Raw genomic sequence first — 55,806 nt, forward strand, 5'->3', positions numbered from 1 at the left:
CGCGGAGGGGGCGCGGCGCAAGGCGCCGGTCCCGCCGCAGGGCACGCCCGAGGGGCTGCCGGCCGGGCCGGCGGACCCGGCGGCGCTCGCCGAGGCGCTGGCGGAGCTGGAGCGGATGGTGGGCCTGGAGCCGGTCAAGCGGCAGGTGAAGGCGCTCTCGGCGCAGCTGCACATGGCACGGCTGCGGGCGGGTCAGGGGCTGCCGGTGCAGCCGCCGAAGCGGCACTTCGTGTTCTCCGGCCCCTCCGGAACGGGCAAGACGACGGTGGCCCGGATCCTGGGCCGGGTCTTCTACGCGCTGGGGCTGCTCGGCGGCGACCACCTGGTGGAGGCCCAGCGGGCCGACCTCGTGGGCGAGTTCCTCGGGCAGACGGCGGTGAAGGCGAACGAGCTGATCGATTCGGCGATCGGCGGGGTGCTGTTCGTGGACGAGGCCTATTCGCTGTCGAACTCGGGCTACAGCAAGGGCGACGCGTACGGCGACGAGGCCCTGCAGGTGCTGCTGAAGCGGGCCGAGGACAACCGGGACCACCTGGTGGTGATCCTGGCGGGCTACCCGGCCGGGATGGACCGGCTGCTGGCCGCCAATCCGGGGCTGTCCTCGCGCTTCACCACCCGGGTGGACTTCCCCAGCTACCGGCCGCTGGAACTGACCGCGATCGGCGGGGTGCTGGCGGACGCGAACGGGGACCACTGGGACGAGGAGGCGCTGGAGGAGCTGCGCAGCATCAGCGCTCACGTGGTGGAGCAGGGCTGGATCGACGAGCTCGGCAACGGCCGCTTCCTGCGGACCCTGTACGAGAAGAGCTGCGCGTACCGGGACCTGCGGCTGGCGGGCTTCGCGGGTGAGCCGTCGCGGGACGACCTGTCGACGCTCCGGCTGCCGGACCTGATGCAGGCCTACGGGGAGGTCCTGTCGGGCCGCGGCCCCCAGGAACGGCCGGATCCGCCGGCGTTGTAGGGGCCGGTCAGGGGAGGGCGCTGCGCGGGCCGTTCCCCGGGGCTCCTCCCCGGATCCCGTGCCTCGAACGCCGGCGGGGCTGATGGTGCAGCCCGTCCGGCGTTCGAGACCGGCATTTTCCGCCTGGTCGGCTACACGCGGCCCGCCGGGACCCGGTGAGCCGGGTCGCGGACCTCGCCGACCAGCATTTCGAGGACGTCCTCCAGGGCGACCAGGCCGAGGACCCGGCCCCCCGGGTCCGCGACCTGCGCGAGGTGCGTGGCGTCCCGGCGCATGACGCTGAGTGCGTCGTCCAGCGGGACGGTGGCGCACAGCGTGGTCATCCGGCGCCAGACGCGCTGCGGGACGGCCCGCTCCCGGTCCTCCAGGTCCAGTACGTCCTTGACGTGCAGGTAGCCCATGAAGGCGCCGCTGTCGGCACGGACGGGGAAACGGGAGTAGCCGGTGCGCACGGTCAGCTGCTCGATCTGCCGCGGGGTCACCGCCGGGCCGACCGTGACCAGCCGGTCCGGGCCGAGGAGGACGTCGGTGACGGGGCGGCTGCCCAGTTCCAGCGCGTCCTCCAGCCGCTCCTGCTCGACCGGCTCCAGGAGCCCGGCCTGCCGGGAGTCCTTGAGGAGCCGGCCCAGCTGGGCGGAGGTGTAGACGGCCTCGACCTCGTCCTTGGGCTCCACCTTGAAGAGCTTCAGGACGAGCTTGGCGCAGGCACCGAGCGCGGTGGTGACCGGCCCGCACAGGCGGGCGAAGGCGACCAGGCCGGGGCTGAACCACAGGGCGGTCTTCTCGGGGGCGGCCATGGCCAGGTTCTTCGGCACCATCTCGCCGATCACCAGGTGCAGGAAGACCACGGCGGTGAGCGCGAACGCGTAGCCGAGCGGGTGGATCAGGCCCTGCGGTACGTGGACGGCGTGGAAGACGGGCTCCAGCAGCCGGGCCACGGTGGGCTCGGCGACCGCGCCGAGGGTGAGCGAGCACATGGTGATGCCGAACTGCGCGGCGGCCATCATGCGGGGCAGGTTCTCCAGGCCGTGGAGCACCTGGCGGGCCCGCTTGGAGTCGGCCGCGAGGGGCTCGATCTGGCTGCGCCGTACGGAGACGAGCGCGAACTCGGCGCCGACGAAGAATCCGTTGGCGAGGACCAACAGCAGGGCGAAGAGGAGCTGGAGCGCGTTCATCGGGCGGCGCCTTCCAGCTCGGCCCGCTGCGGTTCGAGTACGGCCGCGCCGTCGGCCGCGGACGCGGGCCGGTACGCGCCGGCCGCGGGCACCGCCGCCAGCCGGACCAGCCGGACCCGCTCGGCGCGGTTGCGGCCGACCCGGCGGACGGACAGCTTCCAGCCGGGGAGTTCCGCGCGGTCCCCGGGGGCGGGGATCCGGCCGAGGAGGTCGGCGACGAGGCCGGCGACGGTCTCGTACGGGCCTTCGGGCACTTCCAGGCCTATGCGGCGCAGGGTCTGGACCCGGCAGCTGCCGTCGGCCTCCCAGGAGGGGCGGCCGTCCTCGGCCGGGACGGCGGCCAGTTCGGGGGTCTCGTCCTCGGCGAAGTCGTGCTCGTCGCGGACCTCGCCGACGAGTTCCTCCACGATGTCCTCCAGGGTGACGACGCCGGCGGTGCCGCCGTACTCGTCGACGACCACGGCCATCGGCTGCTCGCTGCGCAGCCGCTCCAGCAGCGGCTGCACCGGCAGGGAGCCGGGCACCAGCAGCGGGGCGACGCAGATCCCGCTCACGCTCGTGCGGTCGCGCTCGGACTCGGGCACGGCGAGGGCGTCCTTGAGGTGGACGACGCCGGTGATCTCGTCGATGCGGTCGCGGTAGACCGGGAAGCGGGACAGGCCCGTGGCGCGGGTCAGGTTGAGCACGTCGGCCGCGGTGGCCGTGTGCATCAGGGCGCTGACCTTCACCCGGGGGGTCATGACGTGCTGGGCCGTCAGCTCGCCCAGCGAGAGGGTGCGGACGAAGAGGTCGGCGGTGTCCTGTTCGAGGGCGCCGGCCTGGGCCGAATGGCGGACCAGGGAGAGCAGCTCGCCGGGGGTCCGGGCGGAGGCCATCTCCTCGGTCGGTTCCACGCCGAGCGCCCGCACGAGGCGGTTGGCCACGGCGTTGAGACCGGCGATGACCGGGCGGAAGGCGCGGGAGAAGGCGTGCTGGGGGCCGGCGACGAAGCGGGCCACCTGGAGCGGCCGGGAGACCGCCCAGTTCTTCGGGACGAGCTCGCCGACGACCATCTGGACGGCGGAGGCGAGCAGCATGCCGATGACGACGGCGACGCCGGGGACGGCTCCCTTCGGCAGGCCGGTCGCCGCGAGCGGCCCGGCCAGCAGTGCGGCGAGGGCGGGCTCGGCGAGCATGCCGACCACGAGGGAGGTGATGGTGATGCCGAGCTGGGTGCCGGAGAGCTGGAAGGACAGCTCCCGTAGGGCCTTGACCACCGTGCGGGCACGGCGGTCTCCGTCGGCTGCGGCGCGTTCGGCCTCGGCCCGCTCCACGGTGACGAGACCGAATTCGGCGGCCACGAAGAAACCGTTGGCGAGGATGAGGGCGAAGGCCGCTGCGAGCAGAAGTAGCGGGATGGTCATGCCGCCGCCTCCGAGGGGAGGGCGGCGCGGGTACTACCGGACGATCCGTCCATTGCTGGAGGGAGTCACTCCTCAGGTCGCAGGTGCCCGCGGGCCACGAGGTCCCGGGGCCGATGGGAGGGCGCACAGCTGCGCCCCGCCACCAGGGTAGTCATTGAGATCCCGGCCGCAACGGTACGCAGCCGTGGGGATCGGGCGACTCAGTGGTCGCCGGTGCCCGTTCCGTGGGTTTCGGCCAGGGCGCGCAGGGCGCGGGCGTCGCCGATCGCCTGCTGCTTGGCGATGCCCGGCTGGATGCCGAGGGCGGGCAGGCTGGTGCCGTCGCTGAGGTCGAGGAACACCCACGGGTCGCCCGGGCGGAGGTTGACCCGCAGGATCTGGGCCCACTCCAGGCGGCGGGTGTTGGTCAGGTTGACGACCGTGACGCCGGACTCGTCCGCGACCACCTTGGGGCGGCTGAGCAGGACGAGTACGGAGCTCAGCAGGACGGCGGTGAAGACGAAGCTGATCCGCTCGCCCGGGCTGAGGTTCTCCAGCAGCAGGGCGATCGCCGTGATGGTGGTGAACATGGCGAGGCCGACGCCCAGCAGGACGACCCGGGTGCGGGTCGGCCGGAAGGTGACCGGCAGGGCGGGTGGGGCGGGCTGGGCGGCGGACTCGGCCATGGTGGTGCCTTCTGGGGGTGGCGTGCGGGGGGGCGGTCGGCGTGCCGGGGTGCGGCACGCCGGTCGTCCCTAGAGGCGGCAGGCGTGGATCGAGGTGGTGAGGATCGCGCGCGCGCCGAGCTCGTACAGGTCGTCCATGATCCGCTGCGCTTCCTTGGCGGGGACCATCGCGCGGACGGCGACCCAGCCCTCGTTGTGCAGCGGGGAGACGGTCGGCGACTCCAGGCCGGGGGTGAGGGCGACCGCGCGCTCCAGGTGCTCGGCGCGGCAGTCGTAGTCCATCATCACGTAGCTGCGGGCCACCAGGACGCCCTGCAGACGGCGCAGGAACTGCTGGACCTGCGGGTCGTCCGCGTCGGCGCCGTTGCCGCGGATGACGACGGCCTCGGAGGTGAGGATCGGCTCGCCGATGACCTCCAGGCCGGCGTTGCGCAGGCTGGTGCCGGTCTCGACGACGTCCGCGATGATCTGGGCGACGCCGAGCTGGATGGCGGTCTCGACCGCGCCGTCGAGGTGCACGACGGAGGCGTCGATGCCCTTCTCGGCGAGGTGCTTGGCGACGATTCCCTCGTACGAGGTCGCGATCGTCATCCCGCTGAAGTCCTCGGGACCGTTCGCCGTGCCGGGGGTGGTGGCGTAGCGGAAGGTGGAGCGGCCGAAGTTCAGCGGCAGGATCTCCTCGGCGCTGGCGCCGGAGTCGAGCAGCAGGTCGCGGCCGGTGATGCCGATGTCGAGCTTGCCGGAGGAGACGTAGATCGCGATGTCCTTGGGGCGGAGGTAGAAGAACTCCACCTCGTTCTCGGGGTCGACGACCACGAGCTCCTTGGACTCCTTGCGCATCCGGTAGCCGGCCTCATGGAGCATCGCCGACGCCGGTCCGGAGAGTGAACCCTTGTTGGGGACGGCGATGCGCAGCATGGGGCTTCCTTTGGTGCGTGGATTACGGGATTACGGGCGGGTGTGCGTGCCGGACTCAGAGGTGGGCGTAGACGTCGTCGAGGGAGATCCCGCGCGCCACCATCATCACCTGGACGTGGTAGAGCAGCTGGGAGATCTCCTCGGCGGCGGCTTCCTTGCCCTCGTACTCGGCGGCCATCCAGACCTCGGCGGCCTCCTCGACGACCTTCTTGCCGATGGCATGGACGCCCTTGTGGACGAGCTCGGCGGTGCGGGAGGTGCTGGGGTCGCCTTCGGCGGCCTTGCGCTGGAGCTCGGTGAAGAGCTCCTCGAAGGTCTTGGGGGTCTTGTCAGCCATGATGGTCCTCAGAATACGGGGTTCCCCGTCGCCACTCAGCGCCAGGGTTCGCTGACGGTCCGCAGGGTCATGGCGGTGGAGACGGCGGCGGTGACCGCTTCGTGCCCCTTGTCCTCGTTCGACCCCTCAAGCCCGGCGCGGTCCAGCGCCTGCTCGTCGTTGTCGCAGGTCAGTACTCCGAAGCCGACGGGGACTCCGGTGTCGATCGACACCTGTACCAGGCCCTGGGTGACGCCCTGGCAGACGTAGTCGAAGTGCGGGGTGCCGCCGCGGATGACCACTCCGAGGGCGACGATGGCATCGTAACCGCGACCGGCCAGTACCTTCGCCACGACCGGGAGCTCGAAGCTGCCGGGGACCCGGAGCAGGGTGGGCTCGTCGATGCCCAGCTCGTGCAGGGCCCGCAGGGCTCCGTCGACCAGTCCGTCCATGACCTTCTCGTGCCACTGGGCCGCGATCACGGCGACTCGGAGGTCTCCGCAGTTCTTCACGCTCAGTTCGGGTGCGCCCTTGCCGCTCACAGCTCTGCTCCTCGGTGGTTCGTGATGGGTGGGGTGGGTGGATGTGTGTACGGGTGGTGGTGCGTGCCTACTGGTTGCCGCAGGCGGAGGTGGTCACGGGCCCGTCCAGCCAGGGCAGGTCGTGGCCCATCCGGTCCCGCTTGGTGCGCAGGTACCGCAGATTGTGCTCGCCGGCCTCCATCGGCATCGGCTCCCGGCTGGTGACCGTGATGCCGTGCCGGACGAGGGCGTCGGACTTCTCGGGGTTGTTGGTCATCAGCCGGACGTCGTGCACGCCGAGGTCGGCGAGGATCTGGGCGCCTGCGCCGTAGTCGCGGGCGTCGGCGGGCAGGCCGAGCTCCAGGTTGGCGTCGAGGGTGTCGCGGCCGCGCTCCTGGAGCTCGTACGCGCGCAGCTTGGAAAGGAGTCCGATGCCGCGGCCCTCGTGGCCGCGCAGGTAGACGACGATGCCGCGGCCCTCGGTCTTGATGCGTTCCATGGAGGCGTGCAGCTGGGGGCCGCAGTCGCAGCGCTGGGAGGCGAAGATGTCGCCGGTCAGGCACTCGGAGTGCATGCGGACCAGCATGTCGGTGCCGTCGCCGATCTCGCCGTGGACGAGGGCGACGTGCTCGACGCCGTCGACGGTGGAGCGGTAGCCGTAGGCGGTGAACTCGCCGAAGGCGGTCGGCAGGCTGACCTCGGCCTCGCGGCGCACGGTGGGCTCGGCGGAGCGGCGGTAGGCGATCAGGTCCTCGATGGAGATGATCGTCAGGCCGTGCTTGCGGGCGAAGGGGATCAGCTCGGGCAGGCGCAGCATGACGCCGTCCTCGCCGGCGATCTCCACGATGGCACCGGCCGGGCGCAGGCCCGCGAGGCGGGCGAGGTCCACGGCGGCCTCGGTGTGGCCGTTGCGGACCAGGACGCCGCCGGGCTTGGCGCGCAGCGGGAAGATGTGGCCGGGGCGGACGAAGTCGCCGGGCTCGGAGACCCCGTCGGCGAGCAGGCGCAGCGTGGTGGCGCGGTCGGCGGCCGAGATGCCGGTGGAGACGCCGTGGGCGGCGCTCGCGTCGACGGAGACGGTGAAGGCGGTCTTCATCGACTCGGTGTTGTTCTGGACCATCTGCGGGAGTTCGAGCCGGTCCAGCTCGGGGCCCTCCATGGGGGCGCAGATCAGGCCGCGGCACTCGCTCATCATGAAGGCGACGATCTCGGGGGTGGCCTTCTCGGCGGCGATGACGAGGTCGCCCTCGTTCTCGCGGTCCTCGTCGTCGACGACGACGACGGGTCGGCCCGCCGCGATGTCGCGGATGGCCTGCTCGACGGGGTCGAGGCGGAAGGTCTCTTCGGGGATGTCGGGCACGGGCTTGAGGGTGGTCATGCCGTTGCTCCTTCCAGGGCCTGGGCGGGGTTGGTGCGAGAACGCTGGTACCAGTCGTAGGCGCCCCACAGCACGAGGGCGAAGTACACGACGTAGACGAGGCCGGAGAAGGCCAGTCCGTTGTTGAAGGCGAGGGGGACGCCGACCAGGTCGACGAGGAGCCAGGCGAACCAGAACTCGACGAGGCCGCGGGCCTGGGCGACCATCGCGACGATGGTGCCGACGAAGATGTACGCGTCGGCCCACGGGCTCCACGACAGGTGCGGGAAGAGCGTGAAGAGACCGCCGACGGCGAGGGTGCCGAGCGCCGCTCCGGCGAGGAGCAGGGCGCGCTCCTTCCAGGTGGCGGTGCGCACGGCGATGGAGCCGTCCTGGGCCTGCTGCCGGCCGCGCTGCCAGGCGCGCCAGCCGAAGACGGCCACGCCGATGACGAGGAGCTGCTTGCCGACGCCGCCCGCGAGGTGCGCGGAGGCGTAGGCGGCGATGAGGATCAGGCCGGAGAGGAGCTGGGCGGGCCAGGTCCATATGGAGCGGCGCCAGCCGAGCGCGAGCGCGGCCAGGCCCATCAGGTTGCCGATCATGTCGGACCAGATGACCTTCTGGCCGAAGACGGTGAAGGCCTCCGCGTTGAGCCAGGTCAGGGCGCTCAACGGTCGTCTCCCGTCGCGTGCAGCGGGTTCACTCCGGCGGCCAGCAGACGCTCGACGTACTTCGCGAGGACGTCGACCTCCAGGTTGACCGGGTCGCCGCTCTGCTTGATGCCGAGGGTGGTCAGCGCGAGCGTGGTGGGGATGAGGCTGATGGTGAACCAGTCGGCGGCGGCCTCGACCACGGTGAGGCTGACGCCGTCGACCGTGATGGAGCCCTTCTCGACGACGTAGCGGGAGAGGTTCGCGGGGAGGGCGACCTTGACGATCTCCCAGTGCTCGGAGGGGGTCCGGGAGATGATCTCGCCGGTGCCGTCCACGTGCCCCTGGACCAGGTGGCCGCCGAGCCGTCCGCCGAGGGCCATCGGGCGCTCCAGGTTGACCCGGGAGCCCTGGGTCAGGGCGCCGAGGCTGGAGCGGTTCAGGGTCTCCTGCATGACGTCGGCGGTGAACTCGCCGTCCGCGGTCTCCACCACGGTGAGGCAGACGCCGTTGACCGCGATGGAGTCACCGTGCTTGGCGCCTTCGGTGACGAGGGGGCCGCGCAGCCGGAAGCGGGAGGCTTCCTCGAGCTGCTCGACAGCGGTGACCTCGCCCAGTTCTTCGACGATTCCGGTGAACACTCAGTGCTCCTTGGTGGCGGTGGTGGCGGTGACGGGGACGAGGACTGCGGTGATGCGGAGATCGGGGCCGATGCGGACGGCCTCGGTGATGTCGAGGCGCTGCGCACCGGAGATGTTCTTGATCCCGGCGTCGGCGAGGGCCGCGGGGCCGGCGCCGAGCAGGGCCGGGGCGATGTAGCCGATGACGCGGTCGACGGCGCCGTCTTCGAGGAAGGCGCCGGCCAGCGTGGGCCCGCCTTCCAGCAGGACGGAGCGCACGCCGCGCCGGAACAGCTGGGTGAGGAGGTCGTGGACGCCGACGCGGCCGTCGTGCAGGGGCAGCCGGAGCAGTTCGACGCCGGGCAGGTGCCGGGTGTCGGCGTCCTCGCCGACGACGAGCAGGGTGGGCGCGGCGTCGTCGAGGATGCGGGCGGTCGGCAGGAGCGCGGCGCGGGCATCGAGGGCGATCCGCAGCGGCTGCGTGGCGCCCTCCACGCCGCGGACGGCGAGGTGCGGGTCGTCGGCGCGCAGGGTGCCGCCGCCGACGAGGACGGCGTCGCTCTCGGCGCGCAGCCGGTGGACGTCGGCCCGGGACTCGGCGGAGCTGATCCAGCGGCTGCTGCCGTCCGCGGCGGCGCTGCGGCCGTCGAGGGTGGCGGCGTACTTCCAGGTGACGTGCGGCCGGCCCAGGCGTACGGAGGTCAGCCAGGCGGCGTTGCCCGCCTCGGCCTCGTCCGCGAGGAGCCCGGCCGTGGTGTCGATCCCGGCCGCGCGCAGGGTGGCGCCGCCGCCGCTGGCCTGCGGGTTCGGGTCGGAGACGGCGTAGACCACGCGGGTGATCCCGGCGCCTGCGAGGGCCTGGGCGCAGGGCCCCGTACGGCCGGTGTGGTTGCAGGGTTCGAGGGTGACGTAGGCGGTACCGCCGCGGGCGGCCTCGCCTGCCGCGCGCAGGGCGTGGACCTCGGCGTGCGGGCCGCCGGCCCGCTCGTGCCAGCCCTCGCCGGCGATCTCGCCCGAGGCGTCGGTGATGACGCAGCCGACGACCGGGTTGGGGCTGGTGGAGCCGAGTCCGCGGGCCGCGAGCTCGATGGCTCGGCGCATGGCACGGGTGTCCGCGTCGGGTGCTGCGTGCGCGGCGTGTGTCGCCACCGGGTCCTCCTGCCTCATCGGGCACGGACTCCGGGGCCTGTCGGGATACGACAGATGAAGCGGTACAGCACACAGGGGACGCCGAGGCCGGAAAAACGGTTCGACCGGGCATATCCGCAGGGATATGCCGACGAACCGCCGACGGCGGCGTACCGGTGACTGGCCCGCCGCGCACTGCCTCCCATCCGGACTTTAACCGTCGGTCCAGGAATCTCACCTGGTCAACCGGCCGCTGGCTGCGGACGGGTCGCGGACTATAACCGCCGGTTCGGAATTACACCGACCCCGGAGTGCGCTGCTACTGGTACTCCAGCCAGTCTGCCACGGGTGATCGGGCACCATGCGGGTGATGTGGTGTGGCCTGGCTCACAGAGCGGACACCGCCGATGCGGACTTTGTCAAGTCAGGCGGGGTTGGTCCAGACCTATTGACGAGGTGGTCTAGTCCTCTTAACGTTCCCTTCATCTTCCCGGGAACAGCCCGTCAGATGTGCGCACGTCACGGGCCAACACGCTTCCGCACCACACCTGTTGCTTCATGTTGTGTCCAGTTGTGTCCTGCATCCTCCCCTCCCCAGGAGGCACAATGCCGTCCCCCACACGTACGAGAGCGATGCTCCTGGCATCCGGCGCAGCGATCGCCGGACTCCTGGTGGGCGGGCTCTCGGCGGGCGTCTCGCACGCGGCCGACAACGAGGGCTGTCGCCCAGACGGGCTCTACAAGACCGCCGGCGTCGACGTCCCCTACTGCTCGGTCTACGACACCGAAGGCCGAGAGAAGATGGGCGCCGACCACCAGCGCCGCGTCATCGGATATTTCACCGGCTGGCGCACCGGCAAGGACGGCGCCCCCGCCTACCTCGCCAACAACATCCCGTGGTCCAAGGTCACCCACCTGAACTACGCGTTCGCCCATGTGGGCGCCGACAACAAGATCTCCGTCGGCGCGGACGGCGTGAACAACGCCGCCACCGGGATGACCTGGCCCGGCGTCGCCGGCGCCGAGATGGACCCGGCCCTCCCCTACAAGGGCCACTTCAACCAGCTGACGAAGTTCAAGAAGCAGTACCCGGACGTCAAGACGCTGATCTCGGTCGGCGGCTGGGCGGAGACCGGCGGTTACTTCGGTGACGACGGCAACCGGGTCGCCTCCGGCGGCTTCTACTCGATGGCCACGAACGCCGACGGCTCGGTCAACCAGGCCGGCATCGACACCTTCGCCGACTCCTCGGTCGAGTTCATCCGCACGTACGGGTTCAACGGCGTCGACATCGACTACGAGTACCCGACCACCATGAAGGACGCCGGCAACCCGCTGGACTGGCAGCTCGCCAACGCCCGCCGCGCCGGCCTCGTCCAGGGCTACGCGGCCCTGATGAAGTCCCTGCGCGAGAAGCTCGACCGCGCGGGCGCCGCCGACGGCAAGCACTACCTGCTCTCCGTCGCCGCCCCCTCCTCCGGCTACCTGCTGCGGGGCATGGAGACGTTCCAGGTCCAGAAGTACCTGGACTACGTCAACATCATGTCCTACGACCTGCACGGTGCCTGGAACGAGTACGTCGGCCCCAACGCCTCGCTCTTCGACGACGGCAAGGACGGCGAACTCGCCGCCGCCGGCGTCTACTCCACCTCCCAGTACGGCGGCATCGGCTACCTCAACACCGACTGGGCGTACCACTACTTCCGCGGCTCGATGCCGGGCGGCCGGATCAACATCGGCCTGCCGTACTACACCCGCGGCTTCAAGAACGTGCAGGGCGGCACGGACGGCCTGTGGGGCAAGGCCCCCGCGACCACCTGCCCGGCCGGCGCGGGCCTGACCAAGTGCGGCGACGGCGCGGTCGGCATCGACAACCTGTGGCACGACAAGGACACCAACGGGGCCGAGTCCCCGGCGGGCTCCAACCCGATGTGGCACGCGAAGAACCTGGAGAAGGGCGTCGTAGGCGACTACGTCACCACGTACGGCTTCCCGGCGAACACCACGCTGACCGGCACCTACGTCCGCAAGTACGACTCCACCCTGGTGGCGCCATGGCTGTGGAACGCGCAGAAGAAGGTCTTCCTGTCGACGGAGGACGAACAGTCGGTGGCCTCCAAGGCCGACTACGTGATCAACAAGGGCATCGGCGGCACGATGGTCTGGGAGCTCGCGGGCGACTACGCGTACAACGCGGCCAAGGGCCAGTACGAGATGGGCGACACGCTCACCGACACGATGTACCAGAAGTTCAAGTCGGCCTCCCCCTACGGCGCGAAGAAGGCGGGCGCCACCGCCCTGCCGACCCAGGCCGTGGACATCAGGACGGAGTTCACCGAGTTCAAGCTGGGTGACTCCAACTACCCGCTCACCCCGAAGCTGAAGATCACCAACAACACGAACGCCACACTGCCCGGCGGCACCGAGTTCCAGTTCGACTACGGCACCTCGGCCCCGAACAACGCCTCCGACCAGTCCGGCTTCGGCACGACCGTGATCAGCAGCGGCCACACCGGCACCAACGTCGGCGGCCTGAAGGGCGACTTCCAGCGGGTCTCCCTGAAGCTCCCGGCCTGGCAGACCCTGGCCCCCGGCGCCTCCGTCGACCTGGCGTTCAACTACTACCTGCCGGTGTCCACGCCCTCCAACTGGACGGTGAAGATCTCCGGCACCACCTACGCCCTCGCCGGCGACCTGGCCCGCGGTACGACGCTGGTGCAGCCCGGCGGCACCCAGCCCCCGACCACTCCCCCGACCACGCCTCCCACCACCCCGCCGACCACTCCCCCCACGACCCCGCCGACCACGCCTCCGGGCGGGACCTGCACCAGCCCGGCGTACGTGGCGGGCACGGTCTACAACAGCGGCAACGTCGTCTCCCACAAGGGCCGCAACTGGAAGGCCCAGTGGTGGACGCAGAACGAAGAGCCCGGCACCACCGGTGAATGGGGCGTCTGGAAGGACCAGGGCGCCTGCTGACCCCCTGCACCCTGGCTGATCCATGAGTGAACGTGAGGACCCGGTGGCCCGGCGGCCACCGGGTCCTCGCTCGTTCCGCGCGCACCCGGCCTCGTACGCTGCACCGGTGATCACACACATCACCGCGTCCGACGCGGACTTCGAGGAAAACCGTCCCCGGATGTTCGGCATCGCCTACCGCATGCTCGGGTCCGCCGCGGAGGCCGAGGACACCGTGCAGGAGGCGTACCTGCGCTGGGCGTCCGCGGACCGCGAGGAGATCGAACACCCCGGCGCCTGGCTCGCCAAGGTCGTCACGAACCTGTGCCTCAACACCCTCACCTCGGCGCGGGTCCGGCGCGAGGCGTACGTCGGCCCCTGGCTCCCGGAGCCCGTCCTCACCGGGGACGGCACGCTCGGCCCGCTGGAGTCCGCGGAGCAGCGGGACAGTGTGTCCATGGCCCTGCTGGTGCTGCTGGAGCAGCTCACGCCGGTGGAACGGGCCGTCTACGTCCTGCGTGAGGCCTTCGCCTACAGCCACCGGGAGATCGCCGGACTCCTGGACCTGACCGAGGCCAACTGCCGCCAGCTCTACCGGCGGGCAGCCGGCCGGGTGGCCACGGACCGGCCCGCCGCGCCGGAGCCGCGCTTCGCACCGGACCCCGAACGGTGGCAGAGCCTCGTGGAAACCTTCATGACGGCGGCGCGCGGCGGGGACCTGGCCCGGCTGGAGGGGCTGCTGACGGCCGACGTCCGGTTCGTCTCCGACGGCGGAGGGGTGGTCAACGCGGCGCTGCGGCCGATCCTGGGGCGGGAGAAGGTGGCCCGGTTCGCGATCGGGGTGCTCAAGAAGTTCGCCGGGGACCTGCCGGTCAGCGTCGCGGAGATCAACGGGGTACCGGCGCTGCTCTTCGGCGAGACGGCCGTTCTTCTGGTGGAATTCGAGAACGGGCTGGTCAGCGGGCTCAGCACGGTACTCAACCCGGAGAAGCTGGAATTCCTCCAGCGGCAGCTGTCACATACCTGAGGGCCGTCCGGTCTCCGCTGCTGAAGGAACCACATCGGCGAAAGGCGGACCCCATGAGCACCATCCTCGTCACCGGCGGCACCGGCACCCTCGGCGTGCTGGTCGTGGACCGGCTCCGGAACGCGGGCCACGAGGTCCGCGCGCTGGGCCGGCACGCCCCGGAGTACCCGGTCGACCTGTTGGACGGCAGCGGGCTGGACGCGGCGACGGCGGGTGCGGAGGTGATCGTGCACTGCGCGAGCAACACGCGCGGCGGGGGCAAGGACGACGAAACCGCCACCCGGCACCTCATCGAAGCGGCCCGGCGGGCGGGGACCGTCACCAACATCGTCTACATCTCGATCGTCGGGGTGGACGTGGTGCCGCTCGGCTACTACCGGACGAAGCTGGAGGTCGAGCGGCTGCTGGAGGCGTCCGGGCTGGGCCTGACCATCCTGCGCACGACGCAGTTCCACGACCTGGTGGCGCAGCTGGTGGACACGGCGGCGAAGCTGCCGCTCGTGCCGGTGCCGAGCGGGGTACGCGTCCAGCCGATCGCCGTCGGGGAGGTCGCGGACCGCCTGGCGGAACTGGCCGTCCCGACCCCGTCGGGCCGGGTCCCGGACATGGGCGGCCCGGAGATCCACACCCTGCCGGACCTGGCCCGCACCTACCTGACGGCGACGGGCCGCCACCGCCGGGTGGTCCCCCTCCCCCTGGCGGGCAAGGCCTACGCGGGCTTCAAGCGCGGCGGCAACCTGACCCCGTCCCACGCGGTGGGCCACCTCACGTTCGCGCAGTTCGCGGCCGGGCGGGGGCAGGGGCGATAGGGGCTCCGACGGACGGGGCTCGGGCGGGCGGGAGCCGGGCGGGCGGGATCAGAGAAGCGCGGCGGGGGCGTGGGTGTGCGGGAGCCACTTGATCGGCATCAGAGATGCCCAGGCAGATCCCAGTGGGCACGGTCCAGAGGCGGGGCCCATGACAGCCCCCTGCCGGGTCGGGGGAAGCGCATCCAATCGCTACGCGCTCCTGACGTCTCAGCGTCCGACGACCGCCTTGGGCTGGACAAAGGCCGCCCACGGCCCAGCGACTTCTCGCTCACAGCGTCCGACGACCGGCCGGGGCTGGGCATAGGCCGCCCACGACCAGCAGGCGCGCTCCTCTCGGGAGGCGTCTGACGGCTGACCGGGGTGGAGAAGCGTGGGACAGCGGCTATTTCGTCGTGGACGCGGGTCAGCGGTACCGAGGGTCATCAGCTGCCATCGGCTCCGGCTGGGGTGTCATCCTGTGGTCGCCCCCGCCTCAACCCGTCGGCGGACGCCGAGCACCCACCCTGCACCCGAAGCTTGACAACGTCGGATCTCACCGGGGGGCGCACATGACCACGCATGCCAGGGACACAGCAGCAGCCGAGACGCCATTCGGCGCGCCGGCCAGCCGCAAGCCCGTCGAGCCCGTTCCCCGCTGGGCGGTCAGGGCGGCCCATGCCATCCCGCTGTGTGTCCTGCCGTCCGGGTTATGGCGTGTCGCGCTGGTGCTGGGCCTGGCCGGCTACAACACGGACTACCACTGGGCGGTATGGGAACGCCCGTACGTGATCGGGCTGTCCGTGGTCTCCGAAGGACTCGCGCTGTTCGCCCTCGGGCTGGTCCGGCCGTGGGGTGAAGTCGTGCCGCGCTGGGTGCCGGGGCTGCACGGTAGGCGGATCCCGACCCCGACGGTGGTCATTCCGGCCGCACTCGGGGCAACGCTGATCACGATGTTGTGCGCGTACGCCCTGCTGAACCAGATCTTCGGTTTCGTGGAGCCGATGAACGAGAACGGCGACGGTGGTCCTACCAGCGGACCGGCCGCCTGGGCGCTGTGGGCGGCGTACGTACCGCTCCTCGCCTGGGGCCCGCTCCTGGCGATCCTCACCGTCGCGTACTACCGACGCCGCCGAGCGAACGACGCATAGGCCGACCACGACCCGTAGGCGCTCCTCTTGGAAGGCGTGGGACAGCGGCTATTTCGTCGTGGATGCGAGTCAGCACAGATGGGTGACCCGAAGGGCCGACCGTTTGCCCCGATTTCCCCTGTTCGGGCATGAGCTTGTGGAGGGATGCTCGCGCTGACCCGGCTCTACGACGGAATAGCCGAGCTGTCAGCCCTTGACCCCCATACGCCACTCTGATGCCGATCAAGAGGCTCCCGCTTTCCGAAGCCCCCGCCCCACCACCCGACCCCGGCCGAGCAGCTCCCGCCCACCGAAGCCCCCGCCCCGTCCGCTCCACCCCCCGAAGCCCCCGCCCCTACCCCCGAACAGCACCGCCTGCGCGGACTCCCGCGCTGCCAGTTCGGCTCCCGCCAGGACCGCCGGGTCGCCCAGGGTCGTGGCGCGGATCTCCGTCGGGACCGGGGTCAGTTTCGCCACGCGGTGGGCGACCCGGGCGGCCAGGGCGGGGCCGCCTGCGCGGCCCAGTTCGCCCGCCAGGACCACGCAGCCCGGGTCCAGGATCGCCGCGGCGGCCGCCGCGCCCAGCGCGAGGCGTTCGGCCAGGGCTTCGAGGAAGGCCTCCCCTGCGGCTCCGGCCACGGCCTCCTCCGCCGGGCCCGTGAAGCCGTGGGCGCGCGCCAGCGCGGTCACGGCTTCACGGCCCACCAGGGCGTGGAATCCGCCCGCGCAGTCCTCGGCCGACGGCAGGCCGGCGGTGCCCGGTACCGGCAGGAAGCCGATCTCGCCCGCCCCGCCTGAGGCGCCCCGGCGCAGCCGGCCGTCCAGGACCACGGCCGCGCCCACGCCCGCGCCGAGCCACAGCAGGACGAAGGAGTCCAGGTCGCGGGCCACGCCCAGGCGCTGCTCGGCGAGAGCGGCCAGGTTGGTCTCGTTCTCGACGACGACCACGGCGGGCAGGCTCCGCTGCAGGGCGGTGACCAGGTCCCGGTGCCAGGCCGGGAGGCCGCTGGTGTCGCGGAGTTCGCCGGTGGCCGGGGCGACCAGGCCCGGGGCGCCTATGACGACGGTGTGCAGCTCGGCGGCGCCGGCTTCGCGTGCGGTGCGCAGCAGGGCGGCCACCGCGTCCTCGGGGGCGCCGACGGGCAGGGCGGCTTCGGCGAGGGGGCGGCCGAGGAGGTCGGTGACGACGGCGGTGACCCGGTCGGTGCGCACGTCGAGGGCGGCCAGGTGGGCGCGGTCGGCGACGATCCCGTACAGCTTGGCGTTGGGGCCGCGGCGCTGTTCGCCGGATTCGCCGGCGACTTCGATGAGTCCGGCTTCGGTGAGCCGGTCGACGAGGTCGGCGACCGAGGGTCGGGAGAGGCCGGTCATGGTCTTGAGCTGGGTGGCCGTCAGCGGCCCGGATTCCTGGAGGAGTTGCAGGGCGAGGCGGTCGTTGATGGCCCGGGCCGTGCTGGGCGAGGCGGGGGACGGTGCCGGGGTGGTGGTGGGGGCAGGAGTCACGGAGCCCATCCTAGGGAGTCGGGCCCATTATCTATCAGGCAGGGTCCCTGATAGTTTAATCGTCATGACCGGGGACACCGACCTCAGCCCGGCGCGCCTGCGCCATGCCCGCTACGCCATCGCCGCCGTCTTCTGCACCCACGGTGCCGTCACCGGCTCCTTCGCCACCCGTATCCCCTGGATCCAGGAGCACGCCCAGCTCAGCGCTGGCACCCTGGGCCTGGCCCTCGCCGCCCCCGCCGTGGGCGCGGCCCTCGCGATGCCGCTGGCGGGCCGGATCAACCACCGGCTCGGCGCACGCGCGGCGCTGCGGGCCCTGCTCTCGCTGTGGACCCTCTCGCTGATCCTGCCGAGCCTCGCCCCGAACCTGCCCGCCCTCTGCTTCGTGCTGTTCGTCTACGGGGCCACCGCCGGCATGTCGGACGTGGCGATGAACGCGCTGGGCGTGGAGACGGAGAACCGGCTGGGCCGCTCGATCATGTCCTCGCTGCACGGCATGTGGAGCGTGGGCGCGCTGCTCGGCTCGGCGGCGGGTACCGTCGCCGCGCACACCGGGGCCGACGCCCGGCTGCACCACCTGGTCGCCGCGCTGGTCCTGACGGCGGGCGGGCTGTTCGCCGTACAAGGTGTGCTGGACCTGAGGGCCGACCAGGAGGCGCAGGCGCCGCCGCACTTCGCGCTGCCGCCGAAGTCGGCGCTGCTGATCGGGGCCGTCGGGTTCTGCGCGGTCTTCGCCGAGGGCGCGAGCCTGGACTGGTCGGCGGTCTACCTGCGGGACGTCCTGCACACGGACGCGGGTCTGGCGGCGGCCTCCACCACCGCCTTCGCGCTCACCATGGCGTTGGCCCGGCTGGTCGGGGACCGGGTGGTGGACCGGTTCGGGGCGGTGCGCACGGTCCGGGCGGGCGGGGTGGTGGCCACCGCGGGCGGGCTGCTCGTGGTCGGGGTCCGGCATCCGGCGGGCGCGCTGGCCGGGTTCGGGCTGATCGGGCTCGGGATCGCGGTGGTGGTCCCGCTGGCCTTCGCGGCGGCGGGGCGCAGCGGCCCGGCGCCGGCGCAGGCCATCGCCGGGGTCGCGACGATCACGTACACCTCGGGGCTGATCGCCCCGTCGGCGATCGGCGCGGTGGCGGACGCGTCCTCGCTGGTGGTGTCCTTCGGGCTGGTCACGCTGCTGGCGTTCGCGCTGATCGCCGGTGCCGCGGTACTGCGCCAGGGGCCGCCGGTGGGGCAGGCTGGGGGCGATCTCGGCGGGGTGACGGCGAAGTCCGACCCCACCGGCCTCGACGAACCCGCCAAAACCCGGCCGTAACATGTCCACTGGCCGCAGCGGCACGTACCCCGTGCGCTGCGGCCTCGATGTGTGAGCAGTGAGCAGCAGCCGGAGAAACGGAGTGGAACATGGGCCTCGGCGTGGGCTGGACCCTGCACGGAGACGGGCGGACTCCCGCCCCCGGGGCGGTGGTCCGGCCGGAGGAGCGGCTGTCGTGGCCGCGGACCGCCGGGCTGGGCGCGCAGCACGTCGTGGCGATGTTCGGCGCGAGTTTCGTCGCTCCGGTCCTGATGGGCCTGGACCCGAACCTGGCCATCATGATGTCCGGCGTCGCGACGGTGGTCTTCCTCCTCGCGACGCGCGGCCGGGTCCCGTCCTACCTGGGCTGCTCGCTGTCGTTCGTCGGTGTCGCGGCGGCCATCCGGGCCTCGGGCGGGGACAGCGCAGTGGTCACGGGCGCCTGCTTCGTCGTCGGCGTGGCACTGTTCCTGGCCGGTCTGGCGGTGCAGCGCTTCGGCGCCCGCGTCATCCACACGGCGATGCCGCCCATCGTGACGGGCGCGGTGGTGATGCTGATCGGCTTCAACCTGGCTCCGGTCACAGCGAGCACGTACTGGCCGCAGGACCAGTGGACGGCACTGCTGACCATGCTGTTCACCGGGTTCGCCGTGGTCTGCCTGCGCGGTTTCTGGTCGCGCATCGCGATCTTCCTCGGTCTGCTCTTCGGGTACGGCATCTCCTGGGTCTTCGACCTGCTCTTCGGCAAGATCCACTCGACGGTGGGCGGGGAGGCGGCCGTAGACCACTGGCGGCTCGACCTCTCCGCGGTCGCGAAGGCCGACTGGATCGGGCTGCCGTCCCTCCACGCGCCGGCCTTCGAGTGGTCGGCGATCCTGATCGCGCTGCCCGTGGTGATCGCGCTGATCGCCGAGAACGCGGGCCACATCAAGGCCGTCGGCGAGATGACCGGCGATCCGCTCGACGACAAGCTGGGCACGGCGATCGCGGCGGACGGCGCCGCGTCCATGCTGTCCACGGCGGCCGGAGGCCCGCCGAACACCACCTACTCCGAGAACATCGGGGTCATGGCGGCCACCCGGGTCTACTCCACGGCGGCCTACTGGGCGGCCGCGGGCTTCGCGCTGCTCTTCGGCCTGTGCCCCAAGTTCGGTGCGATCGTCGCCGCGATCCCGGGCGGGGTGCTCGGCGGCATCACGGTCATCCTCTACGGGATGATCGGCCTGCTCGGCGCGCAGATCTGGATCAACGGCGGGGTGGACCTGCGCAATCCGCTGAACCTGGTGCCGGCCGCGGCGGGCATCATCATCGGCATCGGCGGCGTGAAGCTGCAGATCACCGAGACCTTCGAGCTGGGCGGCATCGCGCTGGGCACGATCGTGGTCATCACCGGCTACCACGCACTGCGGTACCTCGCGCCCGCACACCTCAAGCAGGAGCCCCTGCTCGACGAGGGCACCTCCGCCTACGACGACGACTTCGGGGACGGCCAGGACAAGCCCCGTTGACGGGGTTTCGCCCGAACCGGGGAAGCGTACGGCCAAGTTCCCCGGATCCGCGTCGGCGCCTGCGACTCTGCCCCCATGGAAGCGGTGCTGGCGCGGATGCGCCCTGGAGGAGCGGCTCCCGCCGCAGGACGGTGTCGCCGTCTTCAACCGGGTCTACCTGACGGTGACGGAGACCCTGCACCGGCGGATCGAGCACGGCGGGTTCCCGGCGCCCCGGCGGGCGGAGACGCTCAGCGTGCGGTTCGCGGAGCGGTACCTGACGGCGGTGGAGGCGGACCGGGCCCCGGCCTGCTGGCGCCCCCTGCTGCAGTACCGCCGCCATCCGGGGATCCGTCCGCTCCAGCACGCGCTGGCCGGGATCAACGCGCACATCGGCCATGACCTGGCGCTGGCGGTGGTGGCCACGTGCGGTGAGCTGGACTGTGAACCGCGGGCCCTGGAGGCGGACTTCGACCGGGTCGGCGACACGCTGGTCTCCCTGGAGGAGCACATCCGGGAGGATCTGATGCCGGGCCCGGACCTGTTGGAGATCGCCGACCCGCTGACCCACCTGGTCGGCTCGTGGAGCCTGGAGCGCGCCCGCGCCGGGGCCTGGTCTGCGGCCCGCCTGCTGTGGACGCTGCGCCGGGCGCCGGAGCTGGCCGAGGAGTTCACGGACTCCCTCGACGCGGGCGTGGGCCTGGTCGGCCGCTGCCTGCTGACCCCGCGGGGCTGAGACGCCCGGCGCCCCCGGGTCGCCGTCGGCCGCCGGATAGGTTCGCCGTATGACGACGCTTCTCCTCGACGGCGGGCCGGTAGCCGCGGACGCCCAGGTCAGCCGGACCGGCGGGGTGCCGACGGCTCCCGCCGGAACCGTGTGGCCGGTGTGCCGCCTGTGCGCGGGACCGCTCCAGTTCCTCGGCCAGATCGTGCTCGGCGACACCGCACCTGCGGGGCCCGGCGTGCTGGCCCTGTTCATGTGCGCCCACCGGCCCGGGCGGTGCGAGCAGTGGAGCCCGGCCGCGGGCGGCAACCTGGCCCTGCTGCTGCCCGCCGGGGACCTGGTGTCCGTACCGGCGCCCGACGCGGACGCGGACGTCCTCGGGCTGGGCTCCGTCCGCGCGGCCGTACCCGTCCCGGCCGAGCCGGACGGCACGGCACCGGCCGGGCGGGCGGTCCTCGGCTCGCTCGGCGGCGAACCCGACTGGCTCCAGGGCGACGAGACGCCCGACTGCCCCGGCTGCGCACGGCCGATGACCTTCGTGGCCGGCCTGCGGGAGGGGCCGGATCCCACCACCGCCATGAACTTCGGCTCGGGACGGGCCTACGCCCACGCGTGCGCCCCCTGCGGGCGGGCCGCGCTGCTCTGGCAGTGCTGACCGGACCCGGGGCATGAGAACGGGCCGTCCCCGCGCTGCTCACGCGGGGACGGCCCGTGGCCTTGGTACCCGGAGGATCAGTCCTCGGGGAGTTCGACCGGGGCGATGTCGTCGTAGACGTCGCCCGGGCCCGGGTTGGTGGAGTCCGTGGAGCCGCCCAGGTGGTGCATGACCCCCCAGACGGCGTTGAGGGCGGTCTGGACCGCGCCCTCGGCCCAGCCGGCCGTCCAGGAGATGTCGTCGCCCGCGAGGAAGATGCCGCGCTTGTCCTCGGGGAGGCGGTCCTGCATGAAGTGGGTGAACAGGCGGCGCTGGTAGCGGTAGTGGCCCGGGAGGTTGGCCTTGAACGCGCCCATGAAGTAGGGCTCGTCCTCCCAGGAGACGGTGACCGGGTTGCCGATGATGTGACGGCGGATGTCGACCTTCGGGTAGATCTCGCCGAGGGACTTCAGCATGACCTCCATCCGCTCGTTCGCGGACAGCGGCAGCCACTTGAGGCTGTCGTCGCACCAGGTGTACGAGAGGCAGATGACGGCGGGCTTGTCCGGGCCGTTGTCCAGCAGGTACGTGCCGCGGGTCATCCGGTCGGTCAGCGTCATCGACATGACGTCGCGGCCGGTCTCCTCGTCCTTGTCCAGCCAGAACGGCCGGTCGACGGGGACGAACAGCTTGGACGACTCCATGTAGTGGGTGCGCTCGATCGCCGTCCAGTGGTCGATCGGGAACAGCGTGTCGTCGCACTCGATCTTCGACAGGAGCATCCAGGACTGGGCCGTGAAGATCGCGGCGCGGTACGTGCGGATGTCGCCGGAGGAGTCGGTGACCGTGATGCGGTTGCCGGCCGTGCGGTGCAGGCGGGTGACCGCCGGACGCGGGGTGCCGCCGTGCAGGGAGGACAGCGAGGTGCCCTGGGCCCAGTGCACGATCTTCTCCGGCTCGCGCTCCCACAGGCGCAGCGGCAGCTGCTGCGAGCCGCCCACGATGCCGCGGTGGTGGTCGTCGGCCTCGGTGTAGACGACGCGCAGGATCTCCAGGATGGAGTTCGGGAAGTCGGTGTCCCAGCCGCCCGTACCGAAGCCGACCTGGCCGAAGATCTCGCGCTTGCGGAAGGACTTGAAGGCCTCCGACTTGCAGAGGAAGCCGTAGAAGGTCTCGTCGTCGAGCTTCTCGACGAGCTTGGCCCAGATCTCGCGGATGCGCGGGACGTCCCGCTCGCGCATCGCGGTGTTCATGTCGGAGAAGTCGGCGCCCTCGTCGAGGCAGGCGTTCCATGCGGCGGACACGTCGCGGTAGACCTGCGGGAGGTCGGCGATGGTCTCGGCGTAGTGCGTCTCGCCCTTGAGGTCGACGACCGTCGAGGGGGTGGCCTCGGCGAGCGGGTTCGGGAAGGGCTCCGTGACCAGGCCGACGAGGTCGATGTAGTGCTGCAGGGCCGTGGAGGACGGCGGGAAGCGCATGGCGCCCATCTCCGCGGTGAGGCCCTCGGTCTCGGCGCCCTCGAAGCCGACGGTGCGCAGGCGGCCACCGATCTGGTCGGCTTCGTAGACGACGGGCTTGAGGCCCATCTTCATCAGCTCGTACGCGGAGATGATGCCGGACAGCCCGCCGCCGATGACGGCGACCTCGGTGCCGAGCTCGGTCGCCGGTATCTGGCCGAGGCCCGCCGGGTGGGCGAGGAAGTCGTCGTACGCGTACGGGAAGTCCGGACCGAACATGGTGATCGGCGGCTGTCCGTCGCTGTGCGGGACGGCGGTGGTGGGCACCGTGGACGTCATGGGGGTACGTCTCCTTGCGGCAGGGCTGGGGGAAGAAGGGGACTCAGACGAGGGAGGCGTAGAGCCCGGGTCGGCGGTCGCGCAGGTACGGGTTGTTCTCGCGCGAGGCCGACAGCAGCTCGGGGTCGGCCTCGCCGAACACCAGCTCCTCGCCGCGGCCGGCCCGGGTCCGGGTGACCCCGTCGGGGCTCGCCAGGCAGCTGAGTCCGACGAACTCGAACTCGCCTTCCGGGCCGGTGCGGTTGACGTACGCGATGTACATCTGGTTCTCGAAGGCCCTTACGGGGACGAGCTGTTCGGCGACGAACTGGAACGGGTGCATCTGCGCGGTCGGCACCAGGAGGAGGTCGGTGCCGGCGAGCGCGTGCGCCCGGACGTTCTCGGGGAACTCCACGTCGTAGCAGATCATGATGCCGATGCGGAGGCCGTTCAGGTCCGCCTGGACGACGGGGGTGTCGCCGGGGGTGAAGGCGTCCTGTTCGAAGCAGCCGAAGAGGTGGGTCTTGCGGTAGTTCGCCAGCGCCGCGCCGTCGGGGCCGATGAGCTGGGCGGCGTTGTAGACGACGCCGTCCGCGCCCTCCGGGTAGCCGTACAGGACGGCGATCCCGTGGCGGCGGGCGATCTCGCCGATGGCCTGGGCGGAGGCGCCGTCGGCCGCTTCGGCGAGTCCGGGGATGTCCTGGAGGTCCAGCGCGTAGCCGGTCAGGAACATCTCCGAGGTCACGAGGAGCCCGGCCCCGCTCTGTGCGGCGCGCGCCGCTGCCTCGTCGAGCGCCTTGAGGTTCCCGGCGGTGTCGCCGAGAACGCCGGAGCTCTGGAGGAGGGCGGTGCGCAGCGGGGGCATGGGCTACCTCTGTGACAGGCGGGGAGGGGGTCATAAAACGGTACGTTCGCGCGTTCGACCCGGACAAGCCGTGAGCGTTGCGCTCCGCGCATCGATTCGTTGCGTGTTCCCCGACCGACGCGGCGATTCGTTGCGCGGGCGCCCCCAGGCCCCCTCGTGGACCCCGTACGGCCCCTGCTGCGCTCCCTGCTACGAGCCGGTCCGGAAGGCCGGGTGGGCGGCCAGGAAACGCAGGTCGTCGAGGATGTCGGGGGTGTGGCCGGAGACGACGCGGCCGCTCCAGGTGTCGACGAGGGCCGGGACGGTCAGGGCGCCGTCGAAGTGGTGGCCGGTGGCCTCGTAGGCCAGCCGCAGTGCGGTGTACCCGGCCGCCCGGGGGTCGGTACCGAGGACGGTGGCGGTGATCGAGTGGGTCAGGCCCAGCTCGGCGAGGGTGCCGGTCACCCGCAGGGAGTGGGGACAGCCGGCGCGGAGGTAGAGGTGGTAGCGGTGCGGTACGGGGGAGAAACCGGCTCCGATGCGGCCGCGCGGGGCGGGCGCGGGAGCGGTGCGGGGCAGCGGGGTGCGGGGCAGGACGGTGTGCGACATGACTCTCCTGGGGTGGAGGACAACACGGCTGGGCCCCGGGCGGCGCGGTGCGCGCGCCCGGTCCGGGTCACTCGTCTCTGAGGGGGGTCAGCCGCGCGGGCCGAAGGCGCTGCACACCCGCAGGAGGTCGATGTGCAGGCGCCGGGTGAGCCACCAGCGCCGGAGGGTGCGGGATCGCGTGTCCGTGTCCGCCGTCCGGGCCGTGTCCACCGCCGCCCACCCCCGTCCTGTCCTCGGCCGCCCCCGTCCGGTGCTGGTTAGGCTTCCGGTGGCGGGCGCTGTCCGTCATGGCCGTCCCCCGCAGTCTCGTGGCGGCGCCCGGGGCCGTCAAGAAGGCGGTCACGACCCGGACGCCGTCGCCTATGGAAGGAGCCCTGCACCCATGTCCCCCGAGAGCGGCACGCTGTGCGGCAGTGAAGTACTCGACAATCCGGTCTGGGCCGCGCTGACCGGGCCGCACCGCGATTTCGCCGAGTTCGCGCCGACGGGTCTGGCGGCCCGCTACACGCTGGACACGTCCCCGTTCTCGGCGCTCGCCGATCCGCAGGACCCGCGGGCGTGGGCGGATCTGGCTGCGCTGGCCGGTCCCGGGGAGGAGGTCTGGGTGACGGGGCTGCTGACCCCGCCGCCGGGGTGGCAGACGCTGGTGACGGTTCCGGGTGTGCAGCTGGACGGCCGGGGGGTACGGGCCGGGGCGGCGCCGGAGGCGGTGGCGCTGGGGCTCGGTGACGTACCGGAGATGCTGGAGCTGGTGGGCCTGACCAGGCCGGGCCCGTTCCTGGACCGGACGGTCGAGCTGGGCACGTACCTCGGGATCCGTCACGAGGGCCGGCTGGTCGCGATGGCCGGGGAGCGGATGCGGCCGGAGGGCTGGTCGGAGATCAGCGCGGTGTGCACCCACCCGGACCACCGGGGCCGGGGCCTGGCGGCCCGGCTGATACGCGCGGTCGCCGCGGAGGTCCGTGAGCGCGGGGACCGCCCGTTCCTGCACGCGGCGGCGGCCAACACGGGGGCCGTGCGGCTGTACGAGTCGATGGGCTTCACCCTGCGCCGCAGCCCCCTGTTCCTGGGGCTGCGCACCCCTGCTCCGTAAGGGACGGTCTGCGGGACGGCCCTCAGGCCGGCGCGCCGGAGGTGAAGCGGCGCAGGAGCGGGGAGAGGACGAGGACCGACTTGGTGCGTTCCACGAACGGCTCGCCCGCGATGCGCTCCAGGACCCGCTCGAAGTGGCGCATGTCGGAGGCGAAGACCTGGACGAGGGCGTCCGCGTCGCCGGTGACGGTCGACGCGGACACCACCTCGGGGTATCTCTCCAGTCCTCGCCGGATGTCGTCCGGCGAGGTGTTGTGCCGACAGTAGATCTCGATGAAGCCCTCGGTCTCCCAGCCCATGGCGGCCGGGTCCACGCGGACGGTGAAGCCGGTGATGGCGCCTTCGGCGCGCAGCCGGTCCACGCGCCGCTTGACGGCGGGCGCGGAGAGCCCGACCTCGGAGCCGATGTCCGCGTAGGAGCGGCGGGCGTCCTCGGCGAGGGCGTGCACGATGCGTTCGTCGAGATCGTTCAGTCGCACGGGGGGTGAATCACTTCTATTCAGCGGCCTCCGCGGCCGTGGCGGCCAGGGCGGCCACAGTGGCCAGGCTGGAGCGGCGCATGCCGTAGAAGAAGTAGATCACGAGCCCGACGGCCATCCAGCCACCGAAGTACAGCCAGGTGAGTCCGGGCAGCTCCGTCATCAGGTAGGCGCAGAGGACGAAGCCCAGGATCGGGGTGACCGGGAAGAGCGCGACCTTGAAGGTGCGGTTCATCTCCGGGCGGGTCTTGCGCAGGATGATGACGGCCACGTTGACCAGGCCGAAGGCGAAGAGCGTGCCGATGCTGGTGGCGTTCGCCAGCTCGCCCAGCGGGATGAAGGCGGCGAGCAGTCCGCAGAAGAGGCAGACGATGATCGTGTTGACGCGGGGGGTGCCGGTCTTCGGGTCGACCTTGGCGAAGGCCTTGGGCATCAGGCCGTCGCGGGACATCGCGAAGAGGATGCGGGTCTGGCCGTAGAGGACGGCGAAGACGACGCTGGCGATGGCGACGACGGCGCCCGCGGCGAGGATGACGCTCCAGAAGGAGTGTCCGGTGACGTTCTCCATGATCTGGGCCAGGGCGGCCTCGCTGCCCTCGAACTCCTGCCACGGCATGGCGCCGACGGCGACCAAGGCGACGAGGCAGTAGATCGCGGTGACGATGGCGAGCGAGAGCATGATCGCGCGCGGCAGGTCCTTCTTCGGGTTCTTGGCTTCCTCACCGGCGGTGGAGGCGGCGTCGAAGCCGATGTACGAGAAGAACAGCATGGAGGCGGCGGTGCTGATCGCGGTGACGCCGAGCGGGGCCAGCGGGGTGTAGTTGCCGGCCTTGATGCCCATGAAGCCGATGACGCAGAAGAGCACCAGCGTCACGATCTTGACGGCGACCATGATCGAGTTGATCCGGGCGCTCTCCTTGGCCCCGCGGAGCAGGAAGACCATGCAGAGCAGGACCACGACCAGGGCGGGCATGTTGATGTAGCCGCCCTCGCCCAGCGGGGCGGAGAAGCCCTCGGGGATGGTGAAGCCGAGGGTGCCGTCGAGCAGCTCGTTGAGGTACTGGCCCCAGCCGACGGCGACGGCCGCGACGGAGACGCCGTACTCCAGGACGAGGCACCAGCCGCAGATCCAGGCTATGAGCTCACCCATGGTGGCGTAGGCGTAGGAGTACGAGGAGCCCGAGACGGGGATCGAGCCCGCGAGCTCGGCGTAGGAGAGCGCCGAGAAGAGCGCGGTCAGGCCCGCGACGATGAAGGCGATGAAGACGGCCGGGCCGGCGATCGGGGTGGCTTCGCCGAGGACGACGAAGATGCCGGTGCCCAGGGTCGCGCCGATGCTGATCATGGTCAGCTGCCACATGGTGAGCGACCGCTTGAGCGCGCCGCCCTCACCCTGGCCGCCCTCGGAGACCAACTGCTCCACCGGCTTGCGGCGGAGCAGCGGGTTGACGGGCCTGTGGGCCTCGGAGGCGAGCGGTGGCGCCTGGCCGTGGTCGAGCACGAGGGGACTCCTTGTCACTGCGGATCGGGGAGGTCAGGGGAGGCGTCGACCGCGACGATCCGGAGCAGGGCAGGGCCCGTCGGAAGAAGGGTCTGCTCATGGGGGACCGCCGAGCAGGCGATCCGCGCCACTCCACGTACAGCGAGTGAGCCTACGAGCTGAGTGATACCGCCCGTAATGGACCATCCTTGCACATTGACGCACGATCGTTGCGCGGATCCGTCACTGACAGTCGTTTGTTGCGTAGGGATGATCGATCGCTGCGCAGGCCGTCTCGGGCCCCGTTTATTGACACTTCGTCAGATCTGCCGCAGCGTGCCGCCATGGACCCTCCCGGAGCGCGTACGGGGCCGCCGGGGCAGGCCCTGATGGCATTGGTCCGCGCCGCGGCGGTGGAACCGGGCCCGAGCGGGGTACGGGTGAACGCGGTGGCACCGGGGGTGGCGTGGACCCCGCGGGTCGCCGCCCTGCCGGGCGCCGGGGGACGGCGGCGCACCACGGAGAACGCCCCGCTGGGCCGGGGCAGGCGCTCGTGGTGGGCGGTGGGGTCGGCCTGAAGTTCCCGTATCCGACGATCGGAGGCGACCAGTGATACCAGCGGGGCCAGCAGGACCGGCGGGACCAAGAGGGCCGGCGGGGCTGGAAGGACCAGGACTGCCGACCGGGCCGACGGAACCGACGTGGCCGGCCGGGCTGCAGCGCCACCCGGACGAGCCGGAGCCCTGGCAGGACGCGCTGCCCTTCCTGCGCGGGGTCGCCTGGCTGGACCGGGGGCGGCCGGTCCGCGCCGATCCGGCCGACACCATGCGGCTGCCCTGGGACACCGGCGAGCGCTCCACCCTGCCCATCGGCGTCCGGCTGGAGTTCACCACCGAGACCGCGCGGGCGGTGGAGGTCCGCTACCGGGCGACCGTGCCCGGCCCCACCGACGCGCTGCGCGACCTCGCGCACGGCTTCGCCCTGTGGGACCGGCACGGGGTGGTCAACGAGGTGTTCACCGACCCGGCCGCCGAGGCCGTCGTACGGATCGGCCTGGGGGGCGGCACCGGCCCTTTCACCATCCACCCGCCCGAAACCCAGTCCCCGCTGATCCTCGGACTGCGCGGGATCGGCGGCCCGCTCACCCCGGCGCCGCCCGCCCCGCGCTGGGTGGTGCACGGCGACTCCATCACCGAGGGCTGGTGGTCCACCCGCCCCGCGCACGGCTGGCCCGCCGTCACCGGCCGGGCGCTCGGCTGGGACACCGTCAACCTCGGCTACGCGGGGGCCGCGCGCGGTGAGCTGACCACCGCCGAACAGCTCGCGGGCCTGCCCGCCGACGTCCTCACGCTCGCCTTCGGGACCAACTGCTGGTCGCGGGTGCCCTTTTCGGCTCCCCTGCTGTACGAGACCACGCGGGCGTTCCTCGAACTGGTCCGCCAGGGGCACCCGCGGACCCCGATCCTGCTGGTCTCCCCCGTCCTGCGGCCCGACGCCGAGCGCACCCCGAACAAGCTGGGCGCCACCCTCGGCGCCCTGCGTGACGCGATGGAGCGCGCCACCCGGGACCGGATCGCCGCGGGGGACGACCGGCTCGCCGTGCTCCCAGGCCGGGACCTGCTCGGTCCCGAACACCTGGCGGACGGGCTGCACCCCAACGACAGCGGACATCAGGTGCTCGGCCTCGCTGTGGCCACGGCTCTGCGGCGCGCCGGGTTCGGCGCGGGGTGAGTGAAACAGCCCACACCGGGCAAGGTGAACAGATCTCCCCCACCGCGGCGTGTCCTGGGCAGAGTTGACGCCATCACGGTGGCGGACACGAAGGACACCACGAGTGGGAGAGATCAAGATGGGCATCAAGCGCGGAACCACCCTGGCCGCGGCCGCGATCGTCGTCGTCCTCGCGGCGACGGCCTGCGGCCCCACCGACGACAAGGCCGCGGACACGACCAAGCCGGTCGGGGCCGCCGCCGCCCAGGGGAAGGCCCCGGCCGCCGCCGACGGCGCCTACGGCTCCGACGGCGCTGAGGGCGCCTCGGGCGCCTCGGGCGCCAAGCCGGCCGGGCAGCTGGCGATCGCCCCCAACGACCAGATCGGCTCGGTCCTCACCGACAGCGCCGGGATGACCCTCTACCGCTTCGACAAGGACACGGCCAAGCCGCCGAAGTCGAACTGCGACGGCGACTGCGAGAAGACCTGGCCGGTGGTCGCCGCGGGCGATGCCACCGCCGCCGCGGGCATGGACCCGGCGCTGCTGGGCGAAGTGGTGCGCACCGACGGCAGCAAGCAGCTGACGGTGGCCGGCTGGCCCGCGTACCGCTACAGCAAGGACGCCAAGGCGGGCGACGTCAACGGCCAGGGCGTCGGCGGGGTGTGGTTCGCGCTCGCGGCGGACGGCAAGAAGGCCGCGAAGGGGGCGGCGCCCGCGGCCCCGGCCGCAGGCGGGGCCGAGGCGGGCGGCGGCGCCGAGGCCGACGGGAAGCTGTCGGTGGCCAAGGACCCCAAGCTGGGCGACCACATCGTCGACGGCAAGGGCATGACCGTCTACCGGTTCAAGCCGGACACCCAGTGGCCGATGACCTCCAAGTGCGTGGGCGACTGCCTGACCAAGTGGCCGGTCGTCGCGCCGGTGGAGAAGGCCCAGGACAAGGGGATCGTCGAGAAGAACTACACGGTGCTCAACCGCCCGGACGGCCAGAAGCAGCAGAGCGTCGACTGCTGGCCCGTCTACACCTTCACCGGTGACAAGAAGCCCGGCGACGTCAACGGCCAGGGCGTGGGCGGCACCTGGTACGCCGTGTCCCCCGACGGCAAGCTCATCACCGTCCAGTAGCCCCTGCCCCTCCCCTCAATCCCCTCACTCCCCCCACCCCGTTCGCGCGGCCCTCGCCCTCATCCCCCCTGGGCGGGGGCCGCGCTCCTTCCCCGTTCCGCCCCGGCCGAGTCCTCTCTAGACTCGGCCGCATGCTGCGCGTACTGGCCGTCGACGACGAGAAGCCGCTCCTGGAGGAACTCCTCTACCTGCTGCGCTCGGACCCCCGGGTGCGCAGTGCGGAAGGTGCCTCGGACGCCACCGAGGCCCTGCGCCGGGTCACCCGGGCGCTGGAGTCCGGCCCGGACGGGGCCGACGGCATCGACGTGGTGTTCCTGGACATCCACATGGCCGGGCTGACCGGGCTGGACATCGCGCGGCTGCTGGCCGGGTTCGCGCGGCCGCCGCTGATCGTGTTCGTCACCGCCCACGAGGGTTTCGCCGTACAGGCCTTCGACCTGAAGGCCGTGGACTACGTGCTCAAGCCCGTGCGCCCGGAGCGGCTGGCCGAGGCCGTCCGGCGGGCGTGCGAGCAGCTGGGCCGGTCCGAAGAGGGCCCGGCGGCCGCGGTGGCACCCGCCGGCGCCCCGGTGGCGGGCGCGCAGGCCGTGCCGGCGCCGCGCCGCCCGGTCGCCGAGGTCACCGTCGCCGACCGCGCGCCGGACCAGATCGCCGTCGAACTGGGCGGGGTCACCCGCTTCGTGGCGATCGCGGACATCTCCTACGTCGAGGCGCAGGGCGACTACGCCCGCCTGCACACCGACGAGGGCAGCCATCTGGTCCGGATCCCGGTGTCCACGCTGGAGGAGCGCTGGGCGGCGCGCGGGTTCGTACGGATCCACCGCCGTCATCTGGTGGCGCTGGCGCGGATCGACGAGCTCCGGCTGGAGGCCGGGACCACCAGTGTCCGGGTGGGGGCGGCGGAGCTCCAGGTGAGCCGCAGGCACGCGCGGGAGCTGCGGGACCTGCTGATGCGGAAGGCGACCGGCTGAAACCGGCCGCTCCCGGCCGCTCCCCGGCCGTTCCCCGGACGCCGTCGGGCCGTTCGCGCCCGACCGTCCGGCGCTCGGAGGCGCCGTTCGTCGCGCCGGGAGGGGCGTACGGCGATCCGCCGGAGCCGTCGGCCGCACCGCCGCCCGATCGGCCCTCGGTGCCGTCGCCCCTCTCGTATCGTGGATCTTCCGGCGCGGGAGGAGCGAGATGTCCGAGATCCAGGCGCTGGTCGACGCCCTGAGCGGGCTGCCCCGGGCCCGGCCTGCCGGGCCCGCCGAGGCCGAGGCGCTGCTGGCCCGGCTGCGCAGTGCGGCCGCCCGCTGGGCCGACATCCTGTACGAGGCCCGCGAGGGGGTCCGCGAGCAGGTGCCACCGCGCGCGGAGGCGGCCCTGACGCTGGCGTTCCGGCGCGCGGAGGAGTCGTACGTGGAGCTGGAGATCGCCCTCCGCGACTGCGCGGAGCACCGCGACCCGGCCCTCTGACGGGGTCGTCCGGCCGGGCGGATCCGGCGGCTCCGGTGGGTCCGAATCGAGCCTGTCGCCCGGTCAGGGGGCGTGCGTAGACTCCGGACACCCCCCTCCAGCCGAAGGACCGCCCGGTGAACCAGACGTACGCGCTGACCGCGGTCGCCGTCGTCGTCCTGGTCACGGTCCTGGTCGGCGCGCTGGGCCTGCGGATGTCGCGGACCACGTCCGACTTCTACGTCGCCTCGCGCACGGTGGGGCCCCGGCTGAACGCCGCGGCCATCAGCGGCGAGTACCTGTCCGCCGCGTCCTTCCTCGGGGTGGCGGGGCTGGTGCTGCTCCAGGGGCCCGAGATGCTCTGGTACCCGGTGGGCTACACCGCCGGGTACGTGGTGCTGCTCGTGCTGGTGGCGGCCCCGCTGCGCCGCTCGGGCGCGTACACGCTGCCGGACTTCGCGGAGGCGCGGCTGGAGTCGCTGGTGGTGCGCCGGATCGCGGTGCTGTTCGTGGTCGGGGTCGGCTGGCTTTACCTGCTGCCGCAGTTGCAGGGGGCCGGGCTGACGCTGGAGATCCTGACCGGGGCCCCGCACTGGGTCGGCGGGCTGGTCGTCGCGTTCGTGGTGACGGTGGCGGTGGGGTGCGGCGGGATGCGTTCGGTCACCTTCGTCCAGGCCTTCCAGTACTGGCTGAAGCTCACGGCCCTGCTGGTGCCGGCCTTCTTCCTGATCGCGGCCTGGGCCGGGGACGGCGCGCCGCGGGCGACCTTCGACGCACCGGCCGTCTTCCGGGAGCACACCTCGGTGACGGTCGCGGAGGACGTGCGGCTGTCGGTGGCGAATCCGCTGATGGTGACGGTGACGGGGCAGGTGGACGGGCGCGGTTACGTGTCGGTGCCGCTGACCCTGGCCGCCGGTGAGCATTCCGTACGGGCCCACGCGCGGCTGGAGTTCGCCGCGGACACGCCGGTTCCGGACACCCGGGCCGAGGCGCGGCCCGGTGTGTCCACCTGGTCGGTGCCGACCTCCGGCGGGCTGCGCGAGTACCGGCTGTACGCCACGTACGGGCTGATCCTGGCGACCTTCCTCGGCACGATGGGCCTGCCGCACGTCGCGGTGCGGTTCTACACCAGCCCCGACGGGCGGACCGCGCGGCGCACCACGCTGGTCGTGCTCGCGCTGGTCGGCGTCTTCTATCTGCTGCCGCCGGTGTACGGGGCACTGGGCCGGATCTACACCCCCGAGCTCGCCCTGACCGGCGACGCGGACGCCGCGGTGCTGGTGCTGCCCGGGCGGATGCTCGGCGGGGTGCTCGGCGAGCTGCTGGGTGCGCTGCTGGCCGGGGGTGCCTTCGCGGCGTTCCTGTCGACGGCCTCGGGGCTGACCATGGCGGTGGCGGGGGTGCTGCACCAGGACGTGCTGCCGGCGCGGGGGGTGCGCAGCTTCCGCTCGGCGGCGGTCGTGGCGATCCTGGTGCCGCTGGCCGGGAGCGTGGCGGCGACGCAGGTGCCGGTGGCGGACGCGGTGGGCCTCGCCTTCGCCGTGTCGGCCTCCTCGTTCTGTCCGCTGCTGGTGCTGGGCATCTGGTGGCGCGGGCTGACCCCGCCGGGTGCGGTGGCCGGGCTGGTGACGGGCGGCGGGGCGGCGCTGGGCGCGGTGCTGGCGACCCGGGCCGATCTGGCGCCGCCGGGCTGGACGCACACGCTGCTGGCGTGGCCGGCGGCGTGGTCGGTGCCGCTCGGGTTCCTGACGATGGTGGCGGTGTCGCTGGCCACCCGGTCGCGGATCCCGGCGGGGACGGCGGCCACCCTGGCCCGGCTGCACCTGCCGGAGGTCGTGGCCGGGGAGCGGGCGGGAGGTCTGCGGTGACCGGGGTGGCGCCGGCGGTCCTGGCGCTGCCGGCGGTGGCGGGTGCGGTGCTGCTGCTGGCTGCGGGCTGGGCTGCGGGCCGGTGGCACGCCCGCCGCGGGGAGCGGGCGGCCGGGATGGACCTGGGGACCCCGGTGGAGCGGGCCACCTTCCACACGCTGCACACGGCGTCGCTGGCCGCTCCCCCGCTGCGCGCCGGGCTGACCGAGGACGCCGCCCGCAAGGCGGCCCGGCGGCTGCGGTCGCTGCTGGGCACGGAGGCGCTGTGCCTCACCGACCGGGAGTCGGTGCTGGCCTGGGACGGTCCGGGCGCCGACCACCATCAGCGCCGGGCGATGGCCCGGGTGGCGGTGATGCTGGCGTCGGGGCGCAGCCAGAGCGTGCGGACCGAGTGCCAGCGGCCCGACTGTCCGCTGAAATGGGCGGTGGTGGCCCCGCTCACCGGCGAGGACGGGATGCTGGGCGCGCTGGTGGCGTACGGCTCGCGCGAGTCGGCGGTGCTGGTGCGGGCCGCCACGGAGGTCGCCCGGTGGGTGTCGGTGCAGTTGGAGCTGTCCGAGCTGGACCGGTCGCGGACCCGGCTGATGGAGGCGGAGATCAAGGCGCTGCGGGCGCAGATCTCCCCGCATTTCATCTTCAACTCCCTGGCCGCGATCGCCTCGTTCGTCCGCACGGATCCGGAGCGGGCCCGGGAGCTGCTGCTGGAGTTCGCGGACTTCACCCGGTACTCCTTCCGGCGGCACGGTGATTTCACCACGCTGGCCGACGAGTTGCGCTCCGTGCAGCAGTATCTGGCGCTGGCCGGTGCCCGGTTCGGCGACCGGCTGAAGGTGACCCTGCAGGTGGCGCCGGAGGTGCTGCCGGTGGCACTGCCCTTCCTGTGCCTGCAGCCGCTGGTGGAGAACGCCGTGAAGCACGGGCTGGAGGACTCCACCGAGGAGTGCCGGATCACGATCACGGCGCGGGACGCGGGCGCGGAGGCGGTGATCACGGTGGAGGACAACGGGGTCGGGATGGATCCGGCGCTGCTGCGCCGGATCCTGGCCGGGGAGCACGGCGGCTCCTCCGGGATCGGGCTGCCCAATGTCGACGAGCGGATCCGGCAGGTGTACGGGGACGCGTACGGTCCGGTGATGGAGACGGGGGTCGGGGCGGGCATGAAGGTCACCCTGCGCATTCCCAAGTACCGTGTGGGCGTGCACAGTTCACCGTCAGGACACCAGCCTCCGCGGCTCTGAGGGCCCGTCGGCGTGGCATCCTGTGACCGGCGCGACGTGACCGGAGGGAATCGCCGACGTGCGGGTCGGGCGAGAGCAGCAGCGTGACGAGTTACGGGAATGGGTGCGCGGGGGTGCGGAGGGCCGCGGAGCCCTGCTGATCGTGGAGGGCGAGCCCGGCGCGGGCCGCACCGACTTCGTGCGCGGCGCCCTGACCGGGGCGCATGCGCTCGGCTGCCGGGTGCGGTACGCGGCGGCCGACGCCCTCGGGGCGGAGCTGCCGCTGCGCGCCGCGCTGGACTGCCTGCACCCCGGGGGCCCGGACCGGGCGGCCGCCGTCGCGCTGCTGCGGGAGGCCGAGGAGGCGGCACGGCCGGGTGGTGCGCTGCTGGCCGCCATGGACCTGCTGACGGCCCGGGTCGAGGAGTGGTGCGCGCGGCGGCCGCTGCTGCTGGTGCTGGACGACGCGCACTGGGCGGACCCGGCCAGCCTGCTGCTGTGGCAGCGCCTGGCGGGCTGGGCGGTGGCGGGCCAGCTGCCGCTGCTGCTGGTGGTGACCCGGCGGCCGCTGCCGGGCCGGCCCGAGCTGGAGCCGCTGTGCGCGACGCCGGGCGGGCGCACGCTCCGGCTGGAGCCGCTGTCCACGGCGGAGACGGACGAGCTGGTCCGGGACCTGCTGGGGGCGGAGCCGGGACCCCGGCTGCGGGAGGCGGCGCGGCAGTCGGGCGGCAACCCGCGGCTGCTGCGGGATCTGCTCGCGCAGTGGTCCGGGCTCCTGCGGGTCGAGGACGGCCGGGCGGAACTTCCGGTGCCGGAGGAGGAGTTGCCGCCGCCGCCCGCCTCCGTGACGCGGGGACTGGCCTGGCTGCCGGGGCCCGCGCGCACCGCCCTTCGGCACGCGGCGCTGCTCGGTCCGGCCTTCACCGTCCGCGAGCTGGCCCTCGTACGGGGCAGGCCGGCCCGGGAGTTGCTCACGGAGCTGGCGGAGCCCCTGTCGGCCGGGCTGCTGGCGGACGCCACCGGCGGCCGGCTGTGCTTCCGCCACCCGGCCCTGCGGGCGGCGCTGTACGCCGAGACCCCAGCGGCCCTGCGCGCGGCCCTGCACCAGGACGCCGCCCAGGTCTTCGCCGAGGCGGGACTGCCCGCGGCCCGGACCGCCGAACAGCTGCTCGGCGGCGGCCTGCTGACGCCCTGGGCGGTGCGCTGGCTGGCGGACTCGGCCCCGGCGCTGATCGCGGGCGCCCCGGACGCGGCGGCCGAACTGCTGGAGCGGGCCATCGCGCAGGGCGACCCGCGGGAGCGGGAGACCCGGGACGCGCTGGAGGAACGGCTCGCGGACGCCGCGCTGATGCTGCGCCGCCCCGAGTCGGTGGAGCTCCTGGCCGCCCTGCGGGCCCGGACCACCGACCCCGGCCGGCGGGCCTCGGTCGACTTCAAGCTGGTCTCCGCCCTGATGATCCAGGGGGACATGGCCCGCTCCCTGGAGGTGACCGAGCGGGCGCTGGCGGAGGAGTTCCCGTCCGTCGCCCTGCGGCTGCGCCTGGAGGCCTGCCGGGTACTGGCCCTGGCCGATCTGCACCGGGCGGCCGAGGCCCACGCGCTGGCCGGGCCGGTGGTGGCGGCCGCGCGGCGGCTGCGCGATCCGCTGTGCGGGGCGGAGGCCCACCACGCGGCGTCGTACGCGCTGTTCCACCTGGGGCGCGGCCGGGCCTCGCTGCGGCACGTCGCGGAGGGGATCGGGTGGGCGCGGCGGAGCCCGGAGGCCAACGACATGCGGTTGCTGCTGCTGGCGAACCAGGCGGAGGGGCACATGCGCTTCGACGAGCCGGTGGTCGTGGCCGCTGCGCTGGAGGAGGCGCGCGAGCTGGCCGCGGCGACCCGTTCGACCGGGCGGCTGGTGGTGACGGAGGCCCGGCTCGCCGAGTTCCACTACCGGCTCGGCGACTGGGACACGGCCCTGGCCGGGGTGGCGCGGGCGGGCCGGCTGCCGATCTCGGACGGCTGGCTGCCGGTGGTGGTACACGGGCTGCGGACGCTGGTGCTGGGCCACCGGGACGAGCGGGAGGCGGCGCGGGCCGGGCTCGCGGAGCTGCCCGCGGACGCCTTCGCCACGCCCACGGCCCGCCGCTACGCCGCCCACGTACTGCTCGCGCGGGCGCTGCTGGCGGAGCGGGACGGACGGCCGGCCGACGCGCTGGGGGCGCTGCTGCCCGCGCTGGCGGAGGGTGTGGAGGAGGAGGTGGTGTACGAGCGCCCCTGGGTGCTGTCGGAGATCGTCCGGCTGGCGCTGGAGTGCGGGGAGAGCGCCACGGCCCGGGCGGCGGTGGAGTGCTGCGCGCGCTCGGCGCGGGCGCGGGCCGAGTATCCGGGGCCGGCGCTGGCCCTGCTGCGCTGCCGGGGCCTGTTCGCGCAGGATCCGGAGCTGCTGGAGCAGGCGGTGGAGCGCGGTGAGCGCGGCGGGTGGCCGCTGGTGCTGGGCCAGACCCTGGAGGACCTCGCGGTGGCGCGGGCCTGGCACGGGGATCTGGCGGGGGCGCGGTCGGCGCTGACGCGTGCGGTGGCGGTGTACGAGGGTCCGGGTGCCCGGTGGGACATCGCCCGGGCCGATGCCCGGCTGCGGAGCCTGGGGGTGCGCCGGGGCAGCCGGTCGGCGCGGCGCAGACCGGCCAGCGGCTGGGAGGCGCTGACCCCGGCCGAGCTGAAGGTGGCGCTGCTGGTGGCACAGGGCCGGTCGAATCCGGAGATCGCGAGCGTGCTGTTCCTCTCGCCGAGGACGGTGCAGACGCACGTGTCGCACATCCTGGCCAAACTGCAGGTCCGTTCGCGGGCGGCGGTGGCGGCTCAGGCGGCGGCACGGCCGCCGGGTCCGTAGCCGGGCATGGCGGCGCGCAGGGCCCGTAAGGCGTAGTGGGTACGGGACTTCACGGTGCCGGCGGGCACCCCGAGCTCCGCGGCGGCCTCGCAGACGGAGGCGCCGCGGTAGTAGATCTGCACGAGCACGGCGCGGTGCTCGGGGCTCAGCAGTCGCAGGGCCCGGCGGACGTCGAGGGTGGCGACGGCCTGTTCGGTGTGGTCGTCGGCGGCCGGGGAGTGGTCGAGGGCGTCGGGCCCTACCTCGGCGGGCCGCACCAGGCGGGCCCGACGGGCGTCGATGGCGAGGCGCCGGGCGACGGTGTAGAGCCACGGCCGCATGGAGGCGTGGCCGCTCTCCAGGGCCTCGGGGTGGGTCCAGGCCCGGAAGAGGGTCTCCTGCAGGAGGTCCTCGGCGCGCTGGCGGTCGCCGAAGGTGAGGCCGAGGAGGAATCCGTAGAGGGCCTTGCCGTGCTCGCTGTGCAGCCGGGCGAGGGCGTGCGGGTCGGTTCTGGTCACGGGGTGCCCCTTCCAGATCGGGTCACCTCAGCGTGACGGCCCGGTGCCCCGGAGTTATCCGCCGCTTGGCGTATCCGGACCCGGCCTGCGCCGAACGGTCGTTCCCCGCGCCGAACGGTCGCCCCGGCTGTCTTTCAGCCCCCCCGGCGTTTGAGGAGCGGGGTCTGGGGCGGAGCCCCAGCAGCGGCGGCGCGCCCGGGAACGCACGTGGCCCCGGCCATCCGCGAAGGGACGGGCCGGGGCCACGTGACAGAGACGGCCTAGCTCCAGCTGGCGTGCAGCGGCTTGCCCTCGGCGTAACCGGCGGCGGACTGGATGCCGACCACGGCCTTCTCCTCGAACTCCGCGAGGGAGCCGGCCCCGGCGTAGGTGCACGAGGAGCGGACGCCCGCGATGATCGAGTCGATCAGGTCCTCGACGCCCGGGCGGGCCGGGTCGAGGAACATGCGCGAGGTGGAGATGCCCTCCTCGAACAGGCCCTTGCGGGCCCGGTCGTAGGCCGACTCCTCGCTCGTGCGGTTCTGCACCGCGCGGGCGGAGGCCATGCCGAAGGACTCCTTGTAGAGGCGGCCGTCGGCGGACTGCTGGAGGTCGCCCGGGGACTCGTACGTACCGGCGAACCAGGAGCCGATCATCACATTGGACGCGCCGGCGGCGAGCGCCATCGCCACGTCACGCGGGTGACGGACGCCGCCGTCGGCCCACACGTGCTTGCCGTACTTCTTCGCCTCGGCCGCGCACTCCAGCACCGCGGAGAACTGCGGGCGGCCCACGCCGGTCATCATGCGGGTGGTGCACATGGCGCCGGGGCCCACACCGACCTTGATGATGTCCGCGCCGGCGTCGATGAGGTCCTTGACGCCCTCGGCGGCGACGATGTTGCCCGCCACGATCGGGACCTGCGGGTCCAGGGCGCGGATGGCCTTGATCGCGTTGATCATCGACTCCTGGTGGCCGTGCGCCGTGTCGATGACGAGCGTGTCCACGCCCGCGTCGAGCAGCTGCTTGGCCTTGGCCACGAAGTCACCGTTGATGCCGACGGCGGCCGCGATGCGCAGCTTGCCGTTCGCGTCGGTGGCCGGGGTGTAGAGCGTCGCGCGCAGGGCGCCCTTACGGGTGAGGATGCCGACGAGCTTGCCGTCCTTGTCGACGGCCGGGGCCAGCTTGCGGTGGCCGGTGTCGAGCTGGTTGAAGGCCTCGCGGGCGTCCATGTCGGCGTCGATGAGCAGCAGCTCCTTCGACATGACCTCGGAGAGCTGGGTGAAGCGGTCGACACCGGTCAGGTCGTGGTCGGTGACGACGCCGACCGGGCGGCCCTCGGCGTCGACGACGACTCCGGCGCCGTGGGCGCGCTTGGGCAGCAGGGACAGCGCGTCGGCGACCGTCTGGGTGGGCGCCAGCGTGATCGGGGTGTCGAGCACGTGGTGGCGGGTCTTCACCCAGGAGATGACGTCGGTGACGATCTCGATCGGGATGTCCTGCGGGATGACGACGATTCCGCCGCGTCGGGCGACCGTCTCGGCCATCCGGCGGCCCGCGATGGCGGTCATGTTGGCCACGACGAGGGGAATGGTGGTGCCGGTTCCGTCGGGCGAGGACAGGTCGACACCCTGACGGGAACCGACCGCGGAGCGGCTCGGCACCATGAACACATCGTCGTACGTCAGGTCGTACGGCGGCTTCAGGTCATTGAGGAAACGCACGTGCTGAACATCCCAGTCGATCGAAGGATCCGTCTACGCCCCGGCAGGACAGCCGAGGAAACGCACGTACTTCATTCTCCCACGACCTGGCGTTCACACCGCCCGGGCTGATCGTCCAGGACGGGCCGGGCCGGGTGGTCGTTTCCTACGGAACCTTGGTCCCGGGGCGCGCGCGGGATACGCCGGACGGGCGGAGAGTGAAGGGAGGGAGAGGAAGACAGGCGCGCGTGTCTCTTGGAGCCGCCAGGCCGATCAAGGGATCGCGGGCTCCGGAACGACGGGAAGGGGCGTCCCGGCATGCGACGCAGGCGCGCCCGTGCGTTCGCCGCGGCACTGCTGCTCATCTCCGTGGCGGCTCCGGTGGCGCCGGTGGCTCCGGCCGCGGCCTCCCCGGCTCCGCCGCCCGTGGCGGTACCCGACCGGCAGGGGGACGACTGCGCGCCGGACGGTCTCGGCCCCGAGCTGACCGCCAGGCTGGACCGGGCCGCAGCGAGCCGAGCACGCTCCTCGCCAAGACGATCACCGGCATCGTGACCCCGGACCACGTGTACGACATCCCGCCCAAGGAGTAGCGCCGGCGCCGGCCGCAGCGACCCGTCCGCGGTGAAGTGCGGGCACCGCTCCGCCCGATCCGCACGGCGCTGCGGGCGCCGGCGCCCTCATCCCCGCCCGGCCGCCCGGGTGACCTGCGGCGCACGGCGGTGGACCGGGCCGTGCCGCCGGGCCAGCGGGAGCACCGATCCGCCGTGCCGGACGGCCGTGAACTCGGCGGCGATGGCCAGCGCGGTCTCCTCCGGGGTGGCGCCGCCGAGGTCGAGTCCGATGGGTGAGTGGAGGCGGGCCAGGGCGGAGTCCGTGACGCCCTGGGCCCGCAACCGTCTCTCGCGTTCGGTGTGGGTGCGCCGCGATCCCATGGCCCCGACGTAGCCCAGGGGCAGCCGCAGGGCCAGTTCCAGCAGCGGGATGTCGAATTTGGCGTCGTGGGTGAGGACGCAGACCGCGGTACGGGAGTCCAGGCGGCCCGCGTCCCATTCGGCGGCCAGGTGCCGGTGCGGCCAGTCGACGACGACCTCGCCGGCGTCGGGGAAGCGGGCCCGGGTCGTGAAGACGGGCCGGGCGTCGCACACGGTGACCCGGTGGCCGAGGAAGGCGCCGATCCGGGCGAGGGCGGCGGCGAAGTCGATGGCCCCGTAGACGAGCAGCCGGGGCGGCTCGGCGGCCGATTCGACGAGGAGGGTCAGGGGCTGTCCGCAGAGCCCGCCGGCCGTGCCGAGCTCGGCGGTGCCGGTGCGCCCGGCCAGCAGCAGCGCCCGTACCTGCCGGGCTGCGGCCCGGTCCAGGTCGGGACCGCCGGCGAGCCCGCCCTCGTAGGAGCCGTCGGCGTGGACGGCGAGGGCCCGGCCCAGCTGGGGCGGCGGTCCGGAGACCACCCGGGCGAGCGCGGCCCGGGTGCCTCCGGCGGCGGCGTCGAGCACCGAGCCGAGCACGGGCCGGACCGGGTCGAGCCCGCGCACCGGGGTGACCAGGACGTCGAGGGCTCCGCCGCAGGTCAGGCCCACGGCGAAGGCGTCGTCGTCGCTGTAGCCGAAGCGGTGCAGACCGCCTTCGCCGGAGGCGATGGCGTCGAGGCACAGCTCGTGCACCGCGGATTCCACGCAGCCTCCGGAGATGGAGCCGAGCGCGGTGCCCTTGTCGTCGACGGCGAGGGAGGCGCCGGGGCCGCGGGGAGCGCTCCCACTGACGGCGACGACGGTGGCGAGTGCGAACTCCCGCTGCGCGGCGCACCACGCGCGTAGCTCGTCGGCTATGTCGAGCATCAGCGGATGTACTCGCGGCGCGGGGTCTGTCCGGGCAGGTGCGGGCGCGGCGGCAGGACGGCCGGGGTCGCCGGCCTGGCTGTGGCCGCTCTGGGCGGTGCGGCCGTCGCGGCGGCCGACCGGGTGGGGCCGGGGTATCCGTCGGGTATCGGCGGGCGCGCGCCGAGCAGTTTGGCGGCGTGGGCCACGCTGGCGAGGGTGGCGTGGTGGTGCCAGCCCCGGAAGGAGCGGCCCTCGAAGTCCCGGATGCCCACGGGTTCGCAGGTCTCGGTGAAGTCGAGGGAGACGCGGTCGGTGAGTTTGGCGAGCAGGAAGAGCTGGGCGAGCGGCCGGTCTCCGATGTTGGTGATCCAGAACTCGGAGGGCAGCAGGGCGGTTTCGGTCCAGGCTCCGACCAGCAGCAGCGGGGTGGGCGGCGCGGGCACGGGGCGGTCCTCGCAGGGGGTGGCGAAGATCGAGGCCGAGGTCAGCAGGGTCACCGCGCCCTCGGCACGGCCGTGCCGGGTCCATTCGACGACGCGGCGCTGGGAGCGCAGGGAGTCGATGAGTTCGCGGGCGGGGGCGGTGTGCGGCCCGGGTTTGTACCGGCCGGCGCCACCGAAGGAGACGGGCAGTGAGCCGTCGACCTTGAAGACGAAGGGGATGTCCTGGAGGGTGAAGGACTCGATGCTCTGGGGGAGATCGCAGTTGGCGACCTCCATCACCACGGGCCGGCGCTGGAGTTGCCAGCTGGCGGCCATCCGCTGGACGGCGTGTACGGCGTCCTGGGCGGGGGTGAGGGAGCGGGCCGTGTCGGGGATGCCGGCCCGGCGGCGGCGCAGGAGTTCACTGGTCCAGGGCCCGGGGAGGGTGAGGGTCCATTCGACCGGGAAGCTGGCCTCGCTGGAGGCGAGCCAGATCCCGCTGGCCTGCTGGCAGTTGGCGGTGCGGCCGAGCTGGGGGACGAACTGCCGGCCGACGCCGACGGAGCGGTCCCCCGCCTTCTCTATGACCATGGGCTGGAGCACCCAGGCCAGGGGGCGCTGTGCGGTGCGTTCGAGGTGCTGGGCGAGGGAGCGGCGGACCGGGGTCCAGTCCCAGGGGGACTTGCTGATGAACTGCTGGAGGCTCTGCTCGACGGAACTGGCCCCTGTTCCGGCGATGTTACGAATTGTTTTCTTCCCGGCGGTCCGCACCAGACCGTTCAGATAAACGCGGGCCCAGTTTCGCTGGTCCCGCCGGGGTAATGATTCGAAGAGAAGAGAGATCAGGACGTCGATCAATTCGGAGATTTCCGCCGTGGAATCCTCCGGCAGGACTACGCGAGCCATCTGGGCCTCCCCCGCGACCAGCTAGATCCAATACCCTACTTGACCGCGTAGAACGGCCGTAGGCCCCGGCGGCTACTTCCTGAGGTCGCTGGCAGATTCGAGCCGCTCTTCCTCTACCACGAGGGGGATGGGGATCTGGTTCGCCGCATAGTAGATCGCGATCAGGAAGTGGGCGACAAGTGTGAGTGGTGCGGAGTAGAAGGCCAGCAGGACGGTGAGGGGGTACGCGATGGCCCCGAGGCCGAAGCGCACTCGTGTGGCGCGTGCGCCCTCCTTGTCCACCTGCTCGTGGAAGAGGTGGCCGACCCGGGTGACGTACCACCAGAAGGCCAGGAACGCCAGGGCGTAGGCCACGGTGACGCCGCTGTAGAGGACGGCGGCGGCGTTGGCGGAGCCGCCTTCCTCCATGAGGTGCTCGGCGAGGACATTGGTGGTGTACGGGACCACCGATACCACCATCAGCACCAGGAGATTCAGGAACAACAGGGGGCGGTCCACCCTCCTGAGATGACTGAAGATGGTGTGGTGGTTCACCCACATCACGCCGATGATGAGGAAACTCACGACGTAGGCGGCGTAATGGGGCCACTGTTCCCGGACTCCGTGCCAGAAGTCCGATCCGGTTTCTTCCGGAACCTTTAATTCCAGAACGAGGATCGTGATGATGACGGCGAATACACCGTCACTGAATGCCTCGATCCGCCCGGTTTCGCTTTCCATTGCCTCCCCTTTGCCACTTCTTGCAGATAAGCGGCCCGCGCGCACGCGCTATGCCACACATACGGGGAGGGCGCTGCGGCGCCCTCCCCGCACACGCTACCCAGATTCCGGCCGTCAGCTGCCGAATCCGGCGGTCTGGCGCCAGATTCGGCCATCGCGGACGACGAGTGTCCCGAACGCGTGCTCCGGTTCACCGTTCAGGTTCATGATCGCCCGGTAGAAGATGGTGTCTTCGGTCTCGATGTACTCCTGGAGTTCCACGAGCGAGGGCTTCACCGTGAGATAGCCGGTGAACGTCTCACGAACGGCTTCGATCCCCACCGAGGCCCCTTCGAAGCGCAGCAGCACGGCGTCGTCGGTGTAGTTCTTCATCACCGCCTCGATGTCCAGGGCGGCCAGCGCCTCCATCTGGCGGACGAACACCGGGTGCAGTTTGGAGATGTCGTACTTGGCCATGTCGACTCCGTTTCAACTGGGAGAGGTGCCCACAATGGGTGCCGTTTCGGTTGTTGTCGCAGGTGAGACGCAGGACTGGGCGCTGCCGGCGAAGGGCAGCCGGACGACCATCCGGGTCTCACCGGGACGCGAGCGGGCGGTGATCGACCCGTGGTGGCGCTGGGTCACGATGCGGTAGCTGAGGTGCAGCCCCAGTCCCGTGCCCTTGCCCACGTCCTTGGTGGTGTAGAAGGGTTCGAAGATCCGCGGCAGGGATTCGGCGGGGATGCCGCGGCCGGTGTCGGCGATCTCGACGACCATGCAGACGCCCTCGGCGCGGGCGCGCAGGGTCAGTACGCCGGCGCCCTCCATGGCCTCGGCCGCGTTGTCGACCAGGTTGGTCCACACCTGATTCAACTCGCTGGGATAGCCCGTCAGTTCGGGCAGTCCGGGCTCGTACTCACGCACGATGCTGATGCCGGCGAGCTTGGCACGCAGGACGACCAGCGTGTTCTCCAGTCCGTCGGTCACCGGGAAGCGCTGTTCGGGCGCCCGGTCGAGGTTGGCGTAATCCCGGGTGGCGGCGACGAGCTGGGAGATCCTGGGACCCGCGGCCCGGAGCTCCGCCGCGAGCGAGCGGATCTCCAGCAGCGCCGCCAGGTGGTCCAGGGCCGGGGCGAGGGCCGGCTCCCCCACGCCCTCCAGCCGCTCCAGCAGCCAGCCCAGTTCCAGTCCGAGGTCCGCTACCCCGGATCCGAGCAGGCCGGGCCGTTCGGTGCCCGCCTCCTCGGCCCAGTCGGCGATCTCCTCCTCGGCGTCGGCCTGGGCGAACGGGTCGGTGGTCACCGGCGGCGGCAGCTTGTCCAGCTCGTCGGCGAGGCGGTCGAGGAGCGCGCGCTCCGCGCCCGAGGCGGCCGCGCCCCAGGCCTGGGCGGTACGGGTGAGCCGGTCCAGGGCGGGGGCCAGTTCCTGCGCGGCCCGGGCCACGGCCGCCGCCGGGTTGTTCAGCTCGTGGGCGAGCCCGGCGGCCAGGGTGCCGAGCGCCTCCACGGTGGCCCGCTTGCGGGCCTGCACCTCGGAGGACTTGATGCGCCAGGCCAGTACGGGGATCAGTACGGCGGCCACCCCGTGGCAGCGGGTCAGCATCTCGAAGAAGACCGGCTTCGGGTAGGCCACCACCGTGGTCGACGGGCCGCTGGCGGCCGCGGTGGCCACGTAGGAGCCCTCGGTCAGCAGGGGCAGTTCGCCGGTGAACCGGTGGGCGGCGGACGGCTTGCCGTCGTGGTCCTCGGCCGCGGCGCTCTCCTCCTCGGTGGAGTGCCGGGTGAGCACCTCCTCCCGGCCGTCTACGACCTTGGTGACGACCAGCCCGCCGGAGAGCAGGACGTGGAAGCCGGTGGCCTCCTCGCCGTCCCGGAAGAGGACGTCGCCGTCGGCCAGGATCCGGGGCTCGGACACCGAGACCAGCCAGTCCAGCTGCTCCTCGGTGATCCCGGCGAAGATCTCCAGCTCGCGCAGGGCCGACCGCAGCTCCGGGTCCTTCATGTCCGCCGCGTTCACGCCGCACTCCCCTCGGCCCGGGTACGGGCGGCCAGTCGCAGGGTGGCCAGCAGGGCCAGCGCGCACACGCCGGCCACGGCGGCCATGAAGCCGACCGAGGTGCGGTGCAGCCCGTGGATGTTGGTGAGCATCCCGGCGAGGACCGCCGGCACGCTCATCGCGAGGTACGCGAAAACGTATACGGCGGCGGTCAGTTCACCGCGGTGCGCCGGCTGCGCGAGCGTGCTCAGCGCGCGGAAGGAACCGAGGAACGCGGCGCCCCAGCCGCTGCCGAGGACGGCCGTGGCCACGAGGAACACGGCGGCCGAGCGGATCCCCAGCGCGACGAGCACCAGGCCGAGTCCGGCGAGGAGGCCGAACAGGCCGAGCACGGCGGTGCGCAGCGCCTCGGTGCGGCCGAGCATCAGCTGGGCGGCGGTGGCGGCGCCCGCGAGCAGGGCGACCGTGGCCCCGCCGACCAGGTAGTTGGTGGACTCCAGCAGCGACAGCGCCAGGTGCGGGCCGAGGGAGAGGTAGAAGCCGCCCACCGACCAGACCGCGACGATGGTCAGCACGAGGACGGTGAAGCGGCCCCGGGCGTCCGCCGGTACGCGGATCCGGTGCGGGACCACCCGGAAGCGGCCGCCGGCGCCCGGCGCGCTCTCCCGCATCCGGACCACCCCCACCAGGGTCACGGCGAAGGCCCCGACCAGCAGCAGGTAGCTCAGCACGGTCGGGGCGGGCGCGAACTGGACGAGGAGTCCGGCCCCGATCCCGCCGAGCCCGATGCCCACGGTGGGCCCGGCGCTGTTGACCTGCGCACCGAGCGCGGGCCTGGACGCGGGGCTTAGTTCCAGCAGGGCCGCGCCCATCGCCCCGGTCGCCAGTCCCACGGCGAGCCCCTGGACGGCGCGGGCGGCCAGCAGCAGTCCGAGGCCCTGGGCCCCGGCGAACAGGACCATCGAGACCATGGCCAGGATCAGTGCGCCGCCCAGGACCGGGCGCCGGCCCAGGGTGTCGGAGAGGGAGCCGAACAGCAGGAGCCCGGCCAGCACGGTGACCGCGTACAGGGCGAAGACCACCGTGATCGTGCCGGAGGAGAGCCCCCACCGCTGCTGGTAGAGCACGTAGAGGGCGGAGGGCACGGAGGAGGAGAGCATCAGCAGGACGAGGACCGCTCCCACCACCCAGAAGCCGGAGCCTCTGGGCGCACTGGCCGCGTGGGCGGCTGGGTGCACGGTTACCCCCGTGGTCGTCTCGGATGTATCGGCCACTGGTCACTCAACTCCCCCGTGATGGGACCCGTGCCGGGCCCCGTGGTGTGCCCGTCTCGGGCTATCGGTCGAGAGCCCGCTCGGCCCTCTGCAAGGCTCGGGCCGTGAGAACCCCCACGAGATGACCGAGGTACTCGGCCGAGGTGCCGCGCCTGGGGACGAAGAGCTCCCTGGGTTCGGCGCGGAAGGCCGCGAGCACGGCCTCCGTCCCGTACGGGCCCCCGCGCAGCCGGTCCTCGACCCCGCGCAGCCGCAGTGCGCGGGAGGTGGCCCCGGTGACGGCGATGCGCGGCCCGCCGGGGGTGATCCGTACGGCGGTGGCGCACACCGGGTACCGGGTGGCGCGGTCGGCGGTCTTCTCGAAGGCGGCGGCCGGGCCGGCGGCCGGCACCAGCAGTGCGGTGAGGACGGTACCGGCGGGCGCGCTGCCGGCCGCGAGCTCCTCGGCCGGCAGGGTGGACCGCCCGCCGGGGCCGGCCAGTTCGATCACGGCGTCGGCGGCCATGGCGGCGACCGGCAGGTCGGTGGCCCGCCCGGCGGCGGCGAGGTTGCCTCCGATGGTGCCGAGGTTGCGGACCTGGGGGTCGCCGTTGGCGCGGGCCGCGGCCGCCAGTTCCGGGGCCTCGGCGAGCACCAGCGGGTCGGCGGCGAGCTCGGCGAGCGTGGTGAGCGCCCCGATCCGCAGCCGGGTGCCGTCGGGAGTGCGCGTGACGCCGCGCAGTTCCTCCAGCCGCCGGATGTCGACCAGGAGCGCGGCCCGGTCGGCTCCCGCGCGCAGGTCGGGCAGCAGGCTCTGGCCTCCTGCCAGGATCCGGGCGCCGCGCGTCCCGGCCAGCAGGGTGAGCGCCTCGTCGAGGCCGGCGGGCCGGACGTAGTCGAACTCGGTGAGGATCATTGGGCTTCCCCTCTCAGGCGGCGCCAGACCTTCTCGGGGGTGAGGGGCATGTCGATGTGCTGGACGCCCAGGTCGGACAGGGCGTCGACGACGGCGTTGACGACGGCCGCGGCGGGCGGGACGGTGGCGATCTCGCCGGCGCCCTTGGCGCCGAGCGGGTTGTGCGGGCTGGGCGTGACGGTCTTGTCGAGCGTGAAGAACGGCACGTCGGCGGCGCGCGGCAGGGCGTACGTGGTCAGGTCGGAGCTGACGAGCAGGCCCTGTTCGTCGTAGACGGCGGCCTCCATCAGGGCCTGGCCGAGGCCGTGCGTGATGCTGCCCTCGATCTGGCCGAGGACGATCTTGGGGTTGCCGATGTGGCCGGCGTCGTCGACGGCGGTGTAGGCCACCACCTCCGTCTCGCCGGTCAGTTCGTCGATCTCGACGACCGCCACGTGTGTGCCGAAGGGGTAGTTGAAGTCCGGCGGGTCGAAGTGGGTGGTCTCGTCGAGGGCGGGTTCGATCTCCGCGGGCAGCCCCCAGCCGTACCACATGGACATCGCCAGCTCGGCGAAGGTCTTGGTGTTCTGCTCGTTGCCCTCTTCGTAGACGCGGCCGCCCTCGTAGACGACCTTGTCCTCGGGGATCCCCAGGAAGACGGCGCCGGCCCGGATCAGCTTGCTCTTGATCTTGCGGGCGGTGAGGGCGACGGCGGGCGCGGCCATGCTGTAGGAGCGGGAACCGTAGGTGCCCTGCCCGTACGGGGCCTTCTGCGTGTCGCCCTCCAGGACCTGGACGGTGTCCGGGTCGATGCCGAGCTCGTCGGCGGCGACCTGGGCGAATACCGTGCCGTGGCTCTGGCCGGTGGAGGCGGAACCCACGATGACGGTGACCTCGCCGGTCGGGTGGACGCGGATGTTCGCGCTCTCCCAGGTACCGCCGAGCATGCCCTCCTGGGACATCCGGGTGGAGGGGCCGACCCCGCAGATCGCGACGTAGGTGGCGAGGCCGACGCCCAGCCGCTTGCCGCGGGTGCGGGCCTCGGCCTTGCGGGCGGGCATGTCGGCGTAGCCGGACAGCTCGATGGCCTTGTCGAAGTTCAGCCGGTAGTTCCCTGAGTCGTAGGTCCAGCCGAGGCCGTTGTCGTACGGGAACTTCTCCTTCGGCACCAGGTTCTTGCGGCGGACGGCCGCCGGGTCCATACCGATCTCGGAGGCGTACCGGTCGACGAGGCGCTCCATGAGGAAGGCGGCCTCGGCGCGTCCGCTGCCGCGCTGGGCGCCGAGCGAGACGGTGTTGGTGAAGGCGGCGTAGACCTCGCAGAAGGCGGCGTCGATGTCGTACATGCCGCTGATGGAGCGGCCCATCAGAGCGGTGGCGACACCCGGGCCGATCGTGGAGGGGTACGCGCCGAGGTTGGCGTAGCTGGTGCAGCGCACGGCGGTGATCCGGCCGTCGCGGGTGCCGGCGAGCGTCACGTGCTGGCGGTGGTCGCGGCCCTGGACGGTGGAGTTCATCAGCCCGGTGCGGGTGTCCACCCACTTCACGGGCCGGCCCAGCGCCTTGGACAGGAGCAGCACCAGCGGCATGTCGGGGTACAGGTACCCCTTGGTGCCGAAGCTGCCGCCGACGGTCGGGGCGATCACCCGGAGCTTGTTGAAGGGGATGCCGAGCACCAGCGCCGAGAGCAGGAAGCGGTGGTTGTGCGGACCCTGGGTGGAGGCGTAGAGCGTGTACTCGCCGGTGGCCGCGTTGTAGTCGCCGACGGCGCCGCGCGGCTCGATGGGGCTGTTGATGGTGCGCTGGTTGACCAGGTCGAGCTCGACGGTGACCTCGGCCTCGGCGATGGCCGCGTCGGTGCGGTCCTTGTCGCCGCAGGTCCAGTACGCGTTCAGGTTGCCGGGGACGGCCTCGTGCAGCTGGGGCGCGCCCTCGGCGAGCGCCTCGTCGGCACGGGTGACCACGGGCAGCGGCTCGTACTCGACGGCGATGGCGGCGAGCGCCGCGGTGGCCTGGCGCGGGGTCTCGGCGACGACCACGGCGATGGGGTCGCCCACGTGCCGCACGGTGTCGCCGGTGAGGACCGGGCGGGCGCCGGGAAGTCCGTAGGGGTGGGGCGGGAAGTGGCTCTCGACGCCGCCGGGGATCCAGATGCAGGGCAGCGGCATGACGTCGGTGAAGTCGGCGGCGGTGGCCACCTTGAGCACGCCGGGCAGCTGTTCGGCGGCCTTGGTCTCGATGGAGAGGATCTTCGCGTGCGCCACCGGGCTGCCCAGGATGGCCATGTGGGCGGTGCCCGGCAGGTCGATGTCCGCCACGTACGTGGCCTCGCCGCGCAGCAGCTGCGGATCCTCGCGGCTGTCCAGCGGCTGTCCGAGGACACCGCTCCCCGTGGCCGGGGCCTCCCCCGTCACTGCGGTCATGTCCCTCACACCTCCTGTCCGGCAGCGGTGGACGCGGCGACGGCGGCGGGCTCGGAAACACCGGAGGGCGCCTCGGCGCGGGCGGCCGCGCAGGCGCGCTGCACGCCCCGTACGACGCTGTGGTAGCCGGTGCAGCGACACAGGTTGCCGGTGAGCCACTCGCGGATCTCGGGTTCGGTGGGGGCCTCGCCGCCGGCGGTGGAGTCGACGAGTTCACCGAGGGCCATGACCATGCCGGGGGTGCAGAAGCCGCACTGGGTGCCGTGCTCCTGGCGCAGTGCCTCCTGGAGGCCGGACAGTTCACCGCCGCGGGTGGTCTCGCCCTCGATGGTGGCCACCTCGCCGCCGGCGGCGGAGACGGTCAGGACCAGGCAGCTCTTGACGGACCTGCCGTCGAGGCGGACGACGCAGGTGCCGCACTGGCCGGTGTCGCAGCCGACCTTGGTGCCGGTCAGCCCGAGGCCGTCGCGGAGCCGTTCCACGAGCAGTTCGTTCGGCCGCGCCGAGAACTGCTCGGGTCTTCCGTTCACATTCAGTGTGATATCCATGCCAGCGCCTGCGCTTCCGTGAGCGGCCGGTTGAAAAGGGGCCCGCCGGGCTGTTGGAGAATTCCTCCGGAGTGCAACGGGCCGGTGTCCACGGGTGCGAATCCCAGATCCGTGATGATTCCCGCGACGATTTCCTTCGCTTTCACGTCGTCGCCCGCGGTGAAATGCGCCAGGCGCTCTCCGGGGGCCGTGCCGGCGACGGCGAGGGTTTCGAAATGCATGGTGTTCAGGGATTTGACGACCTGGGCGTCGGGGTACCACTCGGCGACCAGGTCGCTGGAGCCGCGCCCGCCGAGGTCGGCGGGGGTGCCGGGGCCGCCGAACGCGTTCGTGGCGTCCACCAGCACCTTGTCCTGCACGGCGTACGGCGGGAGCAGCCCGCGGACGCGTTCGAAGGGCACCATCAGCACCAGGAGTTCGGCCCGGTCGGCGGCCTCGGCGGGGTGCGCCGCCGAGGCCGCCCGTCCCAGCTCGGCCACGAGCGGGCCGAGGGTCTGCGGGCCCCGGGCGTTGGCGAGGACGACCTGGTGGCCTGCCGCCACGAGGATCCTGGCCAGGGTCGAGCCGATCCGCCCGGTGCCGATGATGCCTGTCCGCATTGCCGCTCCTCGGGAATGGGGTCTCGTTCGCGGGTCTCGTTCACGGTCTCGTTCACGGTCCCGGTCGCGGTCGCGGTCTCGTTCACGGTCCCGGTCGCGGGCTCGTTCGCGGTCCCGGTCGCGCTCTCAGTCCATGCCGATCCAGACCGACTTGGTCTGGGTGTAGCTCTCCAGCGACTCGGGGCCGCACTCGCGGCCGTAGCCGGAGGCCTTGTAGCCGCCGTAGGGCACGGCGGGGTCGTACTGGTTGTAGCAATTGACCCAGACCGTGCCGGCCTTGATCTGCGAGGCGACCCGGTGGGCGCGCCGCAGGTCCTTGGTGTGGACGCCGGCGGCGAGGCCGTACGCGCTGTCGTTGGCGATGCGTACGGCGTCCTCCTCGGTGTCGAAGGGGATGATCGACAGGACCGGGCCGAAGATCTCCTCCTGGGCGATCCGCATGCCGTTGTCGACGCCGGTGAAGATGGTCGGCAGGAAGTACAAGCCAGCCGAGAGGTCGTTGGAGGCGCCCTCGGGGGTCCAGCCGCTGCCGCCGGTGCGCAGGATCGCGCCTTCCTTCTCGCCGACCTCGATGTACGAGCTGACCTTGTCGAACTGTCCGCGGTGGGCCAGTGGTCCGAAGAGGGTGGCCGGGTCGCGCGGGTCGCCGGGCTTGAGGTCGGCGGCCCGGCGGACCAGGCGTTCGACCATCTCGTCGTGGATGGGGCGCTGCAGCAGCAGCCGGGAGCCGGCGGTGCAGATCTCGCCCTTGTTGTAGTAGATGCCGAAGAAGGCGAGTTCCTCGGCGGCGTCGAGGTCGGCGTCGGCGAAGACGATGTTGGCGGACTTGCCGCCGAGCTCCATCGTCACCTTCTTCAGGGTGCCGGCCGCCTTGCGGATGATCGTCTGGCCGACCGAGGTGGAGCCGGTGAAGGCGATCTTGTCGATGCCGGGGTGGCCCGTGAGAGTCTCCCCCAGTTCCACGCCCGGACCGGTGATGACGTTCAGCACCCCGTCGGGGATCTCCGCCTCCTGGAAGAGTTCGGCGATCTTCAGGGCGGTCAGCGGGGTGGCCGGGGAGGGCTTGTGGACCACCGTGTTGCCCGCCGCGAGTGCCGGTGCGATCTTCGTCATCGACAGCAGCAGCGGGAAGTTGAACGGGGTGATGGCGCAGACCACGCCCAGCGGTTCGCGCAGGGTGTAGGCGAGCTGGCCGCCGGCCGGGGCGCGCGAGGAGCCGTCGACGCGGGTCACGGCCCCGGCGTAGTAGTGCATGAGCTGGGCGGCCATGGGGGCGTCGACCGTGCTGGAGAACGCGAACGGCTTGCCCATGTCCACGGTCTCCAGCAGGGCGATCTCCTCCAGGTCGCGCTCGATGAGCTCACCGACCCGGTTCAGCCGCAGCGCGCGCTCCTGGGCGGACAGTCTGCTCCAGGGGCCTTCCTCGTACGCCGTGCGGGCGGCGGCGACGGCCGCGTCCGCGTCGGCGGCGGCGGCCTGGGCCACCGGTACGATCTCCTGCCCGTCCACGGGGCTGATGTCCGGTTCGGTACGGCCGTCCTGGGCCGGGACCCAGGCGCCGCCGATGAACAGTTTCCCGGGGTTGGCGAGGGGCTGGCCGCTCAGCTCACGCTTGGTCATGGCTGCCTTCCGGTTTCGGGTGCGGGGGGGCGGTGCTAGCCCTTCGCGAGCTGCCGTAGGAAAGTCTCGGCGAGGGCCTTGGAGGAGTAGGGGTTCTGGCCGGTCGTCAGCTTGCGGTCGACGACCACGTGCGAGTCCCAGATGGCTTCGGCCTTCTCGTAGCGGGCGCCGAGCCGGGTGAGTTCCACCTCCAGGATCAGCGGGAGCCGGCCGGCCATGTTGGTGACCAGTTCCTCGCTGTGCGAGAAGGCGGTCATCCGGTAGCCCTCGAAGGGCCAGCGGCCTTCGCCGTCGCGCAGGGCGAGCAGCGAGGTGTGGCCGTGGCACACGGTGGCGAGCGGTTTGTCCTGCGCGATGACCCAGCGCAGGATCTGGGCGAGCTCGTCGGACTTGGGGAGGTCACCGATGGCGCCGTGACCGCCGCTGACGTACACCCCGTCGTAGTCCGTGATGTCCTTCTCGGTGAGGGCCTCCAGTGCGACGGGGGCTCTCAGCTGGGGGGTTTTCTCGATGACCCGGACGTACTCGGCGGCGTTGGCCGCGTCCTCGTCCGGCGAACCCTGGGGGCGGACCCACTGGAGGAACTGGGGGTCGATGCTCGTCTGGTCGACCGTCGGCGCCCGGCCTCCGATCGTCGCCACGTCCACGTCGTGGCCGGCTGCTTTGAAGAGCGTGAAGGGCACGACGAATTCCTCGGCCCAGAATCCCGAGGGGTGCTGTTCACCGTCGAGCAGATGCAGTGTGGCTTTGGCCGTCATGACGACGAGAATCTTCATGATTCTCTCCTTGTTCTGGATTCGCTGCCGATTCAACACGCCACCCGCAGGGGGCGTAAGGGGGATGACGTCAGGCCCGCGATACTTCGTCACGTGCGTCCAACGCCGAGATGATGGTGCGGAATTCACCGACCAGGGGGTGGTCGGGGTGAGCTTCGGCAAATATGCGTTCCCCGTACAGAGCCGCCATTTCCGGCGAGTAGGGAAGGATTCCGGCCAGTGGCGCCCCGTAGACCGCCTCGGAGCGCCGGCGGGCCGCTTCCCGGTCGATGCCTTCGGGGGCCATGCTCAGTACCAGGGTCCGCCGGCAGGTCAGGCGCCCGGCGAGGGCGATGGTCTCCTCGACCCCGGAGAGGTCGATCCGGTCGGCCCGCGCCATGATCATCAGTACGTCGGCGCTCGCCATGGCGGTCACCGACTCGTTGTTGAGCCCGGCGTGGGTGTCGAGCAGCAGCACGTCGAGGGCGTAGTGCGCGGCCAGCCGGTCGAAGCCCTCCGGCAGGAGCCCCACGTCGTAGCCCCCGGCCATGATCTCGCGCAGGGCGGCCGTCCCGGTCCGGGCCGGTACGACGTACAGGCCCCCCCGACCGGAACCGGCGCCCGTCTGCTGGGCGGTGGTCTCGATCTCGCAGCGGCCGAGCAGGTAGTCGGTCAGGGAGGGGCCGGGCCCCAGGCGGAACAGCAGGTCCAGGGTGGGTGACTGGATATCGGTGTCGACCACCCCCACCCGGCGTCCCTCGGCCGCGAGGAGCAGCGCGAGGTTCGCCAGTACCGAGGACTTGCCCGTCCCACCGCGGTGCGAGTGCACGACGATGGTGCGGGTCATCTAGGCCACCACCCGGGTGCCGGCACCGTCCGCGCGCGGCCCCCGCGCCGCGCGTGGCCGGTGCAGGGCCAGCATGGTGACGTCGTCGTGCTGTTCGGCGGTGCCGGTGTGCTCGCGCACCGCCAGGTCCATCCGGTCGACCACGTCCTTGCCGCTGACCGGTGGCCCGGCGAGCAGTTCCAGCATCCGGTCGTCGCCGAGGAAGCTGCCGTTCGGGCAGCGGGCCTCGGGGACTCCGTCGGTGAAGGCGAACAGGGTGTCGCCCGGGTCGAGCTGGGCGTAGCCGAGGGTGTAGACGCAGTCGGGCTGGATCCCGACGGCCGGTCCGGTGATGTGGAGGGCGACGGGCGGGCTGCCGTCGGCGGGCAGCAGCAGGGGCGGGTTGTGGCCGCCGTTGATGTAGACGAGGCTGCCGGTGAGCGGGTCGAGGACCCCGAAGAAGAGGGTGGCGAAGTAGCCCTGCCTCAGGTGGTTGCGGGTGAGGTAGCCGTTGGTGGCGGTGACCGCGTTGAGCAGCGGGGTGGCGCCGACGACCGGGATCCGGCGGCTGCCGCCGGCGCGTCCGGCGGCGACCAGGTGCTGCAGGCCGCTGTTCTGCGCGGTGTGCCGCAGCAGGGAGCGGATGAGCGCCATGAACAGCGCGGCTCCGACTCCCTTGTCGCAGACGTCGGCGACGACGAAGGCGAGCCGGCGGCCGCGGGAGATCTCGAAGACGTCGTAGAAGTCTCCGGCGACCTGCCGGGCGGGACGGAACCGCACGTCGATCTCCCAGCCGTCGGGGACGGGCATCGATTCGGGCAGGAAGCCCGCCTGGATCTCCCGGCCGATCTCCAGTTCCTTCTCGTAGCCCATGAGTTCGGCGCGGGCGTCGGCCTCCCGCAGGGTGCGGCCGAGTCCGGCGCGCTCCGAGCAGCTGTGCAGCCGGGCCCCGACGAGGGCGGGCAGGAAGGGCGGTACGAGGTAGTCGTGCCCGATCCGGACGTGCTCCTCCAGGGCGGCGAACTCCGTCACGGCCCAGACGACCACGATGGGGGCCCCGGCCCAGCGGCGGAGCCGGCGTACGGCCATCCGTACCGCCTCCCCGTCGGA

51 protein-coding genes, 1 pseudogene and 1 riboswitch (2 of these 53 only partly in view) are annotated in these 55,806 nt (G+C 72.4%); of the genes and pseudogenes, 19 read left to right on the top strand and 33 right to left on the bottom strand.

The window, feature by feature from the left end; all coding sequences use genetic code 11:
- On the top strand, nucleotides 1-961 hold the 3' portion of the coding sequence (locus ACFY04_RS14190; protein ID WP_389116619.1) for an AAA family ATPase. The gene continues 959 nt to the left of window position 1, outside the view; only the last 961 of its 1,920 coding nucleotides appear in the window; its start codon lies off the left edge, out of view; it ends in the stop codon at nucleotides 959-961.
- A 131-nt stretch (nucleotides 962-1,092) separates the two neighbouring features.
- Here the strand turns inward: ACFY04_RS14190 and ACFY04_RS14195 are convergent, their stop codons facing one another.
- From ACFY04_RS14195 to ribD, 10 genes are all read right to left on the bottom strand, one after another.
- The gene (locus ACFY04_RS14195; protein ID WP_314253701.1) at nucleotides 1,093-2,136 is read right to left on the bottom strand and encodes a hemolysin family protein; all 1,044 of its coding nucleotides are present in this window, start codon (nucleotides 2,134-2,136) and stop codon (nucleotides 1,093-1,095) included.
- Nucleotides 2,133-3,539: a hemolysin family protein gene (locus tag ACFY04_RS14200; protein WP_389116621.1), complete on the bottom strand. Its 1,407-nt coding sequence runs from the start codon at nucleotides 3,537-3,539 to the stop codon at nucleotides 2,133-2,135. Before ACFY04_RS14200 ends, ACFY04_RS14195 begins: the two co-directional genes overlap by 4 nt.
- Nucleotides 3,540-3,739: 200 nt before the next feature.
- Nucleotides 3,740-4,204 (bottom strand): PH domain-containing protein, encoded by a 465-nt coding sequence (locus ACFY04_RS14205; RefSeq protein WP_389116622.1) that lies wholly within the window; start codon nucleotides 4,202-4,204, stop codon nucleotides 3,740-3,742.
- 69 nt (nucleotides 4,205-4,273) lie between these two features.
- The gene (gene hisG / locus ACFY04_RS14210) at nucleotides 4,274-5,122 is read right to left on the bottom strand and encodes an ATP phosphoribosyltransferase (RefSeq protein WP_301372455.1); all 849 of its coding nucleotides are present in this window, start codon (nucleotides 5,120-5,122) and stop codon (nucleotides 4,274-4,276) included.
- 55 nt (nucleotides 5,123-5,177) lie between these two features.
- Nucleotides 5,178-5,459, bottom strand: coding sequence for a phosphoribosyl-ATP diphosphatase (locus ACFY04_RS14215; RefSeq protein WP_030774590.1), 282 nt, complete (start codon nucleotides 5,457-5,459; stop codon nucleotides 5,178-5,180).
- A gap of 35 nt (nucleotides 5,460-5,494) precedes the next feature.
- The gene (gene ribH, locus ACFY04_RS14220; protein ID WP_007262951.1) at nucleotides 5,495-5,980 is read right to left on the bottom strand and encodes a 6,7-dimethyl-8-ribityllumazine synthase; all 486 of its coding nucleotides are present in this window, start codon (nucleotides 5,978-5,980) and stop codon (nucleotides 5,495-5,497) included.
- 67 nt (nucleotides 5,981-6,047) lie between these two features.
- Nucleotides 6,048-7,337 (bottom strand): bifunctional 3,4-dihydroxy-2-butanone-4-phosphate synthase/GTP cyclohydrolase II, encoded by a 1,290-nt coding sequence (locus ACFY04_RS14225; RefSeq protein WP_389116624.1) that lies wholly within the window; start codon nucleotides 7,335-7,337, stop codon nucleotides 6,048-6,050.
- The gene (pnuC, locus tag ACFY04_RS14230; protein WP_382546263.1) at nucleotides 7,334-7,987 is read right to left on the bottom strand and encodes a nicotinamide riboside transporter PnuC; all 654 of its coding nucleotides are present in this window, start codon (nucleotides 7,985-7,987) and stop codon (nucleotides 7,334-7,336) included. The genes ACFY04_RS14225 and pnuC overlap by 4 nt, the downstream gene beginning before the upstream one ends.
- The gene (locus tag ACFY04_RS14235; RefSeq protein WP_389116626.1) at nucleotides 7,984-8,607 is read right to left on the bottom strand and encodes a riboflavin synthase; all 624 of its coding nucleotides are present in this window, start codon (nucleotides 8,605-8,607) and stop codon (nucleotides 7,984-7,986) included. The genes pnuC and ACFY04_RS14235 overlap by 4 nt, the downstream gene beginning before the upstream one ends.
- Nucleotides 8,608-9,753, bottom strand: a complete 1,146-nt coding sequence (gene ribD, locus ACFY04_RS14240) for a bifunctional diaminohydroxyphosphoribosylaminopyrimidine deaminase/5-amino-6-(5-phosphoribosylamino)uracil reductase RibD (protein ID WP_389116627.1) — start codon at nucleotides 9,751-9,753, stop codon at nucleotides 8,608-8,610.
- Between the two features lie 149 nt (nucleotides 9,754-9,902).
- A riboswitch (FMN riboswitch) is annotated at nucleotides 9,903-10,033 on the bottom strand.
- Between the two features lie 287 nt (nucleotides 10,034-10,320).
- Here ribD and ACFY04_RS14245 point away from each other — a divergent pair.
- The 4 genes from ACFY04_RS14245 to ACFY04_RS14260 all read left to right on the top strand — a co-directional run bounded on the left by ACFY04_RS14245 (nucleotide 10,321) and on the right by ACFY04_RS14260 (nucleotide 15,635).
- The gene (locus ACFY04_RS14245; RefSeq protein WP_389116629.1) at nucleotides 10,321-12,693 is read left to right on the top strand and encodes a chitinase C-terminal domain-containing protein; all 2,373 of its coding nucleotides are present in this window, start codon (nucleotides 10,321-10,323) and stop codon (nucleotides 12,691-12,693) included.
- Nucleotides 12,694-12,799: 106 nt separating this feature from the next.
- Nucleotides 12,800-13,699, top strand: a complete 900-nt coding sequence (locus ACFY04_RS14250) for an RNA polymerase sigma-70 factor (RefSeq protein WP_389116631.1) — start codon at nucleotides 12,800-12,802, stop codon at nucleotides 13,697-13,699.
- A gap of 53 nt (nucleotides 13,700-13,752) precedes the next feature.
- Nucleotides 13,753-14,508, top strand: a complete 756-nt coding sequence (locus tag ACFY04_RS14255; RefSeq protein WP_389116633.1) for an SDR family oxidoreductase — start codon at nucleotides 13,753-13,755, stop codon at nucleotides 14,506-14,508.
- A gap of 548 nt (nucleotides 14,509-15,056) precedes the next feature.
- On the top strand, nucleotides 15,057-15,635 hold the full coding sequence (locus tag ACFY04_RS14260) for a hypothetical protein (protein ID WP_389116635.1): 579 nt from the start codon (nucleotides 15,057-15,059) through the stop codon (nucleotides 15,633-15,635).
- A gap of 222 nt (nucleotides 15,636-15,857) precedes the next feature.
- On the opposite strand, the gene ACFY04_RS14265 is transcribed toward ACFY04_RS14260, so the two are convergent.
- A complete protein-coding gene (locus ACFY04_RS14265) occupies nucleotides 15,858-17,126 on the bottom strand; it encodes an ROK family protein (RefSeq protein ID WP_389116638.1) in 1,269 nt (422 codons plus the stop codon).
- Between the two features lie 55 nt (nucleotides 17,127-17,181).
- Here ACFY04_RS14265 and ACFY04_RS14270 point away from each other — a divergent pair, with 55 nt between their 5' ends.
- From ACFY04_RS14270 to ACFY04_RS14285, 4 genes and pseudogenes are all read left to right on the top strand, one after another.
- Nucleotides 17,182-18,429: an MFS transporter gene (locus ACFY04_RS14270; RefSeq protein ID WP_389116639.1), complete on the top strand. Its 1,248-nt coding sequence runs from the start codon at nucleotides 17,182-17,184 to the stop codon at nucleotides 18,427-18,429.
- A gap of 89 nt (nucleotides 18,430-18,518) precedes the next feature.
- Nucleotides 18,519-19,916 carry a uracil-xanthine permease family protein gene (locus ACFY04_RS14275; protein WP_389116640.1) on the top strand — a complete coding sequence of 466 codons (1,398 nt, stop codon included), beginning with the start codon at nucleotides 18,519-18,521 and terminating at the stop codon, nucleotides 19,914-19,916.
- Between the two features lie 75 nt (nucleotides 19,917-19,991).
- A pseudogene (locus ACFY04_RS14280) lies at nucleotides 19,992-20,631 on the top strand (DUF5995 family protein).
- A 49-nt stretch (nucleotides 20,632-20,680) separates the two neighbouring features.
- Nucleotides 20,681-21,274 carry a hypothetical protein gene (locus ACFY04_RS14285; RefSeq protein WP_389116642.1) on the top strand — a complete coding sequence of 198 codons (594 nt, stop codon included), beginning with the start codon at nucleotides 20,681-20,683 and terminating at the stop codon, nucleotides 21,272-21,274.
- Between the two features lie 77 nt (nucleotides 21,275-21,351).
- Here ACFY04_RS14285 and ACFY04_RS14290 read toward each other — a convergent pair whose 3' ends face one another.
- From ACFY04_RS14290 to ACFY04_RS14305, 4 genes are all read right to left on the bottom strand, one after another.
- Complete coding sequence (locus tag ACFY04_RS14290; RefSeq protein ID WP_389116644.1) at nucleotides 21,352-23,049, bottom strand: flavin monoamine oxidase family protein; 1,698 nt, start codon at nucleotides 23,047-23,049, stop codon at nucleotides 21,352-21,354.
- A gap of 43 nt (nucleotides 23,050-23,092) precedes the next feature.
- Nucleotides 23,093-23,893 carry a carbon-nitrogen hydrolase family protein gene (locus ACFY04_RS14295; protein WP_389116646.1) on the bottom strand — a complete coding sequence of 267 codons (801 nt, stop codon included), beginning with the start codon at nucleotides 23,891-23,893 and terminating at the stop codon, nucleotides 23,093-23,095.
- A gap of 189 nt (nucleotides 23,894-24,082) precedes the next feature.
- Nucleotides 24,083-24,481, bottom strand: coding sequence for a hypothetical protein (locus ACFY04_RS14300; protein WP_389116647.1), 399 nt, complete (start codon nucleotides 24,479-24,481; stop codon nucleotides 24,083-24,085).
- Nucleotides 24,482-24,568: 87 nt separating this feature from the next.
- Complete coding sequence (locus ACFY04_RS14305; RefSeq protein ID WP_389116649.1) at nucleotides 24,569-24,691, bottom strand: cell envelope biogenesis protein OmpA; 123 nt, start codon at nucleotides 24,689-24,691, stop codon at nucleotides 24,569-24,571.
- A gap of 172 nt (nucleotides 24,692-24,863) precedes the next feature.
- Here ACFY04_RS14305 and ACFY04_RS14310 point away from each other — a divergent pair, with 172 nt between their 5' ends.
- On the top strand, nucleotides 24,864-25,574 hold the full coding sequence (locus tag ACFY04_RS14310) for a GNAT family N-acetyltransferase (RefSeq protein WP_389116651.1): 711 nt from the start codon (nucleotides 24,864-24,866) through the stop codon (nucleotides 25,572-25,574).
- Between the two features lie 22 nt (nucleotides 25,575-25,596).
- Here ACFY04_RS14310 and ACFY04_RS14315 read toward each other — a convergent pair whose 3' ends face one another.
- Together ACFY04_RS14315 and ACFY04_RS14320 are read right to left on the bottom strand one after the other, a co-directional pair.
- The gene (locus ACFY04_RS14315; RefSeq protein WP_007262967.1) at nucleotides 25,597-26,052 is read right to left on the bottom strand and encodes an Lrp/AsnC family transcriptional regulator; all 456 of its coding nucleotides are present in this window, start codon (nucleotides 26,050-26,052) and stop codon (nucleotides 25,597-25,599) included.
- A gap of 16 nt (nucleotides 26,053-26,068) precedes the next feature.
- Nucleotides 26,069-27,553, bottom strand: coding sequence for an amino acid permease (locus tag ACFY04_RS14320; protein ID WP_389116653.1), 1,485 nt, complete (start codon nucleotides 27,551-27,553; stop codon nucleotides 26,069-26,071).
- Between the two features lie 323 nt (nucleotides 27,554-27,876).
- On the opposite strand from ACFY04_RS14320, the gene ACFY04_RS14325 reads away from it, so the two are divergent.
- From ACFY04_RS14325 to ACFY04_RS14360, 8 genes are all read left to right on the top strand, one after another.
- Complete coding sequence (locus ACFY04_RS14325) at nucleotides 27,877-28,110, top strand: SDR family oxidoreductase (RefSeq protein WP_389116655.1); 234 nt, start codon at nucleotides 27,877-27,879, stop codon at nucleotides 28,108-28,110.
- Between the two features lie 136 nt (nucleotides 28,111-28,246).
- The gene (locus ACFY04_RS14330; protein WP_389116974.1) at nucleotides 28,247-29,263 is read left to right on the top strand and encodes a GDSL-type esterase/lipase family protein; all 1,017 of its coding nucleotides are present in this window, start codon (nucleotides 28,247-28,249) and stop codon (nucleotides 29,261-29,263) included.
- 118 nt (nucleotides 29,264-29,381) lie between these two features.
- Complete coding sequence (locus tag ACFY04_RS14335; protein ID WP_389116975.1) at nucleotides 29,382-30,365, top strand: SCO0930 family lipoprotein; 984 nt, start codon at nucleotides 29,382-29,384, stop codon at nucleotides 30,363-30,365.
- 131 nt (nucleotides 30,366-30,496) lie between these two features.
- A complete protein-coding gene (locus ACFY04_RS14340; protein WP_389116656.1) occupies nucleotides 30,497-31,336 on the top strand; it encodes a LytR/AlgR family response regulator transcription factor in 840 nt (279 codons plus the stop codon).
- Nucleotides 31,337-31,544: 208 nt separating this feature from the next.
- A complete protein-coding gene (locus ACFY04_RS14345; protein ID WP_389116658.1) occupies nucleotides 31,545-31,820 on the top strand; it encodes a hypothetical protein in 276 nt (91 codons plus the stop codon).
- Between the two features lie 116 nt (nucleotides 31,821-31,936).
- Entirely contained in the window at nucleotides 31,937-33,667 is a 1,731-nt protein-coding gene (locus tag ACFY04_RS14350) for a cation acetate symporter (RefSeq protein WP_389116659.1), read from the top strand.
- On the top strand, nucleotides 33,664-34,905 hold the full coding sequence (locus ACFY04_RS14355) for a sensor histidine kinase (RefSeq protein WP_389116660.1): 1,242 nt from the start codon (nucleotides 33,664-33,666) through the stop codon (nucleotides 34,903-34,905). Before ACFY04_RS14350 ends, ACFY04_RS14355 begins: the two co-directional genes overlap by 4 nt.
- A gap of 58 nt (nucleotides 34,906-34,963) precedes the next feature.
- Nucleotides 34,964-37,756: a LuxR C-terminal-related transcriptional regulator gene (locus tag ACFY04_RS14360; RefSeq protein WP_389116663.1), complete on the top strand. Its 2,793-nt coding sequence runs from the start codon at nucleotides 34,964-34,966 to the stop codon at nucleotides 37,754-37,756.
- On the opposite strand, the gene ACFY04_RS14365 is transcribed toward ACFY04_RS14360, so the two are convergent.
- Both ACFY04_RS14365 and ACFY04_RS14370 read right to left on the bottom strand, forming a co-directional pair.
- Nucleotides 37,726-38,253 (bottom strand): sigma-70 family RNA polymerase sigma factor, encoded by a 528-nt coding sequence (locus tag ACFY04_RS14365; RefSeq protein ID WP_389116665.1) that lies wholly within the window; start codon nucleotides 38,251-38,253, stop codon nucleotides 37,726-37,728. The genes ACFY04_RS14360 and ACFY04_RS14365 overlap by 31 nt on opposite strands.
- A 260-nt stretch (nucleotides 38,254-38,513) precedes the next feature.
- A complete protein-coding gene (locus tag ACFY04_RS14370) occupies nucleotides 38,514-39,956 on the bottom strand; it encodes a GuaB1 family IMP dehydrogenase-related protein (protein ID WP_389116667.1) in 1,443 nt (480 codons plus the stop codon).
- A gap of 297 nt (nucleotides 39,957-40,253) precedes the next feature.
- On the opposite strand from ACFY04_RS14370, the gene ACFY04_RS14375 reads away from it, so the two are divergent.
- Entirely contained in the window at nucleotides 40,254-40,490 is a 237-nt protein-coding gene (locus tag ACFY04_RS14375) for a hypothetical protein (RefSeq protein WP_389116670.1), read from the top strand.
- A 125-nt stretch (nucleotides 40,491-40,615) separates the two neighbouring features.
- On the opposite strand, the gene ACFY04_RS14380 is transcribed toward ACFY04_RS14375, so the two are convergent.
- The 14 genes from ACFY04_RS14380 to ACFY04_RS14445 form a co-directional block, all read right to left on the bottom strand.
- Nucleotides 40,616-41,773, bottom strand: a complete 1,158-nt coding sequence (locus ACFY04_RS14380; protein WP_389116672.1) for an XdhC family protein — start codon at nucleotides 41,771-41,773, stop codon at nucleotides 40,616-40,618.
- The gene (locus ACFY04_RS14385) at nucleotides 41,773-43,083 is read right to left on the bottom strand and encodes an IS701 family transposase (RefSeq protein ID WP_389116674.1); all 1,311 of its coding nucleotides are present in this window, start codon (nucleotides 43,081-43,083) and stop codon (nucleotides 41,773-41,775) included. The genes ACFY04_RS14380 and ACFY04_RS14385 overlap by 1 nt, the downstream gene beginning before the upstream one ends.
- A gap of 72 nt (nucleotides 43,084-43,155) precedes the next feature.
- Complete coding sequence (locus tag ACFY04_RS14390) at nucleotides 43,156-43,803, bottom strand: TMEM175 family protein (protein ID WP_373045276.1); 648 nt, start codon at nucleotides 43,801-43,803, stop codon at nucleotides 43,156-43,158.
- Between the two features lie 114 nt (nucleotides 43,804-43,917).
- Nucleotides 43,918-44,259: a nuclear transport factor 2 family protein gene (locus ACFY04_RS14395; protein ID WP_301372423.1), complete on the bottom strand. Its 342-nt coding sequence runs from the start codon at nucleotides 44,257-44,259 to the stop codon at nucleotides 43,918-43,920.
- A 12-nt stretch (nucleotides 44,260-44,271) separates the two neighbouring features.
- Entirely contained in the window at nucleotides 44,272-45,798 is a 1,527-nt protein-coding gene (locus tag ACFY04_RS14400; RefSeq protein WP_389116676.1) for an ATP-binding protein, read from the bottom strand.
- Entirely contained in the window at nucleotides 45,795-47,015 is a 1,221-nt protein-coding gene (locus ACFY04_RS14405) for an MFS transporter (protein ID WP_389116678.1), read from the bottom strand. The genes ACFY04_RS14400 and ACFY04_RS14405 overlap by 4 nt, the downstream gene beginning before the upstream one ends.
- Nucleotides 47,016-47,112: 97 nt before the next feature.
- Nucleotides 47,113-47,946, bottom strand: a complete 834-nt coding sequence (locus tag ACFY04_RS14410) for an FAD binding domain-containing protein (protein WP_389116680.1) — start codon at nucleotides 47,944-47,946, stop codon at nucleotides 47,113-47,115.
- The gene (locus ACFY04_RS14415; RefSeq protein ID WP_389116682.1) at nucleotides 47,943-50,348 is read right to left on the bottom strand and encodes a xanthine dehydrogenase family protein molybdopterin-binding subunit; all 2,406 of its coding nucleotides are present in this window, start codon (nucleotides 50,346-50,348) and stop codon (nucleotides 47,943-47,945) included. The genes ACFY04_RS14410 and ACFY04_RS14415 overlap by 4 nt, the downstream gene beginning before the upstream one ends.
- Nucleotides 50,349-50,353: 5 nt before the next feature.
- Nucleotides 50,354-50,884 (bottom strand): (2Fe-2S)-binding protein, encoded by a 531-nt coding sequence (locus ACFY04_RS14420; RefSeq protein ID WP_389116977.1) that lies wholly within the window; start codon nucleotides 50,882-50,884, stop codon nucleotides 50,354-50,356.
- Entirely contained in the window at nucleotides 50,881-51,495 is a 615-nt protein-coding gene (locus ACFY04_RS14425; protein WP_351157510.1) for an NAD(P)-binding domain-containing protein, read from the bottom strand. The genes ACFY04_RS14420 and ACFY04_RS14425 overlap by 4 nt, the downstream gene beginning before the upstream one ends.
- A gap of 126 nt (nucleotides 51,496-51,621) precedes the next feature.
- Nucleotides 51,622-53,115, bottom strand: a complete 1,494-nt coding sequence (locus tag ACFY04_RS14430) for an aldehyde dehydrogenase family protein (protein ID WP_389116684.1) — start codon at nucleotides 53,113-53,115, stop codon at nucleotides 51,622-51,624.
- Between the two features lie 35 nt (nucleotides 53,116-53,150).
- Nucleotides 53,151-53,891, bottom strand: coding sequence for a type 1 glutamine amidotransferase domain-containing protein (locus ACFY04_RS14435; protein ID WP_389116687.1), 741 nt, complete (start codon nucleotides 53,889-53,891; stop codon nucleotides 53,151-53,153).
- A gap of 70 nt (nucleotides 53,892-53,961) precedes the next feature.
- The gene (locus tag ACFY04_RS14440) at nucleotides 53,962-54,717 is read right to left on the bottom strand and encodes a P-loop NTPase (protein ID WP_389116689.1); all 756 of its coding nucleotides are present in this window, start codon (nucleotides 54,715-54,717) and stop codon (nucleotides 53,962-53,964) included.
- A protein-coding gene (locus ACFY04_RS14445) for a PP2C family protein-serine/threonine phosphatase (protein WP_389116691.1) crosses the window boundary here: on the bottom strand, nucleotides 54,718-55,806 show its 3' portion. Its footprint extends 171 nt past the window's final position; 1,089 of the gene's 1,260 nt are visible here — the last part of the coding sequence; its start codon lies beyond the right edge, outside the window; it ends in the stop codon at nucleotides 54,718-54,720.

This window comes from Streptomyces sp. NPDC001549 (assembly GCF_042894025.1).
Classification (GTDB): Bacteria; Actinomycetota; Actinomycetes; order Streptomycetales; family Streptomycetaceae; genus Streptomyces; species Streptomyces kutzneri.

What these genes read in the sequence shown, in the direction of transcription:
- ACFY04_RS14385 (WP_389116674.1), bottom strand. Translation starts at nt 43,083, where the DNA reads ATGGCTCGCGTAGTCCTGCCGGAGGATTCCACGGCGGAAATCTCCGAA.
- ACFY04_RS14310 (WP_389116651.1), top strand. Translation starts at nt 24,864, where the DNA reads ATGTCCCCCGAGAGCGGCACGCTGTGCGGCAGTGAAGTACTCGACAAT.
- ACFY04_RS14275 (WP_389116640.1), top strand. Translation starts at nt 18,519, where the DNA reads ATGGGCCTCGGCGTGGGCTGGACCCTGCACGGAGACGGGCGGACTCCC.
- ACFY04_RS14415 (WP_389116682.1), bottom strand. Translation starts at nt 50,348, where the DNA reads ATGACCGCAGTGACGGGGGAGGCCCCGGCCACGGGGAGCGGTGTCCTC.
- ACFY04_RS14390 (WP_373045276.1), bottom strand. Translation starts at nt 43,803, where the DNA reads ATGGAAAGCGAAACCGGGCGGATCGAGGCATTCAGTGACGGTGTATTC.
- ACFY04_RS14260 (WP_389116635.1), top strand. Translation starts at nt 15,057, where the DNA reads ATGACCACGCATGCCAGGGACACAGCAGCAGCCGAGACGCCATTCGGC.
- ACFY04_RS14285 (WP_389116642.1), top strand. Translation starts at nt 20,681, where the DNA reads ATGACGACGCTTCTCCTCGACGGCGGGCCGGTAGCCGCGGACGCCCAG.
- ACFY04_RS14200 (WP_389116621.1), bottom strand. Translation starts at nt 3,539, where the DNA reads ATGACCATCCCGCTACTTCTGCTCGCAGCGGCCTTCGCCCTCATCCTC.
- ACFY04_RS14380 (WP_389116672.1), bottom strand. Translation starts at nt 41,773, where the DNA reads ATGCTCGACATAGCCGACGAGCTACGCGCGTGGTGCGCCGCGCAGCGG.
- ACFY04_RS14395 (WP_301372423.1), bottom strand. Translation starts at nt 44,259, where the DNA reads ATGGCCAAGTACGACATCTCCAAACTGCACCCGGTGTTCGTCCGCCAG.
- ACFY04_RS14270 (WP_389116639.1), top strand. Translation starts at nt 17,182, where the DNA reads ATGACCGGGGACACCGACCTCAGCCCGGCGCGCCTGCGCCATGCCCGC.
- ACFY04_RS14410 (WP_389116680.1), bottom strand. Translation starts at nt 47,946, where the DNA reads ATGATCCTCACCGAGTTCGACTACGTCCGGCCCGCCGGCCTCGACGAG.
- ACFY04_RS14430 (WP_389116684.1), bottom strand. Translation starts at nt 53,115, where the DNA reads ATGACCAAGCGTGAGCTGAGCGGCCAGCCCCTCGCCAACCCCGGGAAA.
- ACFY04_RS14325 (WP_389116655.1), top strand. Translation starts at nt 27,877, where the DNA reads ATGGACCCTCCCGGAGCGCGTACGGGGCCGCCGGGGCAGGCCCTGATG.
- ACFY04_RS14340 (WP_389116656.1), top strand. Translation starts at nt 30,497, where the DNA reads ATGCTGCGCGTACTGGCCGTCGACGACGAGAAGCCGCTCCTGGAGGAA.
- ACFY04_RS14375 (WP_389116670.1), top strand. Translation starts at nt 40,254, where the DNA reads ATGCGACGCAGGCGCGCCCGTGCGTTCGCCGCGGCACTGCTGCTCATC.
- ACFY04_RS14290 (WP_389116644.1), bottom strand. Translation starts at nt 23,049, where the DNA reads ATGACGTCCACGGTGCCCACCACCGCCGTCCCGCACAGCGACGGACAG.
- ACFY04_RS14245 (WP_389116629.1), top strand. Translation starts at nt 10,321, where the DNA reads ATGCCGTCCCCCACACGTACGAGAGCGATGCTCCTGGCATCCGGCGCA.
- ACFY04_RS14335 (WP_389116975.1), top strand. Translation starts at nt 29,382, where the DNA reads ATGGGCATCAAGCGCGGAACCACCCTGGCCGCGGCCGCGATCGTCGTC.
- ACFY04_RS14205 (WP_389116622.1), bottom strand. Translation starts at nt 4,204, where the DNA reads ATGGCCGAGTCCGCCGCCCAGCCCGCCCCACCCGCCCTGCCGGTCACC.
- ACFY04_RS14440 (WP_389116689.1), bottom strand. Translation starts at nt 54,717, where the DNA reads ATGACCCGCACCATCGTCGTGCACTCGCACCGCGGTGGGACGGGCAAG.
- ACFY04_RS14255 (WP_389116633.1), top strand. Translation starts at nt 13,753, where the DNA reads ATGAGCACCATCCTCGTCACCGGCGGCACCGGCACCCTCGGCGTGCTG.
- ACFY04_RS14225 (WP_389116624.1), bottom strand. Translation starts at nt 7,337, where the DNA reads ATGACCACCCTCAAGCCCGTGCCCGACATCCCCGAAGAGACCTTCCGC.
- ACFY04_RS14215 (WP_030774590.1), bottom strand. Translation starts at nt 5,459, where the DNA reads ATGGCTGACAAGACCCCCAAGACCTTCGAGGAGCTCTTCACCGAGCTC.
- ACFY04_RS14300 (WP_389116647.1), bottom strand. Translation starts at nt 24,481, where the DNA reads ATGTCGCACACCGTCCTGCCCCGCACCCCGCTGCCCCGCACCGCTCCC.
- ACFY04_RS14265 (WP_389116638.1), bottom strand. Translation starts at nt 17,126, where the DNA reads ATGGGCTCCGTGACTCCTGCCCCCACCACCACCCCGGCACCGTCCCCC.
- ACFY04_RS14345 (WP_389116658.1), top strand. Translation starts at nt 31,545, where the DNA reads ATGTCCGAGATCCAGGCGCTGGTCGACGCCCTGAGCGGGCTGCCCCGG.
- ACFY04_RS14435 (WP_389116687.1), bottom strand. Translation starts at nt 53,891, where the DNA reads ATGAAGATTCTCGTCGTCATGACGGCCAAAGCCACACTGCATCTGCTC.
- hisG (WP_301372455.1), bottom strand. Translation starts at nt 5,122, where the DNA reads ATGCTGCGCATCGCCGTCCCCAACAAGGGTTCACTCTCCGGACCGGCG.
- ACFY04_RS14295 (WP_389116646.1), bottom strand. Translation starts at nt 23,893, where the DNA reads ATGCCCCCGCTGCGCACCGCCCTCCTCCAGAGCTCCGGCGTTCTCGGC.
- ACFY04_RS14425 (WP_351157510.1), bottom strand. Translation starts at nt 51,495, where the DNA reads ATGCGGACAGGCATCATCGGCACCGGGCGGATCGGCTCGACCCTGGCC.
- ribD (WP_389116627.1), bottom strand. Translation starts at nt 9,753, where the DNA reads ATGAGGCAGGAGGACCCGGTGGCGACACACGCCGCGCACGCAGCACCC.
- ACFY04_RS14195 (WP_314253701.1), bottom strand. Translation starts at nt 2,136, where the DNA reads ATGAACGCGCTCCAGCTCCTCTTCGCCCTGCTGTTGGTCCTCGCCAAC.